Origin of the sequence: Curtobacterium sp. NPDC098951 (genome assembly GCF_044759965.1) — a bacterium.
Classification (GTDB): Bacteria; Actinomycetota; Actinomycetes; order Actinomycetales; family Microbacteriaceae; genus Curtobacterium.
On record NZ_JBIWAG010000004.1, the window covers coordinates 1 to 50,625 of the forward strand.

General features: G+C 71.3%; 45 protein-coding genes. 25 read left to right on the top strand and 20 right to left on the bottom strand.

Features of this window, described 5'->3' with window-relative positions; genetic code table 11:
- Positions 1 to 291: 291 nt before the first annotated feature.
- The 8 genes from ACIQUC_RS12425 (at position 292) to ACIQUC_RS12460 (ending at position 6,009) form a co-directional block, all read left to right on the top strand.
- On the top strand, positions 292 to 735 hold the full coding sequence (locus tag ACIQUC_RS12425; protein ID WP_402267283.1) for a barstar family protein: 444 nt from the start codon (positions 292 to 294) through the stop codon (positions 733 to 735).
- Between the two features lie 246 nt (positions 736 to 981).
- On the top strand, positions 982 to 1,521 hold the full coding sequence (locus ACIQUC_RS12430; RefSeq protein WP_402267285.1) for a hypothetical protein: 540 nt from the start codon (positions 982 to 984) through the stop codon (positions 1,519 to 1,521).
- Positions 1,522 to 1,640: 119 nt separating this feature from the next.
- A complete protein-coding gene (locus ACIQUC_RS12435) occupies positions 1,641 to 1,901 on the top strand; it encodes a hypothetical protein (protein WP_402267288.1) in 261 nt (86 codons plus the stop codon).
- Between the two features lie 29 nt (positions 1,902 to 1,930).
- Entirely contained in the window at positions 1,931 to 2,665 is a 735-nt protein-coding gene (locus tag ACIQUC_RS12440; RefSeq protein ID WP_402267290.1) for a DUF4129 domain-containing protein, read from the top strand.
- On the top strand, positions 2,662 to 3,141 hold the full coding sequence (locus ACIQUC_RS12445) for a hypothetical protein (protein WP_148286808.1): 480 nt from the start codon (positions 2,662 to 2,664) through the stop codon (positions 3,139 to 3,141). Before ACIQUC_RS12440 ends, ACIQUC_RS12445 begins: the two co-directional genes overlap by 4 nt.
- Positions 3,138 to 4,151: an AAA family ATPase gene (locus tag ACIQUC_RS12450; RefSeq protein ID WP_402267293.1), complete on the top strand. Its 1,014-nt coding sequence runs from the start codon at positions 3,138 to 3,140 to the stop codon at positions 4,149 to 4,151. Before ACIQUC_RS12445 ends, ACIQUC_RS12450 begins: the two co-directional genes overlap by 4 nt.
- Positions 4,148 to 5,476: a DUF58 domain-containing protein gene (locus tag ACIQUC_RS12455; protein WP_402267296.1), complete on the top strand. Its 1,329-nt coding sequence runs from the start codon at positions 4,148 to 4,150 to the stop codon at positions 5,474 to 5,476. The genes ACIQUC_RS12450 and ACIQUC_RS12455 overlap by 4 nt, the downstream gene beginning before the upstream one ends.
- Entirely contained in the window at positions 5,473 to 6,009 is a 537-nt protein-coding gene (locus tag ACIQUC_RS12460; protein WP_402267299.1) for a hypothetical protein, read from the top strand. The genes ACIQUC_RS12455 and ACIQUC_RS12460 overlap by 4 nt, the downstream gene beginning before the upstream one ends.
- Positions 6,010 to 6,055: 46 nt before the next feature.
- Here ACIQUC_RS12460 and ACIQUC_RS12465 read toward each other — a convergent pair whose 3' ends face one another.
- The 5 genes from ACIQUC_RS12465 to ACIQUC_RS12485 form a co-directional block, all read right to left on the bottom strand.
- On the bottom strand, positions 6,056 to 7,054 hold the full coding sequence (locus ACIQUC_RS12465; RefSeq protein ID WP_022905270.1) for an ABC transporter permease: 999 nt from the start codon (positions 7,052 to 7,054) through the stop codon (positions 6,056 to 6,058).
- On the bottom strand, positions 7,051 to 7,989 hold the full coding sequence (locus tag ACIQUC_RS12470) for an ABC transporter permease (protein WP_402267302.1): 939 nt from the start codon (positions 7,987 to 7,989) through the stop codon (positions 7,051 to 7,053). Before ACIQUC_RS12470 ends, ACIQUC_RS12465 begins: the two co-directional genes overlap by 4 nt.
- Positions 7,986 to 9,674 carry a dipeptide ABC transporter ATP-binding protein gene (locus ACIQUC_RS12475; RefSeq protein WP_402267305.1) on the bottom strand — a complete coding sequence of 563 codons (1,689 nt, stop codon included), beginning with the start codon at positions 9,672 to 9,674 and terminating at the stop codon, positions 7,986 to 7,988. The genes ACIQUC_RS12470 and ACIQUC_RS12475 overlap by 4 nt, the downstream gene beginning before the upstream one ends.
- Positions 9,671 to 11,338, bottom strand: a complete 1,668-nt coding sequence (locus ACIQUC_RS12480; protein WP_402267307.1) for an ABC transporter substrate-binding protein — start codon at positions 11,336 to 11,338, stop codon at positions 9,671 to 9,673. The genes ACIQUC_RS12475 and ACIQUC_RS12480 overlap by 4 nt, the downstream gene beginning before the upstream one ends.
- 196 nt (positions 11,339 to 11,534) lie before the next feature.
- On the bottom strand, positions 11,535 to 12,863 hold the full coding sequence (locus tag ACIQUC_RS12485; protein ID WP_402267310.1) for an MFS transporter: 1,329 nt from the start codon (positions 12,861 to 12,863) through the stop codon (positions 11,535 to 11,537).
- Positions 12,864 to 12,919: 56 nt separating this feature from the next.
- Here ACIQUC_RS12485 and ACIQUC_RS12490 point away from each other — a divergent pair, with 56 nt between their 5' ends.
- Positions 12,920 to 13,873, top strand: coding sequence for a DUF5937 family protein (locus ACIQUC_RS12490; protein WP_402267312.1), 954 nt, complete (start codon positions 12,920 to 12,922; stop codon positions 13,871 to 13,873).
- Between the two features lie 61 nt (positions 13,874 to 13,934).
- Here ACIQUC_RS12490 and ACIQUC_RS12495 read toward each other — a convergent pair whose 3' ends face one another.
- The 6 genes from ACIQUC_RS12495 to ACIQUC_RS12520 form a co-directional block, all read right to left on the bottom strand.
- Positions 13,935 to 14,849, bottom strand: coding sequence for a cation-transporting ATPase (locus ACIQUC_RS12495; protein ID WP_402267315.1), 915 nt, complete (start codon positions 14,847 to 14,849; stop codon positions 13,935 to 13,937).
- Positions 14,850 to 14,967: 118 nt separating this feature from the next.
- A complete protein-coding gene (locus tag ACIQUC_RS12500) occupies positions 14,968 to 16,242 on the bottom strand; it encodes a D-arabinono-1,4-lactone oxidase (RefSeq protein WP_402267318.1) in 1,275 nt (424 codons plus the stop codon).
- A gap of 16 nt (positions 16,243 to 16,258) precedes the next feature.
- The gene (araA, locus tag ACIQUC_RS12505) at positions 16,259 to 17,782 is read right to left on the bottom strand and encodes an L-arabinose isomerase (protein WP_402267320.1); all 1,524 of its coding nucleotides are present in this window, start codon (positions 17,780 to 17,782) and stop codon (positions 16,259 to 16,261) included.
- Positions 17,779 to 18,489: an L-ribulose-5-phosphate 4-epimerase gene (locus tag ACIQUC_RS12510; RefSeq protein ID WP_402267322.1), complete on the bottom strand. Its 711-nt coding sequence runs from the start codon at positions 18,487 to 18,489 to the stop codon at positions 17,779 to 17,781. Before ACIQUC_RS12510 ends, araA begins: the two co-directional genes overlap by 4 nt.
- The gene (locus tag ACIQUC_RS12515; RefSeq protein WP_402267325.1) at positions 18,486 to 20,264 is read right to left on the bottom strand and encodes a xylulokinase; all 1,779 of its coding nucleotides are present in this window, start codon (positions 20,262 to 20,264) and stop codon (positions 18,486 to 18,488) included. Before ACIQUC_RS12515 ends, ACIQUC_RS12510 begins: the two co-directional genes overlap by 4 nt.
- 436 nt (positions 20,265 to 20,700) lie before the next feature.
- Positions 20,701 to 21,786 carry a LacI family DNA-binding transcriptional regulator gene (locus tag ACIQUC_RS12520; RefSeq protein ID WP_402267328.1) on the bottom strand — a complete coding sequence of 362 codons (1,086 nt, stop codon included), beginning with the start codon at positions 21,784 to 21,786 and terminating at the stop codon, positions 20,701 to 20,703.
- Positions 21,787 to 21,964: 178 nt separating this feature from the next.
- Here ACIQUC_RS12520 and ACIQUC_RS12525 point away from each other — a divergent pair, with 178 nt between their 5' ends.
- The 4 genes from ACIQUC_RS12525 (at position 21,965) to ACIQUC_RS12540 (ending at position 27,144) form a co-directional block, all read left to right on the top strand.
- Positions 21,965 to 23,941, top strand: coding sequence for a glycoside hydrolase family 127 protein (locus ACIQUC_RS12525; RefSeq protein WP_402267331.1), 1,977 nt, complete (start codon positions 21,965 to 21,967; stop codon positions 23,939 to 23,941).
- 4 nt (positions 23,942 to 23,945) lie between these two features.
- On the top strand, positions 23,946 to 25,253 hold the full coding sequence (locus ACIQUC_RS12530; RefSeq protein WP_402267334.1) for an ABC transporter substrate-binding protein: 1,308 nt from the start codon (positions 23,946 to 23,948) through the stop codon (positions 25,251 to 25,253).
- An 82-nt stretch (positions 25,254 to 25,335) separates the two neighbouring features.
- A complete protein-coding gene (locus ACIQUC_RS12535) occupies positions 25,336 to 26,286 on the top strand; it encodes a carbohydrate ABC transporter permease (RefSeq protein ID WP_402267336.1) in 951 nt (316 codons plus the stop codon).
- A gap of 3 nt (positions 26,287 to 26,289) precedes the next feature.
- On the top strand, positions 26,290 to 27,144 hold the full coding sequence (locus ACIQUC_RS12540) for a carbohydrate ABC transporter permease (protein ID WP_402267338.1): 855 nt from the start codon (positions 26,290 to 26,292) through the stop codon (positions 27,142 to 27,144).
- 337 nt (positions 27,145 to 27,481) lie between these two features.
- On the opposite strand, the gene ACIQUC_RS12545 is transcribed toward ACIQUC_RS12540, so the two are convergent.
- On the bottom strand, positions 27,482 to 28,522 hold the full coding sequence (locus tag ACIQUC_RS12545; protein WP_022907419.1) for a substrate-binding domain-containing protein: 1,041 nt from the start codon (positions 28,520 to 28,522) through the stop codon (positions 27,482 to 27,484).
- 179 nt (positions 28,523 to 28,701) lie between these two features.
- On the opposite strand from ACIQUC_RS12545, the gene chvE reads away from it, so the two are divergent.
- The 3 genes from chvE (at position 28,702) to mmsB (ending at position 32,657) form a co-directional block, all read left to right on the top strand.
- Complete coding sequence (chvE, locus tag ACIQUC_RS12550; protein WP_022907420.1) at positions 28,702 to 29,832, top strand: multiple monosaccharide ABC transporter substrate-binding protein; 1,131 nt, start codon at positions 28,702 to 28,704, stop codon at positions 29,830 to 29,832.
- A 103-nt stretch (positions 29,833 to 29,935) separates the two neighbouring features.
- Entirely contained in the window at positions 29,936 to 31,489 is a 1,554-nt protein-coding gene (gene mmsA / locus ACIQUC_RS12555) for a multiple monosaccharide ABC transporter ATP-binding protein (RefSeq protein WP_022907421.1), read from the top strand.
- Positions 31,476 to 32,657: a multiple monosaccharide ABC transporter permease gene (gene mmsB, locus ACIQUC_RS12560; RefSeq protein WP_022907422.1), complete on the top strand. Its 1,182-nt coding sequence runs from the start codon at positions 31,476 to 31,478 to the stop codon at positions 32,655 to 32,657. The genes mmsA and mmsB overlap by 14 nt, the downstream gene beginning before the upstream one ends.
- Positions 32,658 to 32,795: 138 nt before the next feature.
- Here the strand turns inward: mmsB and ACIQUC_RS12565 are convergent, their stop codons facing one another.
- The gene (locus ACIQUC_RS12565; protein WP_402268005.1) at positions 32,796 to 34,079 is read right to left on the bottom strand and encodes an alpha-amylase family glycosyl hydrolase; all 1,284 of its coding nucleotides are present in this window, start codon (positions 34,077 to 34,079) and stop codon (positions 32,796 to 32,798) included.
- A 123-nt stretch (positions 34,080 to 34,202) separates the two neighbouring features.
- On the opposite strand from ACIQUC_RS12565, the gene ACIQUC_RS12570 reads away from it, so the two are divergent.
- The 3 genes from ACIQUC_RS12570 to ACIQUC_RS12580 all read left to right on the top strand — a co-directional run bounded on the left by ACIQUC_RS12570 (position 34,203) and on the right by ACIQUC_RS12580 (position 36,039).
- The gene (locus ACIQUC_RS12570; RefSeq protein ID WP_022907424.1) at positions 34,203 to 34,601 is read left to right on the top strand and encodes a DUF3253 domain-containing protein; all 399 of its coding nucleotides are present in this window, start codon (positions 34,203 to 34,205) and stop codon (positions 34,599 to 34,601) included.
- 35 nt (positions 34,602 to 34,636) lie between these two features.
- Positions 34,637 to 35,731 (top strand): SDR family oxidoreductase, encoded by a 1,095-nt coding sequence (locus ACIQUC_RS12575; RefSeq protein WP_402267344.1) that lies wholly within the window; start codon positions 34,637 to 34,639, stop codon positions 35,729 to 35,731.
- 131 nt (positions 35,732 to 35,862) lie between these two features.
- On the top strand, positions 35,863 to 36,039 hold the full coding sequence (locus tag ACIQUC_RS12580) for a CsbD family protein (RefSeq protein WP_022907426.1): 177 nt from the start codon (positions 35,863 to 35,865) through the stop codon (positions 36,037 to 36,039).
- 59 nt (positions 36,040 to 36,098) lie between these two features.
- Here ACIQUC_RS12580 and ACIQUC_RS12585 read toward each other — a convergent pair whose 3' ends face one another.
- On the bottom strand, positions 36,099 to 37,172 hold the full coding sequence (locus ACIQUC_RS12585) for a spore photoproduct lyase family protein (RefSeq protein WP_402267347.1): 1,074 nt from the start codon (positions 37,170 to 37,172) through the stop codon (positions 36,099 to 36,101).
- 140 nt (positions 37,173 to 37,312) lie between these two features.
- On the opposite strand from ACIQUC_RS12585, the gene ACIQUC_RS12590 reads away from it, so the two are divergent.
- The gene (locus ACIQUC_RS12590; RefSeq protein ID WP_402267349.1) at positions 37,313 to 37,630 is read left to right on the top strand and encodes a biopolymer transporter Tol; all 318 of its coding nucleotides are present in this window, start codon (positions 37,313 to 37,315) and stop codon (positions 37,628 to 37,630) included.
- A 1-nt stretch (position 37,631) separates the two neighbouring features.
- Here the strand turns inward: ACIQUC_RS12590 and ACIQUC_RS12595 are convergent, their stop codons facing one another.
- The 5 genes from ACIQUC_RS12595 to ACIQUC_RS12615 all read right to left on the bottom strand — a co-directional run bounded on the left by ACIQUC_RS12595 (position 37,632) and on the right by ACIQUC_RS12615 (position 43,130).
- A complete protein-coding gene (locus ACIQUC_RS12595) occupies positions 37,632 to 37,784 on the bottom strand; it encodes a hypothetical protein (protein ID WP_402267351.1) in 153 nt (50 codons plus the stop codon).
- Between the two features lie 43 nt (positions 37,785 to 37,827).
- Positions 37,828 to 39,702 (bottom strand): beta-galactosidase family protein, encoded by a 1,875-nt coding sequence (locus tag ACIQUC_RS12600; protein WP_402267354.1) that lies wholly within the window; start codon positions 39,700 to 39,702, stop codon positions 37,828 to 37,830.
- Positions 39,703 to 39,773: 71 nt separating this feature from the next.
- A complete protein-coding gene (locus tag ACIQUC_RS12605) occupies positions 39,774 to 41,108 on the bottom strand; it encodes an ABC transporter substrate-binding protein (protein WP_402267357.1) in 1,335 nt (444 codons plus the stop codon).
- Between the two features lie 100 nt (positions 41,109 to 41,208).
- The gene (locus tag ACIQUC_RS12610; protein ID WP_022905754.1) at positions 41,209 to 42,198 is read right to left on the bottom strand and encodes a carbohydrate ABC transporter permease; all 990 of its coding nucleotides are present in this window, start codon (positions 42,196 to 42,198) and stop codon (positions 41,209 to 41,211) included.
- Positions 42,195 to 43,130 carry a carbohydrate ABC transporter permease gene (locus ACIQUC_RS12615; RefSeq protein WP_402267360.1) on the bottom strand — a complete coding sequence of 312 codons (936 nt, stop codon included), beginning with the start codon at positions 43,128 to 43,130 and terminating at the stop codon, positions 42,195 to 42,197. The genes ACIQUC_RS12610 and ACIQUC_RS12615 overlap by 4 nt, the downstream gene beginning before the upstream one ends.
- 186 nt (positions 43,131 to 43,316) lie before the next feature.
- Between ACIQUC_RS12615 and ACIQUC_RS12620 the strand changes: the two genes are divergently transcribed.
- Both ACIQUC_RS12620 and ACIQUC_RS12625 read left to right on the top strand, forming a co-directional pair.
- Positions 43,317 to 44,303: a LacI family DNA-binding transcriptional regulator gene (locus ACIQUC_RS12620; protein ID WP_402268008.1), complete on the top strand. Its 987-nt coding sequence runs from the start codon at positions 43,317 to 43,319 to the stop codon at positions 44,301 to 44,303.
- 163 nt (positions 44,304 to 44,466) lie between these two features.
- The gene (locus ACIQUC_RS12625; protein WP_022905757.1) at positions 44,467 to 44,760 is read left to right on the top strand and encodes a hypothetical protein; all 294 of its coding nucleotides are present in this window, start codon (positions 44,467 to 44,469) and stop codon (positions 44,758 to 44,760) included.
- A gap of 658 nt (positions 44,761 to 45,418) precedes the next feature.
- On the opposite strand, the gene ACIQUC_RS12630 is transcribed toward ACIQUC_RS12625, so the two are convergent.
- A complete protein-coding gene (locus ACIQUC_RS12630; RefSeq protein WP_022905758.1) occupies positions 45,419 to 46,924 on the bottom strand; it encodes an alpha-N-arabinofuranosidase in 1,506 nt (501 codons plus the stop codon).
- Between the two features lie 226 nt (positions 46,925 to 47,150).
- On the opposite strand from ACIQUC_RS12630, the gene ACIQUC_RS12635 reads away from it, so the two are divergent.
- From ACIQUC_RS12635 to ACIQUC_RS12645, 3 genes are read left to right on the top strand one after another with little or no spacing between them, the layout of a single operon-like run.
- Positions 47,151 to 48,518, top strand: a complete 1,368-nt coding sequence (locus tag ACIQUC_RS12635) for an extracellular solute-binding protein (RefSeq protein ID WP_402267364.1) — start codon at positions 47,151 to 47,153, stop codon at positions 48,516 to 48,518.
- A 45-nt stretch (positions 48,519 to 48,563) separates the two neighbouring features.
- The gene (locus tag ACIQUC_RS12640) at positions 48,564 to 49,529 is read left to right on the top strand and encodes a carbohydrate ABC transporter permease (protein WP_022905760.1); all 966 of its coding nucleotides are present in this window, start codon (positions 48,564 to 48,566) and stop codon (positions 49,527 to 49,529) included.
- A 1-nt stretch (position 49,530) separates the two neighbouring features.
- Positions 49,531 to 50,445, top strand: coding sequence for a carbohydrate ABC transporter permease (locus ACIQUC_RS12645; RefSeq protein ID WP_402267367.1), 915 nt, complete (start codon positions 49,531 to 49,533; stop codon positions 50,443 to 50,445).
- Positions 50,446 to 50,625: the final 180 nt, after the last annotated feature.

A 50,625-nucleotide genomic window follows, 5' to 3' on the forward strand; every position in this document is an offset into this window, starting at 1 on the left:
AGCGTGCCTCCTCATCAGCACCATCGCACTGACGGAGTGTCGCAAGCAGCACAGCGCCTCGGTCGGAAACGGCCGGGGCGCTGTCGTGTCCGCAGACCGGCCTGTCTCGGGCAACGATCGACCAGTGGGACGGTCCCTGTTCGCTGGCGGTCCTCATCGGCATCCTCTGGCCGGCCGGCCCTCGGACGTCCATCAGGACCTTCGCCGAAGACCCTGAGGTGCAGCGACGTCGGCTTTCGACGCGATCCGGCGCGGACACGATCCGAGCTCTTCTCGTACTACGGTTCGAGCGTGCCCGCTTTCTCTACCGAAGACATCGTCGGCAACAGGCTGGACTTCGAGATCGCCCGCGACGGGTTCGTCAGCAGGGTGCGAGACGATGCTGCGTTGGGCGAAGCCGAGACGTGGCTTCGGCGCGAGGGCTACCGGGTCGTAGAGCTGGACGCGGGGACCTGGAGCGACGACAAGCAGATGCACGTGGCATTCGCGACGAGCCTCGAGTTTCCCCGCCATTTCGGGGAGAACCTGGACGCGCTCAACGACTGCATGGCCGACGTGGCGGAGGCGGACTACGGGTGGGACGGGTCCGAGATGGGCCTCGTCCTGATCCTCTCCGGCTTCGACAGTTTCGCTCAACGAGTCCCAGGGACCGCCGAGCACGTGCGGCAGATCCTGCGGAGGCAGGGACGGTACGCAGCGCTCTTCGGCAACCGGCTCCTCACGATCCTGTCCTGAACGGGATCGCCGGCCGGACGCCGCGGCGCGGTGGCGTGCAGTCGCGCGGATCGTCGAAGGCGTTCGTGTCTGGTGGAGCGACGACGACGGCTGGGGTGCGCTCCGTTCGAAAGCGCTCGAGTCCGACGTCTTCGAGCTCTGACCCGGGCGGCACAGATCGGCCGCGTCCAGCGACGGCCCCCTAGGGTTGTGGCCGTGCCGGGGGACCTGACAAGCAGCGGAGACACCACGTCCGACGAGGACGCGATGAACAGCGAGGACGTTGCCACGCGCCGGACGCTCCTGTCCGTCCTGCCGCTGACGACGGCGTGGGCGGGAGCGTTCGCCGTCGTCGCGGTCCCGGTCCTCTGGACGCTCGTGGGCATGATCGTCGAGCAGTCGCTCACCGGTGCGCCCTTCCTCGTCATGATGATCCCCGTGCTGGCCTTCGCGGTCGTCGGTGCGTTCTTCTTCGGCCTCGTTGCCGGAGCCCTCGCCGGCCTGCCCGACTGGTGCCTGCGCCGTCGACCACCGAGCGCCTTCGGGGCCGTCGCGGCGGTCGTGCTCCTGACGGCGATCGTGACCGGGACGTTCGCTGCGGCACCGCTGCTCGGTCCGGTGTTCGCGGCCCTGCTGCCGTTGCCGGGTTGGGTCGGCCTCGCAGCCGTCGCGGCAGCGACGGCCACCGGCACGATCGTCGTCGTCTCGAGAGCGCGCAGGCGGGAACGGCGGATCACCGCACCCGGCGCGACGGGCGCGGGGCGCGCCTCCAGGCCGTCGCCGCGGGACGACCGCCCGACCGGCTGACGCCGCGGGACGACCGCCCGACCGGCTGACGGACCCGCGTCCCGTTGCGCGATCGAGACCGGCGATCGGCCCGGACCGTGCGAGCCTGGTCACGGGAACGTCGGGGGACGGAGCAGGTCGTGGAGCGAGCAGTCGGGCGAGTGGTGGGGTGGAGCACGGTGGCGGTCATCGTGGCCGTGACGGTGCTCTGGTTGCTCCTGGTCCAGGTGACCAGCTGCTCCGACGCCGCTCCCGGCCACGCCACGGGCTCCTGCGAGACCGCGCCCGTGCTCGGCGTCGCCGGGTCGTGGATCGCCGGGTCCGTGGGAGCGGTCGTCGTCGCCCTCGCGGTCTGGCAGATCGTCCGGGCTGCACGGTCGGCGGAGCCGGTCGACGGCTGAGCGCACGCGACGCGGGGTAGCGTGGATCCATGGCGAACGACGACGGTCCGCACCGCGGCGGCTTCCCGTTCGTCCCCGTCGCCGCCTTCGCCCTCGGCGCACTGGTCGTCGTCGCGGCCACGATCGGCGCGCGGCCCGTCCTGACCGGCGCCCGCTGGTCCCCCACGGTCGCGCCCGCCCGCGCTCCTGTCGTCGAGCCGACCGCGTCACCGCCCGCAACCGACGAGCCGCAGCCGCTCGGAGCACGGGCCGCCGAGCACGTCGACGCGTCATGGGTCCTCGTCGTCCTGGGAGTGGTCGTCGCGGCGCTCCTGGTGCTCGTGGTCCTCCACCTCCTGCGGAAACGGCGCCGTCCCACGCGTCCGGACGCGATCGACGTGGCCGGCCTCGCCGTCGAGGTGCCGGTCGACCCCTCGACCGAGGTCGGGCGCCAGCACCTGCGTCGCGGGATCGGCCGTGCGCTCGAGGTGCTGGCGGGACCCCGGGACCCCTCCGACGCCGTCACCGCGGCCTGGGTCGGCCTGCAGGAGTCGGCGGAGGACGCCGGGTTCCGCCGCGGAGCTGCCGAGACGCCGACGGAGTTCACGACCCGCATCCTCCGGCAGCTCGACGTCGACGAGACCGCGCTCGGCACCCTCCGGCGCTGCTACCTCGCAGTGCGCTTCGGCGGAGCCCCGGCGACCGATGCCGACGTCGCCGCCGTCCGGACCGCGCTGCGAACGCTCGACGCGCAGTGGGCCGACGTCCCGACGGGCCGCACGTGACCCGCGGCCGCACCATCGGCGTCCTGGTGCTCGCCGTCGTCGCCGCGGCGCTCACGTGGTTCTTCGGCGTCGGCGTCGTGCAATCGCTCGCCGTCGGCGGCGTCGTCGCCGCGGTGGGTCTGACGTGGAGCGCCGTCCGTGAGGACGTCCCGTTGACCTGGCCCGTGCCTCCCGTCCGCTCCGAACCCGGCGCTCGACGCGAGCTGTCCGAGACGGCGTGGTCGCTGCGCGCCCACGGCGGTGTGCCCGAGCGGACACTCGCCCGCGTCCGTGCGGTGGCTCGCCACCGCCTGTGGACGCGCCACCGACTCGACCTCGACGACCCCGGCGACCGGACGGCGATCGAGGCGGTCCTGCCGTCGGCAGTGGTCGCCGTCCTGGTGCGCGAGCGGCGGTCCGAGATCGACCTCACCACCTTCGCGAGCGTCCTCACCGCGCTCGAGACCCTGGAACCCACGACCGAGAGGCACCCGTGACCGACACCACGACGCAGAGCTCCCAGCCGCTCCCGATCGCCGACGTCGCCGCCCGCAGCCGTGACGTCCTCGACACGGTCGGCGCGGTCGTCGTCGGGATGCGGGAGCCGCTCGAGCTGGCGTTCGCGAGCATCCTCGCCGGCGGCCACGTCCTGTTCGAGGACGTCCCCGGCCTCGGCAAGACGCTCGCGGCTCGGAGCCTCGCGGCCGCCTGCGGCCTCGACTTCCGTCGGCTGCAGTGCACCCCGGACCTCCTGCCCGCCGACATCACCGGGTCGTTCGTCTACGCCCCGGCGACCGCGGACTTCGTCTTCCGCCCGGGCCCCGTGTTCACCGGGATGTTCCTCGCCGACGAGATCAACCGGACCTCGCCGAAGACCCAGTCGGCGCTCCTCGAGGCGATGGCGGAGGGGCAGGTCACGGTCGAGGGCGAGGGCTTCCCGCTCCCCCGCCCGTTCCACGTCATCGCGACGTCGAACCCCATCGAGTACGAGGGGACGTACGCCCTCCCGGAGGCGCAGCTCGACCGGTTCATGGTGCGCCTCTCGGTCGGCTACCCGACGCGCGAGGGTGAACAGCAGGTGCTCCTCAACCGGATCGGCCGCCGGCAGGAGGTCGCGACGGTGTCCGCCGTGGTCGACGCGACCGACGTGCTGCGCATGCAGGCGACGGTCGAGGGGGTGCACGTCGACGAGGACATGGCGCTGTACTGCGTCGACCTCGCGGCCGCGACGCGCACCCACCGCGACGTGCAGGTCGGGTCGTCACCGCGTGGTGCACAGGCGCTCATGCTCGTCGGCCGCGCGCGAGCCGTCATGGACGGACGCGACTTCGTCACCCCCGAGGACGTCAAGACCGCCGCCGTCGCGGTGCTCGCGCACCGGATCTCACTGACACCGCAGGCGTGGGCGAACGGCGTGGACCCCGCGGCGATCGTGCGGGGCATCGTCGCGCAGGTGCCGGGCCCGCCGGTGGTCGGGGCGCGAGCGTCTGGCCTGGAGGCGCGGTGAGCGTTCCCGACGACCCGCCGGTCCGCCCGGTGGCCGGGTCCGGAACCGCGCCGCGGTGGGTGCGGAACCCGGCGCTCGTCTTCGGGCTCGCCGTCGGCGTGCTGCTCGCCGGGCTCGGCCTCGTCACCGGACGCCCCGAGCTCGCGGTGGTGGCGCTCCCGGCCCTCGTGACGGCCGCCTTCGGTGCCCGGCCCCGGCTCGACACGACGCCCGTCCGGACGACGACCACGCTCGAGCCGTCCGACTCCGGCCGGGGTGTGGCGTACCGGACGGAGGTCGCCGTGCCGTCCGCCGCCGAGGCGGTCGCCGTCGAGTTCCGGGTCGTCGGCGACCGGCGGCACGTCGTCGTGGTCGACCCTCGACGCGCCAGGCGGCTGGGCGGGAGCGTCCCGGTCACGCACTCCGGCCCGCAGGAGGTCCTGCGGACGCACCTGTCGCTCCTCGGTCGGGGCGGCACCGCGGTCTCGGTGCCCGAGGCCGGCCCGGTGCGGTCCGCGGTCGTCCCACCCCCGCACCTGCGCATGCAGCACCTCCCGATGCCGAGCCGGGTGACGGGCATCACGGGTGTGCACGGTTCTGCGCGCCCGGGTGACGGCGGCGAGTTCCGCGACGTCGCGCTCTTCGCTCCGGGTGACCGGCTCCGGCGGATCGACTGGCGGCGCACCGCTCGGCGAGCGGAGCGCCCGGGGGAGCTCTACGTGCGCCGGACCTTCGCCACCGCGGACGCCCTCGTCGTGCTCGTCCTCGACAGCCGGGACGACCTCGGCGCGGACGTCACCCAGTGGACGGGCGCGCGGCACGGCTCCCACCAGGCGACGTCGCTCGACCTCGCACGCGAAGCAGCCGTCTCCCTCGCGACCGCGTACATCAGCGCCGGCGACCGGGTCGGCTTCCGCGACCTCGCGGGCACCGCGCGGTCGGTCGAGCCCGGCGGCGGGACCCGGCACCTCGAGCGACTCCGGACGACCATCGCACAGGCGACGCCGCAGCCGGACGCGACGACCGCGGCACGGATGCCGCTCGTCTCGGCGGCGTCCCTCGTGGTCGTCCTCTCGACGTTCCTCGACGACCAGGCGTCGACGATGGCCGTGACCTGGGCGGCGACCGGGCACCGGGTCGTGGCCGTCGACGTGCTCCCGGCCGCCGACCTCCGGCGAGCGAGCCGTCTCGAGCGCACGGCGTCCCGGCTCATCGCCCTCGAACGGTCCGACCGGCTCACGGAGATGACGGCCACCGGCGTCGAGCTGATCCACTGGCGCACCGGTGACGGGGACACACCTGCCGTGCAACTCCGCCTGCTCAGCCGCACCCGGCGCACCGGATGACCGCCGGGTCGAGGGCGGAGCGCAGCGGCGCGCCGTCGATCGGTCCGGCGGTCCCGGCGTGGACGATCGGGGCGCTCGGCCTCGTCGCGGGTGTCGTCGGATCGGTCGTCGAGGTCGGGGCGAGCGGCTGGCTCGTCGTCGCGATCGGGCTCGCGGCTGCTGCAGCGGTCGTGCCCCGTGGTCCGTTCGCGGCGCTCCTCGTGGCGCAGCTCGCCCTCGCGGGGATCGGGGGGACGTACCTGCCGGTGCTCCTCCTGACGACGCACCTCGTCCTCGCCACGAGCCTGCTCTGGGCGTGGACGCCGCGCACCGCCCGGGTGCAGCTCCGCGCCCTCGTGCCGTCGGCTCTGCGGTTCGTCGCCGTGCAGGTCGGGAGCCAGGCGGTCGCCTTCGTGGTCGTCGCCCTGCTCGGTGGTGCCGGCCCGGTCGGCGGCGTGTGGCTTGCGGTGGCCGGGACGATCGCGCTCCTGGCGCTCGCGCTCGGACTGTTCGTGCCGATGCTGCTCCGCGCCGGCGACGACGCGGAGCGCTGACCCCGACGGCCCACCCGCCGCGTCGCGGTCGCGGTCCCGCCGAGCCCTACGCCCGGCGCCGCACCCGCGGATCGACGAACGCGTACACGACGTCGACGATCACGTTGGCGGTGACGATGAGCAGCGCCGAGAAGAGCGTGAAGCCCACGACGACCTGCAGGTCGAGGGTGTGCACCGCGTCGATGAGCAGCGCGCCGAGCCCCTGCATCGAGAAGACCTTCTCGGTGATCACGGCGCCGCCGAGGAGCGATCCGAGGTCGAGCCCGAACAGGGTGACCACGGGCAGGATCGCGGTCCGCAGCCCGTGCCGGACGACGACCTGGCGCTCCCGGAGCCCCTTCGCGCGGGCGGTCCGGACGAAGTCCTGCGACATCGACTCGAGCATCTCGCCCCGGGTCAGCCGGGCGTAGATCGCCGCACTGATGAACGCGAGCACGCACCACGGCAGCACGAGGTGCGTGAACCACCCGACGGGGTCGTCCCCGAACGCGACGTACCCGCTGGTGGGCAGGACACCGAGCACGAACCCGAACAGCAGGATCGCGAGCAGTCCGACGAGGTACGACGGTGCGGACACCCCGGCCACCGCGATCGTCATCACCGTGCGGTCGACGTACGTGCCGCGGCGCAGGGCCGAGAGCGCGCCGCCGGCGACACCGGCGACGAGCCACAGCACGGCTGCGCCGACGGCGATCGACGCGGTGACGGGCAGGCGCGTGAGGATGAGGTTCGTGACGCTGTCGTGCAGCTGGAACGAGTATCCGAAGCAGGGCGCCGCACAGTGGATGACGGACGCTCCGGAGCCGAACGTCCGGCCGGTGAAGATGCCGGCCAGGTACGCCCCGAACTGGGCGATCCAGGGCTTGTCGGTGCCGAGGAACGCCTGCACCTCTCGCAGCCGGTCGGGCGTGCAGGGCTTGTCGCAGATCGCGCGCGCCGGGTTCGTCGGCAGCAGCATGAACAGGGCGTAGGTGATCGCGGCGACGACGAGCAGGACGACTGCTGCGCCGAGCACGCGGATCGCGATGAAGCGGAAGGTGCTCACCGGTTGCTCCTCCGCGGGTCGAGGGCGTCACGCAGGGCGTCGCCGAGCACGTTGAAGGCCAGGGTGATGAGGAACAACGCCAGGCCCGGGAACACGAGGTACATCGGGTCGGTCTGCACCCACCCGATCGCGTCGCCGATGCTGCGCCCCCACGACGGCGTCGGCGGGGTGACGCCGACGGCGAGGAACGACAGCGCGGCCTCGGCGCCGATCATCGACGGGATCGAGATCGTCGCGTAGACCGTGATCGTCGCGGCGAGGTTCGGCAACAGCTGCGTCCGGATGACGTGCCAGCGTCCGGCGCCCATCGCGGTCGAGGCGACGACGTAGTTCCGGGTGACGAGCGAGAGCGTCTGCCCCCGCACGACACGGGCGACCGACGGCCACCCGAAGAACCCGATGACGAGGACGACGAGCACGGGCTTCGGGAACGACGTCGGCACGATCGCGGTCAGCGCGATCATGAACACCAGCGACGGGAAGCCGAAGATCACGTCGACCACGCGCGAGAGGACGCGGTCGTACCAGCCGCCGAAGAACCCGGTGGTGACGCCGACGAGGACGCCGATGACGATCGAGACGACGGTCGCGGCGATGCCGATGCCGAGCGAGGTCCGCGCGCCGTAGGTGACGATCGCGAACAGGTCGCGTCCGGTCAGGGGCTCGACCCCGAACCAGTGCTGGCCGCTGATCCCACCACCCGGGCCACGCGGGGCACCGAAGGAGTTGAGCGCGTCGATGTGGTACCCGTACGGGTCCTGGCCGGTGACGGCGGCGATGAGCGGCGCCGCGAGCGCGACGACGACGAACACCGCGATGACGACCGCGGACGCGACCGCCCAGCGGTCCTGACGCACGCGGCGGACGACGGCGCGGAAGCCGGTGCTCCGGTTCGCGGCCGCCGAGACCGGACGGTCGACGACGTTGGCGGTCACGAGGCCACCCCTTCCCATGCGCGCCAGGCGTCGCGGCGGGCCGCCTGTCGCACCGGGTCGGCGACGGGCGCTGCCGAGAGGAGCATGCGCGTGTAGTCCTGCTGCGGGTCGTCGAGCACGGCGTCGGTCGTCCCGCGCTCGACCACCCGGCCGTCGTGGAGCACGACCACCTCGTCGGCGAGCTGCCGGACGACGGCCAGGTCGTGGCTGATGAGGAGCATGCCGAAGCCGAAGTCCTGCTGCAGTGCCGCGAGCAGGTCGAGCACGGCCGCCTGGACGGTGACGTCGAGCGCGGACGTCGGTTCGTCGGCGATCACGAGGGCGGGCCGGAGCGCGAGGGCGCGGGCGACCGCCACGCGCTGCCGCTGCCCGCCGGAGAGCTGGTGCGGGAAGCGCTCGGCCCACGACGGGTCCAGCTGCACCGCCACGAGGAGCTCGCGGACCCGCTCGGCACGCTCGGGTGCCGAGGCGGTGCCGTGCACGAGGAGCGGCTCGGCGATGCTCCAGCCGATGGTCTGACGCGGGTTGAGCGACGACGCCGGGTCCTGGAAGACGATGCCGACGCGGCTGCGCAGCTCCCGCAGCCGACCGCCGCGGGCCGTGCGGAGGTCACTGCCGTCCACCTCGACGGATCCGGCGACGACCGGCACGAGGCCGGCCAGCGCCCGCCCGATGGTGGACTTGCCGGATCCCGACTCCCCCACCAGCCCGAGGGTCTCGCCCGCGTGGAGCGCGAAGTCGATGCCGGAGACGGTGGGTGCTCCGCGGCGTGCGTAGCGCACGGCGACGTCGCGCAGCTGCGCGACGAGGGGCCGGGAGGCGCGGCTCGTCCCCGTCTCGTCGGCCGGCGCGGTGGACGCGACCGTCGCACCGTCCGCAGCCTGCGGTGCCGAGGCGGGTCGCGCCTCCAGGACGGGGACGGCCGCGAGGAGTGCCCGCGTGTACTCGGCGTCCGGGTGCGCGAACACCTCGGCCACGGTCCCGTGCTCGACCGGGTCGCCGCGACGCATCACGAGCACCTCGTCGGCGACGTCCGCCACCACACCCATGTCGTGCGTGATGAGCAGGACGGCGAGGTCCCGCTCACGACCGAGCATGCGGAGCAGGTCGAGGATGCCGGCCTGCACCGTGACGTCGAGCGCGGTCGTCGGCTCGTCCGCGATGAGGGCGACCGGGTCGCCCGCGAGCGCCATGGCGATCATCGCCCGCTGGAGCTGTCCACCCGAGAGTTCGTGCGGGTAGGCCTTCCGTATCCGGGCCGGGTCGGACAGGCCGGCGGCGCGCAGCAGCTCGTCGGTGCGCGCCGACACGGCACGGCGGTCGAGGTCCGTCGGGTGCGCCGTGATCGCCTCGGCGATCTGGGTGCCGATCGAGAGCACCGGGGTGAACGAGTTCATCGGCTCCTGGAACACGACGCCGATCCCGGCGCCGCGGACCGCTCGGAGGTCGTCGTCCGACGCGCCCACGAGCTCGGCGCCCCGGAACCGGATGCTCCCGGTGACGTGGGCCTCCGGGGGCAGCAGGCCGAGCACGCTCATCGCGCTGACGGACTTGCCCGACCCGGACTCGCCGACGAGGGCGAGCACGCGGCCGGGCTTCAGGGTGAAGGAGACGTCACGGACGACGGGCTCCGCGTCGCCGAACGCGACGTGGAGCCCCTCGACCTCGAGCAGCGGAGCACTCACTTGGCGAGCGAGACCTTGAGGTAGTTCGGGTACGCCGGGAAGTCCGCGATCCGGAAGTTCTGCACGTTCGAGCCGGCGAGGAAGGACTGCTTCGCGTAGGTCAGGGGGACGATCGGCGCGTCGGCCATGATCTTCTTGTCCGCCTCGGCCCACAGCTTCTGGGCGTCCTGCTGGTCGATCGTGCCGGTCGCCTCCTTGATCAGGGCGTCGACCTCGGGGTTGCTGTACTTCGAGACGTTGTAGCCGCCCCCGCCGATCTGCGACGAGTCGTACAGCGGCTGGATGTTCGCGTTCGCGCTCGGGAAGTCAGGCTGCCAGCTGAACATCGCGAGGTCGAAGTCGTCGCCGTCCGTCGTCGCCGTGTAGAACGAGTCGATGTCGAGCGGCTTCAGCGTCACGGTGATGCCCGCGCGCTTCAGGCCCGCCTGGATCGCCTGCGCCTCGGCGAGGTTGGCGGAGTCGTTCTGGGTGACCAGGGTGAGCTTCAGGTCCGAGACGCCCGCCTCCTGCAGGAGCTTCTTCGCCTTCGCCACGTCACCGGTCGCGCCCGGCTCGTACAGGTCGTACTGCTGGCGCCCCGCGATGCCGGGCGTGATGAGCGTGGTCGCGTAGGAGCCGGCGAGCGCACCACCGGCGGCGATCCGGTACGACTTCTTGTCGACCGCGTACTGCAGGGCCTGCCGGACCTTGAGCTCCTTGAGCGAGCCCTTCTGCGTGTTGATCGCGAGGTAGTTGATCGGGCCGGCCTTCGACGTGGCGAGGCGGTCCTGGGCGGCCGGGTTCGAGCGGACCTGGTTCAGCTCGGCAGCGCCGAGGTAGGTCGCACCGAACGAGTCCTTCGCGTCGCCGTTGTCGGCGATGAGCGTCTGGGTGACCGTCGATGGGTCCTGGCTCTCCTTGAAGACGACCTTCGACGGACCGGCGGTGCGCACGGAGTCCGTCGACGCGCTCCACTCCTTGTTCCGGACGAGGGTGATCTGCGAGCCCTGCGTGTTCGACTGCACCTCGTACGGACCGGAGGCGACCGGCTTCGCGTCGTACGCACCGGTGTCCGTGCCGTCGCCCTCGGGGACCGGGGCGAACGCCGGCATCGACACGATCCACGGCCAGTCGCCGTAGGCCGCGTTGAGCTTGAACACGATCGTCGAGTCGTCCGGGGTCTCGATGCTGTCGAGGGTCTTGCCGTCGAACGGACCCTTGTAGCTGTCACCACCGACCAGGAGCGACTTGTGGTAGCTCAGGCCACCGGTGAGCGTCGGCGCGAACGAGCGCTCGATGCCCCACTTGATGTCCTTCGTCGTGATCTCGGTGCCGTCCTGGAACTTCAGCCCCTTCTTGAGGTGGTAGGTCCAGGTCTTGCCGCCGTCGCTCGAGTCGCCGGTGTTCGTCGCGAGGTCGGGGACGACCTTGGCCGTCTTGCCGGGCTCGACGTCCCAGGCGGTCAGGCGACGGAGCACGAGGCCGAGCGTCGTGATGTTGAGGTTCTGGCTGGTCGCCGGGTCGAGGTGCACCGCGGTGGCCGTGGTCAGGATGTTGAGCGTGCCGCCCTTGGACGTGCCGCCCGAGGCGTCGTCCGACGCGCCGCCGCCCGAGCACCCGGCGAGGACCAGGGCTGCTGCTGCGGCGACCGCAGCGGTGATCGTCAGGCGGTTGGGGCGTCTCATGACGGTGGTGCTCCTCGTGGGGAAGTGGTGGTGCGCGGCCGTGGGGTGGCCGCGACGCGTCGCCGTGGTCCGGGTGCAGGACCGGTCCTGATGTCGGCGCGGCGTCCATCCTGGCACCGGGATCGGACGGCGTCCGAATCCCGGGCGCGACCGGACGTCGCACGACGTAACGGTCCAATCGCGGTGCACCCCCGGTCTATTCCCGAAGCGTCTCAGGGTCGTCCGGCCGACCGGGCTCGGCGGGCGTCGGGACGGCCGGTGACGCCGCCCGTCGGGCGACGTGTGCGGTGCCGAGTGCCGCGCCGAGGAACACCACGGCGAGGACCGCCCAGCCCGGGGTCCCGAGGTCGATCGCCGTGACCGTGACCACCGTCGGCGCGACCATCGCACCGACGGCGAACCCCGTGCCGTAGACGCCCTGGTACGCGCCGACCCGGTCCGCCGGCGCGAGTTCGAAGCTCAGCGCCCAGCCGGCGGCGCTCGAGGTGATCTCGGCGAGGGAGTGCGTGACCGCGGCGACGACGAGGAGTCCCGCCGCGAGGGCGATCGGCACCCAGTCGTCGCCCCGCACCCAGCCGGCCGCCGCCCACAGCCCGCACGCGAGGGCCATCAGCCAGCCCGCGTACCGCATGACCCGGGCGGCACCGGCGACCGTGTCCGTCCCCCGGCTCATCCGGACCTGCAGCAGGACGACGGCGATCGTGTTCACGAGGAGCAAGGGCGAGACCAGGACGTCCGGTGCGACGGTGTGCTGCACGACCCAGAGCGGCACGGCGACCTCGAACAGGCCGAACTGGATGCCGAACACCCCGGTGAGGATCGTGATCGTCAGGAAGCGCACGTCCCGGTAGGGGCTCCGTCCGGCGGGGGTCCGGACGACCACCGTCCCGGTGTCGGTCCGTTCGGCGGGCGCGGCGTCGACCCGTGCCGCCGGCAGACCGAGCACGAGCACCGCGGAGGCGAGGAAGAGCAGACCCGCCGCGACCATCGTCACCCGGTACGCCGCACCCGTCCCGACGGCGAGCGGGATCGCCGCGACCGCCGTGCCGAGCCCGATGCCGACGTTCGTGACGGTCCGCATCGTCGCCCGGACCCGGACCCGCTCGTTCCCGGGGAACGCCCGCCCGACCGCGGCCGAGCGCACCGAGCCGCCGCCCTGCTGCGCAAACGTCACCACGGACGCCGTCAGCACGAGGGTCGGCAGGTCGTGCACGACGACGTACCCGACGAGGGCGAGGCCCTGGACGACGTGCAGCCAGACGAGCATCCGGCGGGAGCTGCGCCGATCCGCGAGGTGCCCGAACACGAGCGAGCTCGCGACGCCGACCGCCCCGGCGACCGTGAGCCCGAGTCCGACGACGACCGGGGCGATGCCGACGATCGTGGTGAGGTACAGCGTGGTGAGGGTGAAGAACGCGCCGCGCCCGAGGGTGTCGACGAAGGTGACGACGAGCAGGCGTCGGAGCACCCGGTCGTCCCGGACGAGTGTGGTGATCGGGACCCGGGATGCCGCGGTGGTGCTCATGGTCCAGTTCTCGCAGGCACGCGGGTGTCTGGACAACGGATGTAGCGTGGGGCTTCATGATCCGGTACCACCTCGAACCGAGTGACGTCTCGGCGATCCGGTTCGGCATCTCGCCCCTCTCCGAACTCGGCCTCGGGCTCCGCGCGTTCCGGGCACCGGATCGCTACCCGCTGCAGCAGCCGTGGCTCGACCGGATCGCCGCCGTCCGTCCGCTGCTCGACGACGAGGTCCTGCTCGGTCTCGTGGACGAGCGCCGGTGGGTGGCCGACTTCGTCAACCCCCGGCCGACGTCACCGCTGACGTCGTTCGACGAGGAGCTCCGGGCACTCGGGAGACTCCCCCGCGCGCGGATCGTCGCCGACCTCGAGCGGGTGCACGACACCGTGCCACCGGTCTTCACCGGTCGGCACGAGGCCGTCGTCGAGCGGCTGCAGCAGGCGCTCGCGACGGCGTGGGAGCTCTGCTTCGCGCCGCACTGGGCCCGGATGCGTGCCGTGCTGCAGGCGGACATCAGCCACCGGGCGCGCACCGCGGCACACGCGGGCATCGGCGCGGTGCTCGGCGGGCTGTCGGAAGCGGTGCGGTACGACGGCACGGACCTCGACGTGCAGCTGACGAGCCCGGTCGCGCGCGACCGACCGATCGGCGGCGAGGGCCTGACACTGGTCCCGTCGATGTTCGTGGTGCGCGCCTCGGTGCCGATCGACGACGACCTGCCGCCGACCGTGATGTACCCGGCGCGCGGACAGGGGGCGATGTGGTCGACCTCCGGCCACCCGGACGCAGGCTCCGTCCGGGACCTGCTGGGAGCGACCCGCGCCGCGCTGCTCGAAGCGCTCGGCGAGCCGGCGTCGTCGACGGACCTCGCGCTGCGGTTCGGGGTGTCGACCTCGGCGGTCAACCAGCACCTGCGCGTGATGGAGCGGGGCGGGTTGTTGAACCGGTCACGGTACGGCCGGGCCGTCCTGTACTACCGCAGCACCGTCGGGGACGCCCTGACCCGGTCGTGACGGACGGCAGCTGCGGCAGGCGACGGGTCCCGCCCGCCACGCACGGGCGGGTCGCCCGCGGTCACCGGTCGAACAGTCCCCCGAGGAAGTCGTTGCCGAGGTTCGACGCCTGCTCGCCGAGGCCGGAGACCTGCTCCCCGAGGCCGCCGAGGAGCTGCTCGCCCTCGCCCGCGATCCCCTCGACACCACCGCCGAGGTCCGCGAGCCCGAGGTCGCCGAACCCGGACGCGATGCCCTCGAAGTCGACCCCGAGGTTCGCGGCCTCGGCCAGCACCGGACCCGCGGCGGCGCTCAGCACCGCACCGCCGGCGACCGCCGCGCCCAGGCCGCCGAGCGCCATCGCACCGGCACCGACCGCCGCACCACCGGCGAACGCGCCGCCGCGGCCACGTCCGGCCGAGCCGGCACCGCCGAGCACCCGCCGGACGAGGCCGGGTCGCGCGACCTCGCCCCGGGTCATCGCACGCGCCATCCCGCCCGCCGAGTCGTCGCGGAGGTGTTCGTGCGGGGGCAGTTCGGAGTTCAGTCGGTCGCGGATCTGCTGACGCTGCCCGGGCGTGAGGCGGGCGAAGGCGTCGTGGTGGACCTGTTCGAGCTGCTCCGGCGGCGCGGTCCGGAGCAGGTAGTCGTACTTGGCGATCGCGACCTGGTCCGGGTCCACCTGCCCGCGCTGCGGCTGGGCCGGCTGCGCGGACGGCACGTGGCCCTGCGGCGACCGACCGTCCTGCGGCTGCGCCTGGCCGTACTGCGCCTGACCCTGGCTCTGGCCCGGACCGTACTGCTGCCCGTGCTGCTGCGACTGTCGGCTCCGGTCGTCGCCGGTCAGCCGGTCCGCCGCGTTCCGGACGATGTCACGCCAGTCGCTCCCGCCCTGCTGCTGCCCGGCGCCGGCCGCGGATCCCACCTGCCCGCGCTTCTGGAGCTGCTTGTCGATGACCTTGCCGGCCATGCCGATGATGCGGTTGAGGTTCGCCATGCCCCAACCTTTGTGATCGCACATGTGAGCGCTCAGGAACGCCGCGGTGGATCGGCCGGAGAAGTCATCCGAACCGGCTGTGAGCCCCGACCGTCGGCACCCGGTCGGGGCCACCCGGTCAGCTCAGGATGCGCGCGAGGAACGCGTTCCGGAACCGCCCCGTGGGGTCGAGGTCGCGGGCGAGCGCCGCGAAGTCGGACAGCCGCGGGTACGCCTCGTGCAACCGCTCGGCACTCGCCGCCGACACCTTGCCCCAGTGCGGCCGGGCGTCGAACGGCGCGAGGACGTCCTCGATCCGCTCCACCGCGGCCGCCACCGCGTCCGCGTCCCGACGGAACGTGAAGTGGATGCCCACCGACTGCCGCTCCGACGACGGTGCGAGCCAGGCGGTGTCCGCGGCGATCGTCCGGACCTCGGCGGCGATGAGGATCGGCGCGAAGACCGGCTCCAGGGCGCGGAGGGCCTGGAGCGCCTCGACCGCCGAACCGGCCGGCAGCAGGTACTCCGCCTGGATCTCCGCCCCGGTCGACGGCGTGAAGGAGGACCGGAAGTGCGGCAGCCGCTCGGACCACGGTCCGGGCACACCACCCTGCTCGGTGACGCCGGCGGGGTCGTTCTCCCCCGGGTGCACGGGCCCGTCGGCCGGGCGGGCGCCGAGCGCGACGAGGTCCACCACCGGCGCCGGTTCGTCCGTGCGGTGCTTGACCCAGACCTGCCGTGCGCCGCGGTCGTCGAAGGACGTGAAGAGCGACACCGAGTACGCGTCCGACACGACCGCGTCGAAGTGCGCGGCGACGGCCTCCCACGGCAGGTCGAGGTGCACGGTCGTGGCTACCTGGAAGGTCGGCTCGATCGCGAGCTCGACCGCCGTGACGATGCCGAGCGCGCCGAGCGCCACCCGGTGGGCGTCGAGGGAACCGTCCGGTGTCGACGCGTCGACGAACACCCGGTCCCCGGAGGCGCGGACGATCTCGAGGCCGACCACCGCCTGCGCGAGCGAGGGGTTGCGGACGCCGGACCCGTGCGTGCCGGTCGCGACCGCGCCGGCGGTGGAGATGTGCGGCAGGGAGGCGAGGTTCGCGAGTGCCCAGCCCCGCGCCTCCAGGCCCGCCGCCACCTGGCTGTGGATCATGCCGGCGGCGACGCGCACCACCCGACGGTCCGTGTCGATGTCGAGCACCGGCGGCAGGTCCGCCAACGAGACCTGGAGCGCGTCGGTGTCGGCGATCGTGTTGAACGAGTGCCGCGAGCCGAGCGCCGTCAGGCGCGGGGTCCTGGACACCAGCTCCTGGACCGCCGCGACGGATGTCGGACGTGCCAGCCCGGAGGCGCGGTACGTCACGTTGCCGGCCCAGTTCGTCCGCGTGCGCTGCGCTGCGATCACGTCGCTCATCGTACGGTCCGTCGCCCTAGAACCCGCGGTCGAGACGGTGCCACGTCTGCTGGAGACGCAGCTCGTCGCGGAAGCCGCGCGCGGTGGTGTGCTCGTCGATCACCAGGAACTCGGTGCCGACCATGGTCGCGAAGTCCTCGACGACCTGCAGCCCGACCGCCGTCGTCATGACGGTGTGGTGTGCGGCGCCGGCGGTGAGCCAGGCCTCGGCGGCGACGGGGAACGACGGTCGCGGCTCCCAGACGGCACGGCCGACGGGCAGCTTCGGCAGGGCCTCGGTCGGGGGCACGACGTCGACGACGTTCGCGGTGAGGCGGAAGCCGTCGCGGGTGTCGGACAGCGCGACCACGACGGCCTCGCCGGAGTCGGCGGTGAAGACCAGGCGCACCGGGTCGTCCTTGCCGCCGATGCCGAGCGGGTGGATCTCGAGCGTCGGCTTCGTGGTGGTGAGGGTCGGCGAGACCTCGAGCATGTGCGCGCCGAGGATCTTCTCGGCGCCCGGGGTGAGGTCGTAGGTGTAGTCCTCCATCAGGCTCGCACCACCCGGCAGACCGGCGCCGGCGACGTTCATCGCCCGGACCAGGACCGCCGTCTTCCAGTCGCCCTCGGCACCGAAGCCGTAGCCGTCGGCCATGAGGCGCTGGACCGCGAGGCCGGGCAGCTGCTTGAGCGTGCCGAGGTCCTCGAAGTTGGTGGTGAACGCGGCGGAGCCGTTCCGCTCCAGCAGGGTGCGGAGGCCGAGCTCGATCGCGGCACCGTCGCGGAGCGAAGCACGGCGCGACCCGCCGTCACGCAGCTCGTCGACGAGGTCGTACTGCGCGTCGTACTCAGCCACGAGCGCGTCGACCGCCGCCGTGTCCGCTTCGGCCTCGGCCACCGCCGCGGCCAGCTCGTTCACCGCCCAGGTGTTCACCTGCACGCCGAGCTCGATCTCGGCCTCGGTCTTGTCACCCTCGGTGACGGCGACGTAGCGCATGTTGTCGCCGAAGCGCGTCAGCTTGAGCTCGCGGACCGAAGCGGCGGCCGCGGCCGCACGGGTCCAGTCCGCGACGCGCCGCTGCACCCGCTCGTCGGACACGTGCCCGACCGCGGTGGCGTGCCGGACGCCGAGACGAGCGAGGGCGTAGCCGAACTCGCGGTCGCCGTGCGCGGCCTGGTTGAGGTTCATGAAGTCGAAGTCGATGTCCGCCCACGGCAGCGTCACGTTCGCCTGCGTGTGCAGGTGCAGCAGCGGCTTCGTCAGCGCCTGCAGGCCGCCGATCCACATCTTCGCGGGGCTGAAGGTGTGCATCCACGTCGTCACGCCGATGACCCGGTCGTCGGCGCTGGCCTCGATGAGGGCACGGCGGATGCCGTCGGCGTCCTTCAGCACCGGCTTCCACACGAGCTTCACGGGCACGTGCGGCGCGAGCTGCTCGTGCACGGCGCGGCTCTGCTCCTCGACCTGGCGCAGCGTCTCCTCGCCGTACAGGCCCTGGGACCCGGTGAGGAACCAGACCTCGTAGCTGTCGAGGGTGGCCTGGGGGTTCACCTGCGTCATCGCATGGCTCCTTCGGGGTTCTGTCCGTAGACGTTCTGGTAGCGATCGAAGAGTCGATCGATGTCCTCCTGGGCGATCGGCACGGTCTCGCCGCCCTGCCGCGCGATGTGGACGGTGCGTGCGACGTCCTCGCACATCACCGCGGCCTTCACCGCGTCCTCGGCGTCCTTGCCGATCGTGAACACGCCGTGGTTCTGCATGAGGACCGCCCGCGAACGGTGGCCGCTCAGGGTGTCGACGATGCCGTGGCCGATCGAGTCGTCACCGATGATCGCGAACGGGCCGACCGGGATCGGTCCGCCGAACTCGTCCGCCATCGCGGTGATCACGCACGGGATCTCCTCGGCGCGTGCCGCCCACGCCGTCGCGTAGGTCGAGTGCGTGTGCACGACCCCGCCGACCTCGGGCATGTTCCGGTACACGTAGGCGTGCGCCGCGGTGTCGGAGGACGGGCCGTGCGCGTTGTCCCAGCCGTCCGCCGGGACGCCGTCCAGCGTGCAGACGACCTGGTTCTCCGGGCGGAGCTCGTCGCTCGACACCCCGCTCGGCTTGATGACGAACAGGTCCGTCCCCGGCACCCGTTCGGAGACGTTGCCGCCGGTCCAGATCACGAGTCCGTAGCGGACGAGTTCGCCGTGCAGGCGCGCGACGCGCTCCCGCGCGGCGGCGACGGCCGCCCTGGTCTCGTCGGTGGTCGGGTCCGTCATCGTGTCGGCTCCTTCTCGGCCTGGAGGCGCGGGTCGCCTGCCGTCGTCGGCTCGGGTTCGGGGGTGGTCGCGTCGGTCCCGGGGCCGTCCTGGCCGGTCGCGGCTGCGGCCGCTGCGGCCTGGCCGGTCACGGCGGCGGCCGGCGCGTCCTGACCGGTCGCGGCGGCGGCCGCTCGCTGGACGGGCAGGGCTCGGCGGTAGCGCTCGAGGTACGTCCGGAACCCGTCCACGTCCGCCGGCTCGGGGTCCGCCACGTGCACGGCGTCACCGCCGAAGACCGTCTCGGCGAGGAAGTCCGCGAGGTGCCGGTCGGTGTGCTCGAGGTAGGCGGCGAGGACCGCGATCCCCCACGCACCGCCCTCGCCCGCGGTCTCCTCGAGCGCGACGGGCACGCGGAGCGCCGCTGCGAGCAGGCGCTGCGGCGCGCCAGGGGTGCGGAACAGCCCGCCGTGGGCGGTCATCCGGTCGACCTGGACGTCCTCGCCGTGCAGCACCTCCATGCCGATCGCGAGGGTGGCGAACGCGCCGTGCACCTCGGAGCGGACGAGGTTGCCGAGGGTGAAGCGGGCGCCGGGTGTGCGGAGCAGCAGGGGTCGGCCGTCCTCGACGTGCGTGACGGGCTCGCCGGCGAGGTAGTTGAACGACAGCAGGCCGCCGGCGTCGGGGTCCGCGTGCTCGGCCTCGGCCAGCAGCGTCGCGTACACGGTGTCGATGTCGATCGCCGCGCTGCCGGTGCGCTCGCTCGCGGCCTCGGCGAACCGGCCGAACACCCGCGCCCAGCTCGCGATCTCGCTCGCGCCGTTGTTGCAGTGCACCATCGCCACGGCGTCCCCGGACGGCGTGGTGACCACGTCGAGTTCCTCGTGCGGGGTCCTGAGCGGGTGCTCGAGCACCACCATGGCGAAGATGCTCGTGCCCACGCTGACGTTGCCGGTGCGGGGCGCGACGGCGTTCGTCGCGACCATGCCGGTCCCCGCGTCGCCCTCGGGCGGGCAGAGCGGGACGCCCGGCTGCAGGGTGCCGGTCGGGTCGAGCCAGGCGGCGCCCTCGGGGGTGAGGGTCCCGGCGTCGTCCCCCGCGACGAGCACCTCGGGCAGCAGGGCACGCAGGTCCCGGAGCCCGATCAGGTCCTCGGCCGTCCGCAGCATCGTGTCGTCCCAGTCGCGCGTGCCCGGGTCGCCAGGGCCGCTGTCGGCCGGCGTGCTGTCGATCGGGAACACGCCGGAGGCGTCGCCGACACCCAGCACGTCGCGACCCGTGAGGCGGCGGTGCACGTACCCGGCGAGGGTCGTGATGCCGGCGAGCTCGGCGACGTGCGGCTCGTCGTCGAGGACGGCCTGGGCAAGGTGCGCGATCGACCAGCGCTGCGGGACGTTGAACCCGAGGGCCGCACTGAGGCGCTCGGCAGCCGGCCCGGTCGACGTGTTGCGCCAGGTCCGGAACGGCACCAGCAGCTGCCCGTCGGCGTCGAAGGCCAGGTAGCCGTGCATCATCGCGCTGACACCGGCGGCGCGGAACGTCGTCGGCGTCACGCCGTACTGCCGCTCGACGTCGGCCACGAGGTCGGCGTAGGCGGCGCGGAGTCCGTTCTCGACGGCGTCGAGGGAGTACGTCCAGCGGCCGTCGACGTACGCGTTCTCCCACTCGTGCGCGCCGGAGGCGATCGGCACGAGCGACTCGTCGACGAGCACGGCCTTGATGCGGGTGGAGCCGAGTTCGATCCCCAGGGTCGTCCGGCCGTCCACGACCTGTCGTCGGCGCTCGTCGGCGTCCATGTTCTCTCCTGCTCTCATCGTTGAGTGAGCGCTCACACGTTAGTACGTGAGCGCTCACGCCTGCAACCGCCGCGCGGCACCGACCCCTCGGGCGAGCGGGCGAAATACGTCACACTCGCTGACCTCGACCGGCGTGTCACGCCCACTCGGCTTCCGACCGACGGCGTGTTCCGCCCACTGGAGCCCGTCGGGCACGTCGAAGCACGGCACCCCGAGGCAGCGCGTCGCACGGCCGCATCCGATCCCGGAGCCGCGCTGCGCCGCCGCGAGCGGGCAGGACGCGCCGCACGTGCGACGCCGAGCGGGCAGACAACGCCGGGTAGACCCGTCGAGGAGGACGTACTTCGCCCGCTCGAAGCGACACCGGGACCGACGCCCGGCGCGCCAGGCCAGGGACGGGCGCCCGGGGCGGACCGGCCGGGCAGCGCCGCGTCCGCTACGCCCCGACGGTGCTCTCGCGGACGACGAGGGACGGCGTCACCGTCGCCGAGACCGGCGCGCCACCCTCGATGAGGTCGAGGAGCGCGCGACCGGCCACCCGCCCGAGCTCCTCGAGCCGCAGGTCCACCGTGGTCAGCGGCGGCCGGCTCGCGAGCGCCATCACGTCCCAGTCGTCGAACCCGGTGACGGCGACGTCGTCCGGCACGGCCAGCCCGAGCTCGCGCAGCCGATCGCAGACGCCGCGCGCGATCTGGTCACTGCCGCAGACGATCGCGTCGACGCCGGGCCCATCCGGGGCAGACCCCACCCCGACCCCGGTCCCGATCCCAGCCCCGGTCCCGGTCCCGGCCCCGGCCCCGGTCGATCCGAGCCCCGCTCCCCGGGCCAACAGGTCCACCGCCTGCCGCCCCCACCGCTCCGACCACTCGCCGTACATTGGCTCCGCGACGAGGTGCGCACCGAGCACCTCGGCGGCACCGGACACCCGACGCACCGCCGAGCGGTGGCGCTCCGGCCCCGTGACGATCGCCACCCGGCGCCGTCCGGTCGACAGCACGTGCTCGGCGACCCGTGCCGAGCCGGCGGCATCGTCGAGGGTGACCGACACGTCGTCCGGGTCGGTCGAGGGCGTGAACGCGTACACGACCGGGATCGGCACGTCGATCGGCGGCCGGGCGTCGGCGGAGCGTCCGGTCACGATGATGCCGTCGACCCCACGGGCGGCGAGCGACCGGAGGTAGTGGGCTTCACGCACGTGGTCGTCGCGGGTGTCGCACAGCAGCACGGCCATCTGGCCGGCGGACAGGGCGTCCTCGGCGCCGAGCAGGACCGGGATCGAGAACCGGCCGAACGAGTCCGTCGTGATCATGCCCACTGTGTAGGTCCGGCCCGAGGAGAGGGCGCGGGCCCGGGCATCGCCGACGAACCCGAGCTTCTCGGCGGCGTCCTTCACCCGTTCGCGCGTCGCGTCCCGCAGCTGTCCGGTGCCGTTCAGGGCCTTCGACGCCGTACCGATCGACACGCCGGCGAGCGCGGCGACGTCCGTGATCCGGACGGTCCGCCCAGCACGCTCGAGAGTCACGGCAAACCCCTTTCCGAAAATGGGTACGGACGCAGGAAACTGATCATGACTATACGCAAGATGCGGGACAAAGCCCTTGCGCGCCTCCAGGTCGTGTCGTAACGTCCTCCGCAGAAACCGTTTTCCGCATGCACCACGCGATCGGACACGGACCGCAGTCACATCGCAAGGAGGCGACATGACCACCACGCTCGCGACCGACAGCCGCGCGCACACCGCGACCCCGGTCCTCCCGACCGCCGCCGCGCACCTGACGCTCCGTCCGCTGCCGACGGGCGACGCCCGCATCACCGGCGGCTTCTGGGCCCTGCGGCAGGAACGGAACGGCCGCGACGCGATCCGTGGCGGGTACGCCCTGCTCGAGGCGGCCGGCAACTTCCGGAACCTCCGCATCGCCGCCGGCCTCGAGGAGGGCGACGCGACGGGCCCGATCTTCATGGACTCGGACGTCACGAAGTGGCTCGAGGCCGTGGCGTGGGAGTACGGCCGTGCTCCCGCCGACGACCTGCTGGCACTCCAGCGCGAGGTCACCGCGCTGTACGCACAGGCGCAGGCCGACGACGGCTACCTCGACTCCGTCCAGCAGATCCGTGGGAAGGGCGAGCGCTACACGGACCTCAAGTGGAGCCACGAGATGTACTGCGCGGGGCACCTGTACCAGGCGGCCGTGGCACAGCACCGGGCGACGGGCGACACCGGGCTGCTCGACGTCGCGATCAAGAGCGCCGATCACCTCGTCCGCACGTTCGGCCCGGGCGACGACCACGAGCAGGACATCGACGGGCACCCGGTCGTCGAGATGGGCCTCGTCGAGCTCTACCGCGAGACCGGGAACCGCGACTACCTGGACCTCGCGCACTGGTTCGTCGACGCCCGCGGGACCGGGATCATCGAGCGCGCCGGCGGCGAGCCGACGTACTTCTCCGACCGGGTGCCGAGCCGACAGGCCACGACCGTCGAGGGCCACGCCGTCCGCGCGGTCTACCTCGCCGCGGGGGCCGTGGACGTCGCGATCGAGACCGGCGACACCGAGCTGCTGACCGCGAGCGAGACGCAGTTCGCGGACATGATGGCCACGAAGGCGTTCATCACCGGCGGCCTCGGGGCGCGCTGGGACTGGGAGGCGTTCGGCGACCCGTACGAGCTCCCGACCGACCGCGGCTACGCCGAGACCTGCGCGGCGATCGGCGGGATCCAGTGGGCTTGGCGCCTGCTCCTCGCGACCGGCAGGCCCGTCTACGCCGACGCGATCGAGCGCCTGCTGTACAACGCGTTCCTCGCGGGTGTGAGTCTCGCCGGCACCGAGTACTTCTACGTCAACCCGCTGCAGCAGCGGGACCACGCGCACCAGGACGAGAACCGCTCCCCCGCGCACGGGCGTCGCGGCTGGTTCGACTGCGCCTGCTGCCCGCCGAACATCATGCGGACGTTCGCGAGCCTCGACGGCTACCTCGCGACCCAGACCGACGGCAGCCTGCAGCTGCACCAGTACGCCACGGCCTCGCTCGGCCGCGTCGACGTCGAGACCGGGTACCCGCACGACGGCCGCGTCCGCGTGACGGTCACCGAGGACGGCCCGCTCGCCCTCGGCCTGCGCATCCCCGCCTGGTCGGACACCACGACCGTGCAGGGTCCCGACGGCACCGACAGCCCCGCCGCGGGGACGCTGCACGTCATCGACCGCGAGTGGACGGCCGGCGACACCGTCGAGCTCGTCTTCGACACGACCCCGCACCGGTACGTCGCCGACGCCAGGATCGACGCCGCACGCGGGCAGGTCGCCATCGAGCGCGGCCCGCTCGTGTACGCGGTCGAGCAGGCGGACCAGCAGGGGTTCACGGTCGACGACCTGACGGTCGACGCGGACGCGCCGACCACCGAGGAACGCCACGAGGACCTCCTCGACGGCGTCGTCACGCTGCGCGTCGCCGGGCACGCCCCGGCCGAGCACGTGCAGGCAGCGTGGCCGTACCGCCGACTGGACGGGCCGGGAGGCACGGATCACGCCGTGGACGCGACCAGCGTCGACGACGCGGCCGGGTCCACGGCGGCCGCCACGCGCCTCCAGGACGTCACCGCGACCGCGGTCCCGTACTACGCCTGGGCGAACCGCGGAGCCGCGCCGATGCGCGTGTGGCTCCCGCTGGCGCGGTGACCCGATGGACCGCAGAGCGTTCCTCGTCGGCGGTCTCGCCGGTGGGGCGGCCCTCGCCCTCGCGGGGTGCTCCGGCACCCTGCCGAAGGTCGACGCGCAGGTCGCGAGCTTCGGTCGGAACGCGACCGGCACCGTGCACGTCTGGTGCCGGTCCGCGACGCAGGCCGGCCTGACGGCGGCGGTCGCCGGGTTCAACAAGGCGAACCCGAAGCTCCAGGTCGAGCTGACGCCGGTGCCGGACGGGCAGTACGTCACGAAGCTCGCGACCGCGATCCGGGGTGGTGAGCCGCCGGACGTCGTGGACATCGACGACATCAACTCGCAGCTGTTCATCTTCCGCGAGGCCTTCGCCGACCTCACCGACGTCGTGAAGGGGCTCGACTACTTCGACGCCATCTCGCCCGGCCACCTGCGGCTGCTCGAGTACCGCGACCGGTACTACGGGCTGCCGTACCTGGCGGACAACTCGCAGCTGTTCGTCAACACCGAGCTGTTCGACCGGGCCGGCCTCGACGTCCAGGACTCGACGAAGGACCTCGACTCGCTGCTCGACGCCGCGACGGCGATCCGGAAGACCGGCGACGACGTGTACGGGTGGTCGATCGCCGGCAACTCGGCGGGGATCATCGGGTTCGTCACGCAGCCGCACGTCTGGGCCACGGGCGTCGACATGATGTCCGGCGAGGTCGGCGAGCAGACGGCGAACATCACCGGCAACGAGGCACTCGAGCGCATGCTCGAGTTCTACCGACAGCTGTGGAAGGACGGCGCGCTGTCGAAGGCGACCTTCGCGGACGCCGGGACCACGTGGGGTGCCGACTTCCGCGCCGGCAAGGTCGGCATCTTCCCGACCTCGTACGGTGCGACCGTGCCCGCGGCCACCAAGGCGTTGCGGGCGAAGATGCAGACGGTGCTCATCCCGTCGTGGGACGGCAAGCGGTCGTTCTTCGACGGTGGCGACAACATGTGCATCCCGAACGGGGCCGCGAACCCGTCGGGAGGCTGGGCGTTCATGCAGTACGCGAACGGGCTGCAGCAGCAGCAGGCGCTGCCGGACGGCGGGTACTTCCCGACGCGGTCCGACGCCGCGACGCCCGCGTACCGGAAGAAGTACCCGCTCGCGTTCGGCCCGCTCGACGCGATCGACAAGGGGTACGCGCCGCGGACGCTCGCCTACAACCTGCTCGTCAACCAGCCCTCGTCGCCGTACTTCGCCATGTTCCGCGAGGCGGTGTTCGGGTCCGGGGTCAGCGCCGCGATGCGGGCAGCACAGTCCGACTACACGCGGATCCTCGACCAGGTCCAGGCCTGAGCGTCGGTCGCTCGCGCGTCCGCTCGTCCGCTCGTCCGCTCGCCCGCTCGTTCGCTCGCTCGTTGCACAGAGAGGTGCAGACATGACCACCATCTCCAACCGACGGACCGGCGCTGGCCGCCCGACCGTCGGCCGTGGCACCAGCCGCCCGGGTCCGTCCCGGAACTCACTCACGCACCCGCCGCGCACCGGCGCCGTGCTCGTCACCCCGGCGATCCTGTTCGTCGCGGTGTTCGTCCTCGCGCCGCTCGTCTTCGCGCTCTACATCTCGTTCACGAACTGGCCCCTGATCGGGCCGTACCGGTTCATCGGGCTGCAGAACTACCTGACGCTGTTCCAGGACCCGACGTTCGTGCACGCCATCGGGTACACGCTGCTCTACACGGCGATCGTCACCGTGCCGATCCTGGCGCTCGGGTACTTCCTGGCCGTGCTGATCCGGGCCCGCCGACGCGGGAGCACCTTCCTGCGCACGGTGTTCTTCCTGCCGTACGTCGTCGGGCTGACCACGCTGTCGTTCATGCTCGTGCTCGAGGCGCAGCCGAACTCCGGCGCCGTGAACATGGTCCTGCGCTGGCTCGGCATCACCGACGGCAGCACCGCGTGGCTCGTGAACGGGCCCCTGGCGACGCTGCTCATCTGCGTGCTCGTCGTCTGGGCGGTGTCCGGTCTGACGATGGTGCTCGTGATGTCCGCCATGCAGGGCATCCCCGACGAGGTCTACGAGTCCGCGCAGCTCGAGGGCGCCTCGTGGTGGCAGACCGAGCGACTCATCACGATGCCGATGATCCGGTCGACCCTCGCCCTCAGCGCGATCATCTCGGTGATCGGGTCGCTCCTCGCGTTCAACCAGTTCTACATCCTGACCCAGGGCGGGCCGGGGACGGAGACCACGACGATCGTCAACGCGATCTACAACCGCGGCTTCGTGAACCTGCAGCTCGGCGCGGCGACCGCCGAGTCGATCGCCCTCGTCGTCGTCATCGCCGCCGTCACCGTGTTCCAGTTCTGGGCACTGCGAGAGAAGGACTGAGCCATGAGCACCACCGCTTCCCGTGCCGGCCTCGCGGCCCCGGACCTGTCCACCCGGACGCTGACCACCTCCGGGGACGGCCGACGTCGTCGCCACCAGGGCAGCGTGCGCCACCCCCGCGACACCGCGGTGAAGCGCACGCTGTACGTCATCGCCGGGGTCGGCGGCACCCTCGTCTTCGGGGTCCCGCTCATCTGGTCGATCCTGCGCGCGTTCCAGTCCGAGGCCGTCATCACGCAGGCGGCGGACCCCGCGACGTTCTTCCAGCTCGGGTGGCAGAACTTCGCCGCGGTCTTCAGCCCCTCGTCGCACCTGCTCACCGGCGTCGTGAACTCGCTCGTCGTCTCGATCGCCACGGCCGTGCTCACCGCCGTGATCGCGACGATGGCCGGGTACGGGTTCGCGCGGTTCCGGTTCCGCGGGTCCGGCATCGTCTTCGGGCTCGTGCTGCTGACGATGATGGTGCCGTTCCAGGCCATCCTCACGCCGCTGTACCTCGAGATGAACGCGATGAAGCTGACGAACTCGCTCGTCGGGCTCGTGCTCTTCTACACGACGGTGAACCTGCCGTTCGGGGTGTTCGTGATGCGGAACGCGTTCGAGTCGATCCCCACCGAGCTCGAGGACTCGGCGTTCGTCGACGGCGCCTCCGACCTCGCACGGTGCTCCGCTGCCCAGTCCGTGCGAGGTTGCCCGCTCCGTGCGGCGCAGGGGCCGACCTCGCACGGTGCCGCGCGGCCCAGTCCGTGCGAGGTTGCCCGCTCCGTGCTGCGCTACGAGCAGGCACGGAGCGGGCAACCTCGCACCGGCCGACGGAGCTCGCACCGTGCGGCTACCGGCCGACGCCATCCCGACTGATCCGCCGCGCACCGGTCGACGCACCCGGCACCGGCCGACGAACTCCGCACCGTGCCGTTCCCGCGGAGGAAGTCCGGCGCCTGACACCGGGAGGACGAAAGCGCACGGTGCGCTGTTGTCCGCTCCGTGCTGCGCAGGGCCGGCCTCGCACGGTGCCGCACTGCTCAGTCCGTGCGAGGTTGCCCGCTCCGTGCAGCGCTACAAGCACGCACGGAGCGGGCAACCTCGCACCGACCGACGGACCTCGCACCGTGCGCCGCGCCCGCCGCAGCCCGCGCTCCGCAGCCCGCGCTCCCCAACCCAACCCCGCGCCCCAGCGCCCCAGCGCCCGCGCGCCCTACGCGCTCCGGCGCACCACGAGCTCGGGCGCGAGGAGCCGGTCATCGTGGGACCGCCCCTCGACGAGCGCCCGGACGGAGTCGAGCACCCGCTCCCCCATGGCCATGAAGTCCTGCCGCACCGTGGTGAGCGGCGGGGTGAAGTGCGCCGCCTCCGGGATGTCGTCGAAGCCGACCACGGCGATGTCGTCCGGGACGCGGAGCCCCTCCTCCGCGAAGGCGTGGAGCACGCCGAGCGCCATCTGGTCGTTCCCGGCGAAGACGGCGTCCACGGTGTGCACATCGATCGACTGCGCCGCACGGAAGCCGCTCGCGGGCGTCCAGTCGCCAGCGAGGACGACGGGTTCGAGCCCCCGGTCGGTCATGACCCGTTCGTAGGTGGCGCGGCGGACCTCGGCCTCCTGCGACACGGACGGACCGGCGAGGTGCACGATGCGCCGGTGCCCGCGTGCGAAGAGGTGGTCGAGGGCGAGTACCGCCCCGGAGGCCTGGTCGATGGCGACCGCGGCGACGTTCGGCGCCGCTCCGGTCCTGACCGCGTCGGGCTGCACGGCGTTCGCCACCACGACGGGGACCGTCACGGGGACGACGAGTGAGGCGAGCGCATCGAGCACGCGGTTGTCGGCGGCGACCAGCACGACCGCGGCGACGTCCTGCGCGAGGAGCGAGGCGAGCGCCCCGGAGAGGTCGGCGGGCACGGGGTCCTCGGGCAGTGTGGACAGCAGCACGTGGTACCCGGCGGTGCGCGCGGCACGTTCGAAGCCGATCGCCGTGCTCGACGGACCGTACAGCGCGTCGCCGGTGCTGACGATCCCGAGCGCCCGGCTCCGCCCGCCGGCGAGTGCCCTGGCCGCTGCTCGCGGACGGTAGCCGAGCTCGGTCACGGCGGCCGCGACCTGCTCCCGGAACTGGTCACGCACGGTCGGGTCGCCGTTGATGACGCGGGAGACGGTCTGGTGCGACACCCCGGCGCGCTCGGCGACGTCGAAGATCGTCGGCGCCTTGTGGCGCTTGCCCCCGGGGGCCGTCGTGTTCGTCACGTCGCAACCGTACCCCCGGCACTCGCAACCGACGAAAGGTCGCGAAACGATCACGACGAGTTGACACCCCGTGAAACAACCCACATGATGTGAGCGCTCACTTTGAGCAGCACCCACGGGCCACAGCAGCCCACACCCAGCGCGTCGAGGACGACGTGAGAGGAACAAGAGGTACTTCGATGATGAAGCGCAAGATCGCAGCGGGGATCGTGGCCGTCGGGCTGGCAGTCAGCCTGGCCGCATGCTCCGCAGGGGGACGTGGAGCGACCGGCAGCGGTGACGGTGGCGGCGACAACAAGGGCGCCCTCGTCGGCGTCGCGATGCCGACCAAGGTCTCGGAACGCTGGATCAAGGACGGCAACGCCGTCAAGAGCGACCTCGAGAAGGCCGGCTACAAGGTCGACCTCGAGTACGGCGACAACAAGGTCCAGCAGCAGGCGCAGCAGGTCAGCAACATGATCACGAAGGGCGCGAAGGTCCTGATCATCGCGTCCATCGACGGCGGAGCGCTCTCCGACCAGCTCGACGCCGCCGCGAAGGCCGGCATCAAGGTGATCTCCTACGACCGCCTCCTCACGGGCAACAAGAACGTCGACTACTACGTGTCGTTCGACAACTACAAGGTGGGCGTCGACCAGGCCACCAGCCTCCTCACGGGCCTCGGCGTCCTCGACGCGGACGGCAAGAAGACCAGCGAGAAGGGCCCCTTCAACATCGAGGTCTTCGCCGGCTCGCTCGACGACAACAACGCCGGGTTCTTCTTCAACGGCGCGATGGACACCCTGAAGCCGTACCTCGAGGACGGCACGCTGAAGATCCAGTCCGGCCAGGACCAGCTCTCGCAGGCCGCGACGCAGCAGTGGGACCCGGCGACCGCCAAGGCCCGCATGCAGAACCTCATCGCGAAGTCGTACTCCGGCGGCACGACGCTGAACGGCGTCCTCTCGCCCTACGACGGCATCTCGATCGGCATCATCTCGGCCCTGCAGGGCGCCGGGTACGGCTCGGGTGACCGACCGCTCCCGACGATCACGGGCCAGGACGCCGAGCAGGCCAGCGTGAAGTCGATCATCGCCGGTCAGCAGTACTCGACCATCTACAAGGACACGCGCAAGCTCGCCAAGCAGTCGGTCACCATGGCCGAGGACCTGCTCACCGGCAAGAAGCCCGAGGTCAACGACACGAAGAGCTACGACAACAAGGTCAAGGTCGTCCCGACCTACCTCTTCCAGCCGACGATCGTCACCAAGGACAACTACAAGGAAGTCCTCGTCGACTCCGGCTACTACACCGAGGCCGACCTGAAGTAGTCCCCTTCACCTTCGGGACTGGAGGCGCGGTGCGAGCCCGCACCGCGCCTCCAGTCCGTCATCACCAGCGCGCACACGCGCGCACGACGGAAAGGCGGTCCGCATGGCGGACACCATCCTCGAGATGCGGGACATCACCAAGACGTTCCCCGGGGTCAAGGCGCTGCAGGGGGTCTCGATCGAGGTCGAGCGTGGCCAGGTCCACGCGATCTGCGGTGAGAACGGCGCCGGCAAGTCGACCCTGATGAAGGTGCTGTCGGGCGTCTACCCGCACGGCTCCTTCGACGGCGAGATCCTGCTCGACGGCGAACCGGTCGCGTTCTCGAACATCAACGACTCCGAAGCGGCGGGCGTGGTGATCATCCACCAGGAGCTCGCGCTCAGCCCGTTCCTGTCGATCGCCGAGAACATCTTCCTCGGCAACGAGCAGTCCAAGGGCGGCTTCATCGACTGGAACAAGACGAACCTGGCGGCCGCCGAGCTCCTGCAGCGCGTCGGCCTCAAGGACAACCCGGTCACGAAGATCGTCGACATCGGCGTCGGCAAGCAGCAGCTCGTCGAGATCGCGAAGGCGCTGTCGAAGAAGGTGAAGCTCCTCATCCTCGACGAGCCCACCGCGGCGCTGAACGACGACGACTCGGCGCACCTGCTCGACCTCATCCGGTCGCTGCAGGCCGAGGGCATGACGGCGATCATCATCAGCCACAAGCTCAACGAGATCAAGGCGATCGCGGACAAGGTCACGATCATCCGCGACGGCAAGACCATCGAGACGCTCGACATGCGCGCCGACGAGGTCTCCGAGGACCGCATCATCCGCGGGATGGTCGGCCGCGACCTGTCGAACCGGTACCCCGAGCGGGAGAACCCGGTCATCGGCGAGGAGCTCCTCCGCATCGAGGACTGGACCGTGCACCACCCGCTCGACGGCTCCCGCGAGATCATCCACCAGGCGAACCTCGACGTGAAGGCCGGCGAGGTCGTCGGCATCGCCGGGCTGATGGGCGCCGGACGCACCGAGCTCGCGATGAGCGTCTTCGGGCAGTCGTACGGGTCGGGGATCAGCGGCACCGTCTACAAGCGCGGCAAGCCGATCAAGACCCACACCGTGACGCAGGCCATCGACAACGGCATCGCGTACGTCACCGAGGACCGCAAGCGCTACGGCCTCAACCTCATCGACGACATCAAGCGGAACATCTCCGGGTCGGCGCTCGGGAAGCTCGCGAACTGGGGCTTCGTCAACGCGTCCGAGGAGACCACCGTCGCCGGAGGATTCCTCCGCAGCCTCAACATCAAGGCACCGAACGTCGACGTCGTCACCGGCAAGCTCTCCGGCGGCAACCAGCAGAAGGTCGTCCTGTCGAAGTGGATGTACGCCGACCCGGACGTGCTGATCCTCGACGAACCCACGCGCGGCATCGACGTCGGCGCGAAGTACGAGATCTACACGATCATCAACCAGCTCGCGGACCAGGGGAAGGGGATCATCGTGATCTCGTCGGAGCTCCCCGAACTCCTCGGCATCTGCGACCGCATCTACACGCTCTCCGAGGGCACGATCACCGCCGACGTGCCCCGCTCCGAGGCCACGCCCGAGGTCCTCATGCAGTACATGACCCAGGAACGGGAGACCCCTGTCAATGAACGCGCTTAAGTCCGCCGCCGGCTACCTCACCGGGCAGCTCCGACAGATCGGCCTGTTCATCGCGCTGATCGTCATCGTCATCTTCTTCCAGGTGACGACGAACGGCATCACGCTGGCCCCGATCAACGTCTCGAACATCGTCGTCCAGAACAGCTACATCCTGATCCTCGCGATCGGCATGGTGATGGTCATCATCGCCGGGCACATCGACCTGTCCGTCGGGTCGGTCGTCGCCTTCACCGGTGCCATGTCGGGCGTCATGATCACGCAGTGGGGCCTCCCCTGGCCGATCGCCGTCGTGCTCTGCCTCGTCGTCGGTGCGCTCGTCGGGGCCTGGCAGGGGTTCTGGATCGCCTACTTCGGGATCCCGGCCTTCATCGTGACCCTGGCGGGCATGCTCGCCTTCCGCGGTGCGGCGCAGATCGTCCTGCGGAACCAGCAGATCTCGCCCTTCCCCGAGGGCTTCCGGTCGCTCGGCTCCGGCTTCCTGCCGTCCTTCGGCACGACCGGGTACGAGCCGCTCACGATGATCCTCGGGTTCGCCGCGGCCGCGGTGATGGTGATCGCGGCGTTCCGCGGCCGCATCACCCGTCGCAAGTACCAGCTCGAGAGCGAGCCGTTCGTCTGGTTCATCGTGAAGACGGCGTTCGGTGCCGGGCTCGTGATCTACGTGGCACTCCTGCTCGCCAGCTACAACGGCACCCCGATCGTGCTCGTCGTGCTCGGCGCCCTCGTGGTGATCTACTCGGTCGTCATGCGGAGCGCGGTGTTCGGCCGCCACATCTACGCGATCGGTGGCAACGCCCTCGCCGCGCAGCTGTCCGGCGTGAAGACGAAGCGCGTGACGTTCCTGCTCTTCGTGAACATGGGCGTCATCTCGGCCCTCGCGGGCGTGGTCTTCACGGGCCAGCTGAACCTCGCGGCGCCGGGTGCCGGCAACGGGTTCGAGCTCGACGCCATCGCGGCCGTGTTCATCGGCGGCGCTGCCGTCACCGGTGGCATCGGCACGGTGCCGGGAGCCATCGTCGGTGGTCTCATCATCGGCATCCTGAACAACGGCATGTCGATCCTCGGCGTCGGTACCGAGTACCAGTCGCTCATCAAGGGCCTGGTGCTGCTCGCCGCCGTCGCGTTCGACGTGTTCAACAAGCGCCGGGCGGCGTCCGCCCGCAAGTAGGGACGCGCGTTCGCGTCGCGCGCGTTCGCGTCGCGCGCGTTCGCGTCGCGCGCGCCCCGTCGCGCGCGTTCGCGTCGCGCGCGTTCGCTTCGTGAGCAGAAATGGTCGGGTCCTCTCCGGGGACCCGACCATTTCTGCTCACGATCCGGAGAGCACGGCCCAGCCGGCAGCCGGGAGGCGCAGGGTCCCGTCCCCGACGTCGGCTCCGCCCGCCTCCACGCGCGTCGCACCCGCTGTGGGCAGGTCGACGGGATCGGGCGACAGGTTCAGGGCGGTCACCACCGCCCGCTCCGAGGTCGCGGTGCGCAGCACGACCGCCGTGTTCGTGAGGTGGACGACGTCGGTGTGCGCCCGGTGCAGCCAGGGCTCGCGGCGACGGAGGGCGATGAGCGCCTCGTACGCGTGCGTGAGCTCCACGGGCTCGAGCGGACCGGCCGGGAACTCCGGGCGGACGGCGTCGTCCCCGCCGACGCGCTCCTCCTTCACCCCCGTCCAGCCGTACTCGTCACCGGCCCAGACGCTCGGGGTCCCGGCGACCGTGAAGAGGACGGCGACGGCGTGCCCGGCGAACCGCTCCCCCACGGCGCTCGCGATGCGCGTCACGTCGTGGTTGCCGACGAACGTGCTCGGCGCCTGCGCGGCCAGCAGTGCGTCGTGCCGTTCGACGGCGTGCGCGAGCTCGAAGCAGTTCCGGTCGGCGATGCCGTGCCAGATGCCCTGCCAGAGCTCGTACTGCGTGGTGGAGTCGACCGTCGAGGCACGGACGAACGCAGCGGTGTCGCCGTGGATGACCTCGCCCGTGAACCAGGCGTCCGGGAAGCGCTCCCGGACGCGCGGCAGCACCCGGGCCCAGAACGCCGTCGGCACCGCGTAGGCCGCGTCGAGTCGCCAGCCGTCCACGCCCCGTGCGAGCCAGTGCGTCATCACCTCGACGACGAGGTCCTCGGTGGCGCGGCTGCCGTGGTCGAGCGCGACCAGGATGTCGTGCCCCTCGAACAGTCCCACCGGCACGTCGACTCCGGGCGACCAGCCGGCCCAGTCGATCGCGAACAGATCCGCCGTCCGTGCGTCCGGGCCCTGCTCCTCGAGCGCGCGGAAGGCCGGGTGTTCCCGCCCCACGTGGTTGAACACCCCGTCGAGGAGTACCCGCACGCCGCGCTCGTGCGCCGCCGCCACCAGGCGGTCGAAGTCCTCGTCGTCGCCGAGCCGCGGGTCGATCCGGAAGTGGTCGACCGTGTCGTACCCGTGCGTCGAGCTCCTGAAGACCGGACCGAGCAGCAGCCCGTTCAGCCCGAGGTCCACGACGTGGTCGAGCCAGGCCTCGATGCGCTCGAGGCGGTGCTCGACGGGCCGGTCCGCGACGGCGGTGTCCGGACGGACCTCGGCGCCCACGAACCCGAGCGGGTAGACGTGCCACCACATCACGTGTTCGACCCAGGCGGGTTCGTGCGGGCGGGCGGCATCGGGAACGGGGTTCACCGACCCGATGCTGCCAGCCGTGCCTGGGCTGGGTGCGCAACCGGACAGCGGGGAGAGGATGGGCGCATGGGACGCGCGATCAGGACCGAGGCGGACGCGACGGCGAACGCGGCCGAGCACGCCGAACGCACCTGCGCGTCGTGCGGGCGTCGGATGCCCGCGTCCGCGGCTCCGGACGCGAAGTACTGCTCGGCCGCGTGCCGGAAGCACGGCGTCGACGCGACCGACCGGGCGCTCGAACAGCGGATCGACGAGCTGCTCGCAGCGCGCTCCCGGTCATCCAGCATCTGCCCGTCGGACGCCGCTCGGGCACTCGACCCGGACGGTTGGCGCGACCTGATGGAACCGGCGAGACGTGCCGCCCGCCGCATGGTCGCGCGCGGCGAGGTCGAGATCACGCAGCACGGCAGCGTGGTCGATCCGTCCACGGCGAAGGGCCCGATCCGGATCCGACGCCCCCGGTAGGGAACACCTGTCGGGCGTGAGCGTTGCACCCGGGGATGACACTCGACACCGCACCGACCGACGTCCGTCCCGAGGCCCTCGTCGTGGGCGCCAGCGGCATCACCGGCTCCGCACTGGTGGACCACCTGCTCGGCCTCGGCTGGGCCGTCACCGCGCTCTCCCGGCGCCCGCTCCCCCGCGACGGAGTCCGGACCGTGGCCGCCGACCTGCGCGACCCGGACTCGCTTCGCACCGCCCTCGCCGGCGAGCGCCCGACGCACGTGTTCTTCACCGCCTGGCAGCGCCAGGAGACCGAGGCCGAGAACATCCGCGTGAACGGCGGCATGGTCCGAGACCTGCTCGCCGCGCTCGACCACGCGCCGCTCGCGCACGTCGCCCTCGTCACCGGGTTGAAGCACTACCTCGGTCCGTTCGAGGCGTACGCGGCGGGCGAGATGCCGGACACGCCCTTCCACGAGGAGGAGCCGCGGCTCGACACCCCGAACTTCTACTACGCGCAGGAGGACGAGCTCTTCGCGGCCGCCGAGCGACAGGGCTTCACGTGGTCGGTGCACCGCTCGCACACGGTCATCGGGCACGCGGTCGGCAACGCCATGAACATGGGCCTGACCATCGCCGTGCAGGCGACCCTGGCGAAGGAGCTCGACCTCGACTTCGTCTTCCCCGGCAGCGCTGAGCAGTGGAACGGCCTGACCGACATGACGGACGCCGGCCTCCTCGCGGAGCACATGGTGTGGGCGTCGACGACCCCGGCGGGAGCCGACCAGGCGTTCAACATCGTGAACGGCGACGTGTTCCGCTGGCGCTGGATGTGGCCCCGGCTCGCGGCGCACCTCGGCGTCGACCCCGCCCGCGTGGTCGGCTTCGAGGGTGAGCCCCGCCCGCTGGAAGCGCAGATGGCCCCGTACGAGTCCGCGTGGGCCGGGATCGCCGAGCGCCACGGGCTCGCCGAGCCGGACATCACCCGCCTCGCCTCGTGGTGGCACACCGACGCCGACCTCGGTCGCGCGATGGAGGTCGTGACGGACATGGGCAAGAGCCGCGACGCCGGCTTCACCGCGTTCCGTCGGACCGAGCGCGCCTTCGCCGAGCTGTTCGACCGCTACCGGGCCGACCGCCTCGTCTCCTGATCCGTACCCCGACGGAAGCAACCGGGGTACACCAACCTGCGCCCCGGCCGCGAACCCCGCGGTGGCGCCTGGTTGTCTTCGTGGCACAGGCGCCGGGGACCCTCGGCGGTTCCCGGAGGAAGGAAGACACCATGTCGCTCGGAGACAAGGCCAAGGACGCCACCCAGAAGATCGTCGGCAAGGTCGAGGAGGCCGTCGGCAAGCACACCGACGACGCCGAGCTCAAGCACCAGGGCCAGAAGGACCAGGCCATGGGCGAGGCACGCCTCGAGACCGAGAAGGCCAAGGACAAGCTCGACGGTCACTGAACCCGTCGAACCACGTAACGCCCGCGCCGTCCGGCGCGGGCGTTCGTCGTTCCGTGCGATCAGAAGGCGTAGCGGATCCGGCAGCTCGGGAGGTGCTCCGCGACGAGCTCGCGGAAGCGCTCGACCAGCGTCCCCTTCATCCCGGAGCGGTACCGGACGTTCACCGCACCGTTCTGGGACACCTTCTGCTCCTGCAGGTCCGGACGCCAGAGGAGTTCTTCGGCCTTCGGGTGCCAGCCGAGGTTCACCTCGTGCAGCGCCTCGTTGTGGGTGAGGAAGATGACCTCGGCCGCGAGCTGCGCCTTCGCCGCCGGTGACAGGACGTCGTCGACCTGTCGGAGCAGCTCGGTCCAGTCGGCCTCCCACGTCGGCGTGACAACGACGGGTGAGAAGTTGAGGTGGACCTCGTACCCGGCGTCGACGAAGTCGTTCACCGCGGCGATCCGTTCGGCGACCGGGCTCGTCCGGATGTCGGTGACATTGGCGGTCTCGTGCGGCATCAGCGAGAACCGGATGCGGGTGCGTCCCACCGGGTCCCAGTCGAGCAGGTCGCGGTTCACGTACTTCGTGGCGAAGGACGCCTTCGCCGTGGGCGACATCCGGAACAGGTCGCAGAGGTCGCGCACGTTGTCGCTCAGCATCGCGTCCACCGAGCAGTCGCTGTTCTCCCCGATGTCGTACACCCACGCGTCCGGGTCGCACTGGTTCGGTTCGGTCTTCGGCCCCTGCTTCGCGATGTTCCGGGCGACGTGCTTCGTGATCTGGTCGATGTTCGCGAAGACCGTGACGGGGTTGCTGTAGCCCTTGCGCCGCGGGACGTAGCAGTACGCGCACGCCATGGCGCAGCCGTTCGCCGTCGAGGGGGCGATGAAGTCGGCGGAACGCCCGTTCGGCCGGGTCACGAGGGACTTCTTCACGCCGAGCACGAGCGCCTCGGTCTTGATGCGCACCCACCGCTGGACGTTGCGCTCGTCGCCGTGCACCTCGGGGATGTTCCAGTGCGAGGCGACGGGCACGATCTCGGCGTCGGGCCAGCGTCCGACGAGCTCCTGCCCGCGCTGCAGCTCGAGGGCGGCGGGCTCGGCGTAGATCCGGCGGACGTCGAGCAGGGGGCGCGGGTGGGGTGCGGGCATCCCCGCCGTTCTACCGTGCGCCCCTGACACCGCCCACCGGATCCGCGCGCTGACCGTTCCGGTTCGCGATCCCCGGGGATCTCGAACCGGAACGGTCACCACCCCGGACGAACGCGGCGTCCGCTGCGAGACTCGAGGACATGACCGCGACCCCCGACGACCACTTCTTCGTCGTCGACGGCCCGCGGTGGCGACGGACCGATCCCGCGCTCCCGGAGGACGTCGCCGCAGCGCTCCGGTCCCATCTCGGCCGGGGTCGCAACGCGGTCGGGCAGGCCAGGCGATCGGGCGACGAGGACGCCCTCGCGGCCGCGCGGCACCGCAACGGCCTCGCGAAGCACGGGCTCGGCGAGCGCGGGCCCGAGTGGTGGAGTCGCCCCGAGGCCGACCGGATCGCCGACGCACGAACGGCCCTGGCCGAACTCGACGCGCTCGACGGACTCCGTCGCGCGCCGTAGGTCAGGGGCGGTACTCGTCGGGCTGCTTCGGGGTGGAGGTCGGGGGTGCGCCCGCCCCGACGACCCCGCCGGACCCGAACGAGGTCAGCACCCCCGCCAGCACGTGGAGTGCCGTCGCGACGACCCGCCCCACCGAACGCAGTACCTGCACCATCGCGACCCCCTCGGTCCCTGTCCGTCCGCTCAGCGTAGCCCGATCAGGCCTCGGTGTGGCCGAGGTCCGGCTCGACGCGGAGGCACACCGTGCGGGACGCGGCGGCGTGCAGCTCGAGGACGACGACGTCGTTCCGCCCGGCGCGGAGCACCGGTCCGGGGACGGCCAGGGTGCGCTGCGGCCCGCGGGACCAGTACCGGCCGAGGCAGAACCCGTTGACCCAGGCGACGCCCTTCCGGAAGCCGTCGAGCGACAGGTACCGGTCGTCGGGCTCTGCGAGGTCGAAGGACCCCGTGGCGAACGTCGGTCCGGCCAGCACGTCGCCGTCGGTCGCGAGTGCGTCGCTGAGCATCGTCCGGGCCGACTCGGGCAGGGGGTCGAGGGCGAGCGGCGACGCGGTCCACCGGGCGAGCGGCACACCGTCGACGGCGACCCCGCCGATCAGGCCCTTCGGCTCGCCGATGCGCGGGCCGTAGTCGACGCGGCCCTGGTCCTCGACGAGGAGCTCGAGCGTGCCGGTGACCGGCGGCAGCGCGATCGCGCGGTCGTGGTGCTCCCGCTCGAGCACGCCGACGACGGTACCGTCGACGGAGACCACGGCGCGGTCGCGGACCTCCTCGCCGACGGTGAGCACGCCGCCGGCCGGCAGGTCGACCTCGGTCCGGTGCACGACGAAGCCCGAGGCGGCGCCGAGCGCGTCGAACGTCGGCGGGACGTCGTGCGAGGACCAGTCGGTGAGCGCCGGGAGCAGGGCGCGCAGGGACGTGACGCGGTCGAGGCGGACGGCGACGTCCGCGGCGGGGGTGGGCCGCGCCTCCTGGACCGCCGCGTCGGACCCGCCGGACGCGACGGAACCGCCGGACGCGACGGATCCGCCGGACGGGTCGGACGCGAGCCGTCCGGATCCACCCGGACGCATCGAGTCGGGCAGCGGCGGCACGGGCGCGTAGCGCTCGATGACCGAGCGGAAGGCGTGGAACTTCTCCGTCGGACGCCCGGCCTCGTCGAGCGGGGCGTCGTAGTCGTACGACGTCGCGATGGGGCGGTACACGCCCTTGTCGTTCGCACCGTTCGTGAAGCCGAAGTTCGTGCCGCCGTGGAACATGTAGATGTTCACCGAGCCGCCGGCGGCGAGCAGGTCGTCGAGGTCCGCGGCGCTGTCGGCGGCCGAGGTCGTGTGGTGGTGCTCGCCCCAGCTGTCGAACCAGCCGTCCCAGAACTCCGAGCACATGAGGGGGCCGGTGGGCTGGGCCTCGCGGAGGCGTGCCAGCCGGGCGACGGACCGCGAGCCGAACGAACCGGTCTTGTGCAGCGAGGGCAGCGACCCGTCCTCGAGCATGGTGCCCATCGGCTGGTCGACGCTCGTGAACGGCACGGTGAGGCCGATCGCGCGGTGCATCTGCTCGAGCTTCGACAGGTAGACCGGGTCGGAGCCGTACGCGCCGTACTCGTTCTCGACCTGCACGAGGACGATGGGCCCGCCGGCGTCGATCTGCCGTGGGACGAGCACGGGGGCGAGCTGCTGCAGGTAGGTCTCGACGGCTGCGAGGAAGCCGGGCTCGTCGCGGCGGACCCCGACGGTGCCGTCGGCGAAGAGCCAGTACGGCAGACCGCCGTTCGTCCACTCGGCGCAGATGTAGGGGCCGGGGCGGACGATGGCGTGCATGCCCTCGGCGGCGACGAGGTCGAGGAAGCGGCCGAGGTCGAGCCCGCCGGTGAGGTCGAAGACGCCGGGCGACGGAGCGTGCGCGTTCCAGGCGACGTAGGTCTCGATGGTGTTGAGCCCCATCAGCTTCGCCTTGCGGATCCGGTCGGCCCACAGGTCGGGGTGGACGCGGAAGTAGTGGATCGCGCCGGACAGGATCCGGTGCGGCTCGCCGTCGAGCAGGAAGTCGGTGTCGCCGATGGCGAAGCGCATGGGGGAACTCTCTCAGGAGACGGGGCCGTGCGGAAGGATCCGCACGGCCCCGGGTCGAACTGGTGTGGTGACTACTTGGACGAGACCGTGAAGCCCTGGTCCTCGCCGTACTTCGCGAGGGCCTTCTGCCACGCGGCGAGCCCGCTCTCGAGCGAGGTGCCGTTCTCGTACGACTGGCCGACGGTGTCGGCGTAGACGCTGTTCGCGTACACCTGGTACGGCAGGTAGGTGAAGTCGTTGGTCGACGACTTCGACGCGTCGACGAGCACCTTGTTGATCTGCTGGCCGCCGAAGTACTCGGGCTTCTCGTCGAGGAAGGCCGAGGACTCGAGGTCCGCCGTGGTGGACGGGAAGCCGCCGGACTTCATGAAGACGCCGGTCGACTCCTTCGAGGAGTTCAGCCACTTCAGGAAGCCCGCCGCGAGCGCCGGGTTCTTCGACTGCTTCATGACCGCCTCGGCGCTGCCGCCGTTGTTCGCGGTCTGGGCGGTGCCGCCGTCGTAGGTCGGCATCGGCGCGACGCGCCAGTCACCGCTCGCGTCCGCGACGCTCGCCTCGAGGTTGCCCGGCATCCAGGCACCGGTGATCAGCGTGGCGATCTGGCCGTTGCCGAGCTGCTTGTACCAGTCGTCGCTCCAGCCGACGGTCTTCGACAGCAGCCCCCGCTCGACGAGCTGGTCCCAGGTCTTGGTCCACTTCTTCGTGCCGGCGTCCTCGAGGTTGATCGTGACCTTGTCGCCCTTCGTGGTGAAGGGCGTGCCGCCGGCCTGGGCGATCATGCTCGTGGTGAAGCCCGCGTCGCCGGAGTCGGCCGCGATGTACGCGTCCGGGTCGGCGGTGTGCAGCTTCTTCGCCGCGGCGACGTACTCGTCCCACGTCTTCGGCACGGAGATGCCGTACTTGTCGAAGACGGCCTTGTTGTAGAACAGCGCCATGGGGCCCGAGTCCTGGGGCAGACCGTAGATCTTGCCGTCCATGTCGACGGAGCTCCACGTGCTGGCCGCGAACTTGTCCTTGAGGTCGCCGAACCCGTACGACGACAGGTCGAGGAGCGAGTCGGACAGGGCGAACTGCGGGAGCGCGTAGTACTCGACCTGGGCGACGTCCGGGGCACCGGAGCCGGCCTTGATCGTGTTCTGCAGCTTCGTGTACTGGTCGGCACCGGTGCCGGCGTTGACGAGCTTGACCTTCACCTTGGGGTAGGCCTTCTCGAACGCGGCCACCTGGTCCTTGGCGGACGGGGTCCAGGACCAGTAGGTCAGCGTGCCGCCGTCCTTGAGGGCCTTCGAGATGTCGTCGGACGAACCGCCGGACGAGGAGCCGCCGGAGGCGCAGGCGGCGAGGGCGACGGCTGCGGTGACGCCGATGGCGACGGCGCTGAGGCCGCGCCGGAGACGCTTGTTCATGGAGGTGCCTTTCACTTCTTCGTGGAGAGGGGGTGGAGCTGCTGTGTGCCGGGCCGGCAGGCGCGTGGCGGGGTCGCCCCGCGCCTCCCGGCCTGACGGGTCAGGCCTTGACGGACCCGGCCGCGAGGCCGGACTGCCAGAAGCGCTGGAGGAAGAGGAACGCGACCACGATCGGGATGATCGTGAGGAGCGATCCGGTGACGACGAGGTTGTAGATCGGCTCGGCACCGGACCCGGTGGCCTGCGCGTTCCACTGGTTCAGGCCGACGGTCAGGGGGTACCACTTCGGGTCGCTCAGCATGATGAGCGGCAGGAAGTAGTTGTTCCACGTGGCGACGACCGCGAAGAGCAGGACGGTGACGACACCGGGAGCGAGCAGACGGAGCGCGATCGTGAAGAAGATGCGGAACTCGCCGGCGCCGTCCATGCGGGCGGCCTCGAGCAGTTCGGCGGGGATGGCGTCCACCGCGTAGGTCCAGATGAGGTACATGCCGAACGGGCTGATGAGCGAGGGCAGGATGATCGCCCACGGGGTGTTCGTCAGGCCGAACTGCGAGAAGAGCAGGAACGTCGGGACGGCGAGGGCGGTGCCGGGGACGGCGATCGCGCCGAGGACCACAGCGAACACCGCGCGGCGGCCGGGGAACTGGAACTTCGCCATGCCGTAGCCGGCGATCGTGGCGAGGAGCGTCGCACCGCCGGCGCCGACGACCACGTAGAGCAGCGTGTTGCCGAGCCACTGGACGAAGATGCCGTCGTTGTACGTGAGCGTGTCGACGATGTTCTGCCAGAGGTTGAACTTCCCGCCGAACCACAGACCGAAGGTGGACAGGAGCGAGGCCTGCGTCTTCGTGCTGTTCACGAGCAGGTAGAACAGCGGCGCGAACGAGTAGACGACGAACACGATCATCACGGCGGTGAGGAGGCCGGAGCGCTTCGGCCTGCGGCCGTCGACGTGCTGCTCGGCCTTCCGCTCGGCACGCCGGGAGGCGCGGGTCGACCGGGTGCGCGGGTCACGGAGCGTCGTGGTCGCTTCGGTCACGGTGGCCGGGCCGGTCGCGCCGGTCGCCGGGTGCTGCAGGGTGCTCATCGGTTCTCCTCGCGGGTGCCGCGGACCTGGACGACGTAGGCGATCACCGCGGTGATCACGCCCATGACGATCGCGACGGTGGCGGAGTAGTTGAACTGCTGGCCGCTGAAGGACAGCGAGTAGGCGTACATGTTCGGGGTGAAGGCGCTGCCGATGACGTTCGGGGCGAGCGTCTTCAGCAGGTTCGGCTCGTTGAAGAGCTGGAAGCTGCCGATGATCGAGAAGATCGTGGCGATCACCATCGGGCCGCGGAGCGCCGGGAGCTTGATCGAGAACACGGTGCGCATGGGGCCCGCGCCGTCGAGCTCGGCGGCTTCGTACAGCTCACCGGGCACGGTGCGGAGCGCGGCGTAGAAGATCAGCATGTTGTAGCCGAGGAACTCCCACGTGACCACGTTGCCGATCGACGTGAGGACCCAGTCCGGGCTGAACGGCTGCAGCAGGTCGATGCCCAACGCGTGGTTCGCCGTGCCGGTGAGGCCGAACTGGTTGCCGTAGATGAAGCCCCAGATGAGCGCCGCGACGACACCGGGAACCGCGTAGGGCAGGAACACCGCGATGCGGAAGAACGACGTCCCCCAGAGCCGGGCGCTGTCGAGCGCGAGGGCGGCGACGAGGGCCAGGCCGAGCATGATCGGGACCTGCACGACGAGGAACACCGCGACGCGGCCGAGGCCCGACCAGAACTTGGCGTCCTGGAAGAGCTGCACGTAGTTGGCGAACCAGACGAACTGGTTGCCGCCGATGAGCTGGTCGCGGAACAGACTGAGCCACAGCGCGTACCCGATCGGCACGATGAGCATCGCGACGAGCACGAGGACGAAGGGGCCGACGAAGAGCCATCCCGTGTAGCGGCCGCGCGGCCTGGCGCGGCGCCGCGGTGGCACGGCCGGCGCGGTGGCTCCGGCTGCGCGCGCTTCCAGCGTGCTCATGTGACTCCCTTGTCGTACGGTGTTCCGGTCCGTCGATGTTGACGTCAACATCGAACGCCGCGACGATAGCATGGCAACGTCAACATGCGCTACCGTCTGGGGACTGCAGGGCAGATCGCCCGGAACCGGAGGGGCATCGTGACGACCGAACTGGCGGCTGCGGCCGCCGCACGTCGCTCCCCGTCGATGGCCGCCGTGGCCGAAGCCGCCGGGGTCTCCATGCAGACCGTCTCCCGGGTCGCCCGCGGGTTCGACAACGTCTCCCCCGACACCCGCGACCGTGTCCGGCGTGCGATGGACGACCTCGGTTACCGGCCGAACCGCGCCGCCCGGGCACTGCGCTCCGGGCGCTTCCGCACGATCGGCGTGATCATGTTCACACTCGCGTCGTTCGGCAACATGCGCACCCTCGAGGCGATCGCCGACGCAGCGGGTGCCGCCGACTTCACCATCACGCTGCTGCCGATGGCCTCACGCACCGAGGAAGGCGTCCGCTCGGCCTTCTCGCGACTGCACGAGCAGGCCGTCGACGGCGTGGTGATCATCATCGAGTCGCACATCATCGACACGGCCGAGGTCGTCCTGCCCGACGGCGTCCCGATGGTCGTGGTCGACTCCACCGGCACCACACAGCACCCCGCGATCGACACCGACCAGGCCGACGGCGCCCGCCGGGCCACGCAGCACCTGCTCGACCTCGGCCACGAGACCGTCTGGCACGTCGCCGGGCCCGAGTCGTCCTACTCGGCCGCCCGACGGCTCGCCGCCTGGCAGGCCACGCTCGAAGCCGCCGGGCGGCCCGTCCCGCCGGTGTTCCGCGGCGGCTGGGGTTCCGAGTCCGGGTACCGCGCCGGGCAGGAGATCGCCCGGCGCCCCGAGATCACCGCGGTGTTCGCCGCGAACGACCAGACCGCGCTCGGGGTCCTCCGTGCGGCGCACGAGGCCGGGCGCCCCGTGCCCGGGACCCTCAGCGTGGTGGGCTTCGACGACTCGCCCGAGTCCGACTCGTTCTGGCCGCCGCTCACCACCGTGCACCAGTCCTTCGACGAGGTCGGTCGTCGTGCGGTCACGAACCTGCTGTCCCAGATCGACGGGCAGCCCGTCCGGAACGAGGCCGATCTCGTCCCGGTGCGCCTGGTCGTCCGCTCGAGCACGGCGCCGCCGCCCGCCTGACGCCGGGCAGGGTGTGGCTGCACGTCACACGGTCAGCGAGCGGGGCGTACCGTGCACACGAAGCCGGCTTGCTGTCCCGGCCCCGGGTGTGCGCCACTTCCGTGTGTCCGGAGGACGAGCCACCGCTGCGGTCCTCATCTCCCCACCTCGGCGCGTTCGGATCATGAAGAACATCGTGTACGGCCTGAGCGCCGTCCTGACCTCGGACGAGGCAGCGGACGCCGTCCTGGACTACGCCGCAGCGCTCGCGCACGCCGGACTCGCGGACACCGTGGCGGTCCCGACCGTCGACGCCTTCGGGAGCACCACGACGACGTCCTTCCTGCTCGCCCCGGCGCTCGGACTGCTGGTCGAGGACGCGCCGGACGATCCACTCGGCCCCGACACGGCCGCCTTCGTCGAGGAGATCACCTGGCGGGCCCGGGCCGTGCGCTGCACCCCGCCGCCGCCCGCCTGAGGCGTCGCGCTGCTGCGCCGCCGCGCCGGCCGCGCCGTCGCGGGCACCTCACGCGCCCACCGACACATCACGCGCCCGCCACCCCGTGAACTGTCGCCCACGCCGTGAACACGCGACCGCGCGGCGGACGGGAGGCGCGGCACCAGCCCGCCCCGCGCCTCCCGACCTCCGCAACGCGCCTCACGCGCCCACCGACACCTCACGCGCCCGCCACCGCGTGAACTGTCGCCCACCCCGTGAACACGCAACCGCCCGCCGGACAGGAGGCGCGGCACCAGCCCGCCCCGCGCCTCCCGATCTCCCGGCCTCCCGGCCTCCCGACCGCCGCAACGCGCCTCACGCGCCCAGCGACAGCTCACGCGCCCGCCACCCCGTGAATTGTCGCCCACCCCGTGAACACGCGACCGCGCGGCGGACGGGAGGCGCGGCACCAGCCCGCCCCGCGCCTCCCGGCCGCAGCCAAGCGGCCTCCCGACCACCGCAACGCGCCTCACGCGCTCACCGACAGCTCACGCGCCCGCCACCGCGTGAACTGTCGCCCACCCCGTGAACTGGCATCGCACCCGGCCCCGCGCACGGCAGAGGGCGCCGGTACCGCGAAGCGGCCCGACGCCCTCTGTGCTCACTCGACGCCCGCCGCAGCGTGCGCCGAGGCGCTTCAGCCGATCGACACGGCGGTCCAGGAGACCGGCGGCAGTTCGATCGTGATGGTGTCACCCTCACGGCGGACGGTGTCGTTCGTGCGCAGTCCGACGCGCTCGGTGTTCGCCAGGTCGTTCACCGCGTGCAGGTCGTCGTCCCAGACGCCCTCGGCGCGGACGTCACCCTCGACGGACAGGCCGGCGAGGTCGATCGTCACCGAGGTCGACTCGGACGGGTGCCGGTTGACCAGGAAGACCGCGGCCTTGCCGTCCTCGCCGACGGTGGCGGCCGAGTCGACGACCGGGACCTCGCCGTACTTGCCGCCGTCGACCGTGTCGCCAGAGGACTTGACCTGCAGCGACGTGCCGTTGGCCAGGCGCGAGGTCAGCGAGAACGGGAAGAACGTCGTCTGGCGCCAGGCCGGGCCGCCGGGCTCGGTCATGATCGGGCCGATGACGTTGACCAGCTGCGCGAGCGACGCCGAGGCAACGCGGTCCGCGTGGCGGAGCAGCGAGATGAGCAGGCCGCCGACGACGACGGCGTCCGCGACGGTGTAGACGTCCTCGAGCAGGCGAGGGGCAACCGGCCAGTCCTGCAGCTCGAAGGTCTTCTGCTGCTCGTTCCACTTCGAGATGGACCAGACGTTCCACTCGTCGAACGAGATGTCGATGCGCTTGTCGGACTTCTTCTGCGCCTGGACGTGGTCGGCGGCGGTCGTGACCGTCTTGATGAAGTGGTCCATGTTCACACCGGAGGCGAGGAACGAGGCGAGGTCGTCGCCCTCCTCATAGTAGGCGTGCGCAGAGATGTAGTCGACGTCGTCGTAGGTGTGCTCGAGGACGGTGCGCTCCCACTCGCCGAACGTCGGCATCGATGCTCCGGAGGAACCGCAGGCGACGAGCTCGAGGTCCGGCTGGATCTGCCGCATGGCCTTGGCGGTCATCGCGGCGAGCTTGCCGTAGTCCTCGGCGTTCTTGTGGCCGAGCTGCCACGGGCCGTCCATCTCGTTGCCGAGGCACCACATCGAGATGGCGAAGGGCTCCTGACGGCCGTTCGACTTCCGGTACTCGCTGAGCGCGGTGCCGGCGTCGATGTTCGCGTACTCGAGGAGCTCGATGGCCTCCTGCGTGCCGCGGGTGCCGAGGTTGACGGCGAGCATGAGCTCCGAGCCGACCTGGTCGAGCCAGTGCTGGAACTCGTGCAGGCCGACCTCGTTCGTCTCGGTCGAGTGCCAGGCGAGGTCGAGACGACGGGGACGCTGCTCGACCGGGCCGACGCCGTCCTCCCACTTGTAGCCGGAGACGAAGTTGCCACCGGGGTAGCGGATCGCGGACACACCGAGTTCCTTGACGAGCTCGACGACGTCCTTGCGGAAGCCGTGCTCGTCAGCGGTCTCGTGCGCCGGCTCGTGGATGCCGTCGTAGACGTGGCGTCCGAGGTGCTCGACGAACCCGCCGAACAGGCGACGTCGCACCGGCCCCACGGTGAACGCGGCGTCGAGGACGAGGTGTGTGCGGGGCATGGATCTCCTTCGATCGTGGGGCTGCCTGCGCTCGGCGAAAGTGAGCGCTCACGTTTCCGAAACGCTAGCGGCTTTCCGCGCGACACGAAAGGGGGCGCCCGCGAACATCACGGATCGGCCGTCACCCGCACCGAAAGGGTGGCGGCACGCCGGGACGCGCGCTAACGTGAGCGCTCACGGAGCACCGACCCTGCTCCGACTCGGCCCGTCCCGATGGAGTGATGCCATGCCGAACCGTATCCCCGTACCCACCTCGCACCCACGAGGCGGTGCCTTCACGCGGAGGAGCCTCCTCGCCGCAGGTGCAGCCGCCGCCACGGTGCTGCCGCTCGCGGCCTGCTCCAGCCCCCTCGCCGCCGGCATCGCCGGAGCCCCGCTCAACCCGGAGACCCTGGTCTTCTGGAACCTCTTCGGCGGCGGTGACGGTGTCCGCATGCAGGACATGGAGGCCGGCTACGCCAAGCAGCACGGCGGCTCGTCGTCCCTGCAGGCGACCACCTTCGCGTGGGGCAACCCGTACTACTCGAAGGTCACACTGGCCACCGTCGGGAACAAGCCGCCGGACGTCGCCATCGCCCACCTCACCCGTGCGAAGCCGCTCTGGGACGGTGACCTGCTCGACCCGATCACGAGCGACGACCTGGCGAGCGTCGGCCTGAGCGCCAGCGACTTCAACCAGAAGGCCTGGACGGCGCAGAAGACCGACGGGAAGAACATCTGCATCCCGCTCGACACCCACCCGTTCGTCCTCTTCTACAACGTTGACATCTGCCAGAAGGCGGGCCTGATCGACGGCGACGGCAAGCTCAAGGACCTCACCGGGATCGACGCCTTCGAGAGCGCGCTGGCCGCGGTCGCGAAGGTCACCGGCGGCACGGCCCTCAACGTCGCCAACGTCAGCGAGGTCGCGACCCCGTGGCGCTTCTTCTGGACCATGTACAACCAGATCGAGGGGGCGACGCCGTTCATCAGCGACGGCGGCTCGAAGCTGACCGTGAACGAGGACGCCTACACGAAGGTCACCGACATGACCCAGAAGTGGGTCAAGAACGGCTGGCTGAACAAGGGCCTCGACTACGCCACGGCGCAGACGCTGATGTTCACCGGCAAGGCCGGCTTCTTCATGCAGGGCGAGTGGGAGATCAGCACGGCGCAGTCGATCAAGGGGCTGAAGTTCGGCATGGCGCCGATCCCGCAGCTCTTCGACAAGCCGGCGACGCAGGCCGACTCGCACACGTTCATCCTGCCCCGCAAGGACCGGACGCCGGAGCAGCGGAAGGCCCACATGCTCTTCATCAAGCAGATGCTCGAGCAGAGCCTCACCTGGGCCCAGGGCGGACACGTCCCGGCGTACCTGCCGACGTACGACAGCACCGCGTACAAGAAGCTCACGCCGCAGTCGAACTACGCCTCGGCCGCCGAGAGCGCGGTGTTCGACGACCCGGCCTGGTACGGCGGCTCCGGATCGACGTTCGAGAACACCGTCGGCGCCCAGCTCGCCCTCGTCCAGCAGGGCAGCAGCTCCCCCGCGCAGGCCATGTCGGCGATCAACGACCAGCTCGCGACCTACCTCAACACCCCGAGCCCGCTGTGACCGGGCACGTCCCCACCGTGAACACCGCGCGAAAGGCACGATGACGTGACTGCAGCACCAGTCCTCACCCGTCCCACGGAGGCGACCACCGCTCCTCGACGAACCGGCACCTACCGGACCAGCCTCACGCGCGGCCAGGGCCGCAGCGGGTGGCTCTTCCTCGCACCGTTCGGCCTGTTCTACCTGGCCTTCCTGCTCGGCCCCACGATCTGGATGATCGTCTCGAGCTTCTTCAACACCTCGACCGTCCGCACCGGGCTCGGCAGCTTCGCCGGGTTCGCCAACTACGCCGAGATGCTCGGCCGCGCCGACTTCTGGTCGTCGCTCTGGCACACGCTGCAGTTCACGCTGTACACGACGCCGCCGCTCGTCATCCTGGCGTTCCTGTTCGCCGTGCTGACGAACCGGATGAACCGCGGCCAGTGGTTCTTCCGCCTGGCGTTCTTCCTGCCGTTCATCCTGCCGTCGGCGACGATCTCGCTCATCTGGGTGTTCATCTTCACCCCGGCGACGGGTCTGTTCGCGTCCGTCCAGCAGGCGATCGGCATCACGCCGGGCGCCGGTGTGCTGGCGAGCCCGAACACCGCGATGATCGGCGTCGCGATCGCCACCGTCTGGTGGACGCTCGGGTTCAACTTCGTCCTCTACCTCGCCGGGCTCCAGGAGATCCCGCGCGAACTGTACGAAGCCGCCGCGGTCGACGGGGCGTCGAGCTGGCAGCAGATCAAGTCGATCACGCTGCCGCTGCTCGGTCGCACCACGACGCTGGTGATCCTGCTGCAGATCATCGCCAGCCTGAAGATCTTCGACCAGGTGTACCTGATGACGAACGGCGGACCGGGCATCTCCACCCAGGTCTCGCTGCAGCTCATCACGGGCGTCGGCTTCACCGACAACCGACTCGGTGCCGCCTCGGCCGCATCGGTGCTCCTGTTCATCGTGATCGTCGCGATCGCAGTCATCCGGCAGCTCGTCGAGCGCGCTGCCGCCAAGCGAGAGATCGGGGCCTGACATGACCGCCACCGAGAGCATCACCACCGACCGCCCCCGCTTCCGCTCCGGCGTCTCCGCTGCGGCACCCGCGAACGCCGCGAAGATCGGCGTCTCGGGCAAGGGGTTCAACATCACGGCCGCGATCATCCTCACGGTGTTCGCGATCATCTGGCTCATCCCGAGCCTGTTCGCCCTGAAGACGTCGCTGTCCGACAACGGCGTCGCGGCCCTCGGCGCGAACGCCATCCTGTCCAACTGGAACCCGACGCTGCACTCCTACGCGGCGCTGTTCCAGGCCGGCGACATCTGGAACTGGTACCTCGCGAGCGGCATCACGAGCGTGGTCACCGCGCTCCTGACGGTGCTGTTCGCGTCGATGGCCGCGTTCGCGCTGTCGCGACTCGTGTTCCGCGGGCGCAACGTCGCGTTCCTGCTCATCATCCTCGGGATCATGATCCCCACGCAGGTGCTGATCATCCCGATCTTCCAGGAGCTCAACTCCGTCGGCCTGCTGAACACCTACTGGTCGGTCATCTTCCCGCAGGTGCCCGCCGTGATCGCGGTGTTCATCTTCAAGCAGTTCTTCGACGGGATCCCGCGGGAGCTCGAGGAGGCCGCCCGGATCGACGGCGCCGGCATCTGGAAGGTCTACTGGTCGGTCATCCTGCCGCTGTCGCGTCCGGTGATCGCGGCGGTGACGATCCTGACGTTCGTCGGGGTCTGGAACAACCTGCTGCTGCCGCTGTTCGTGCTGTCGAACCCGGACCTCATGACGATCCCGGTCGGGCTCGCCACGGTCCAGGGCAGCTTCGGCCAGCGCTACGCGGACATCCAGGCCGGAGCGATCCTCGCGGCGCTGCCGCTGATCATCCTCTACCTGATCTTCCAGCGGCAGATCGTCGAGGGCGTGACGGGGTCCGGCCTGAAGGGCTGACGCAACCACAGGACGGACGGGCGCGCCCCGCTCAGCGGCAACGCGAAGCGTTGTGCGGGGCGCGCCGACCGAGCCTGCCAGGGAGGCGCGGTGCCAGCTGGCACCGCGCCTCCTGTCCGTCTACGGGTCGCCCCGAGCGTCGGGGCTCAAAAACAACGGCGCCAGCCCCGACCCGAGGAG

What these genes read in the sequence shown, in the direction of transcription:
- ACIQUC_RS12485 (WP_402267310.1), bottom strand. Translation starts at nt 12,863, where the DNA reads ATGAGCACCACCGCGGCATCCCGGGTCCCGATCACCACACTCGTCCGG.
- ACIQUC_RS12595 (WP_402267351.1), bottom strand. Translation starts at nt 37,784, where the DNA reads ATGGTGCAGGTACTGCGTTCGGTGGGGCGGGTCGTCGCGACGGCACTC.
- ACIQUC_RS12510 (WP_402267322.1), bottom strand. Translation starts at nt 18,489, where the DNA reads ATGACGGACCCGACCACCGACGAGACCAGGGCGGCCGTCGCCGCCGCG.
- ACIQUC_RS12525 (WP_402267331.1), top strand. Translation starts at nt 21,965, where the DNA reads ATGACCACCACGCTCGCGACCGACAGCCGCGCGCACACCGCGACCCCG.
- ACIQUC_RS12570 (WP_022907424.1), top strand. Translation starts at nt 34,203, where the DNA reads ATGGGACGCGCGATCAGGACCGAGGCGGACGCGACGGCGAACGCGGCC.
- ACIQUC_RS12500 (WP_402267318.1), bottom strand. Translation starts at nt 16,242, where the DNA reads ATGAGCGACGTGATCGCAGCGCAGCGCACGCGGACGAACTGGGCCGGC.
- araA (WP_402267320.1), bottom strand. Translation starts at nt 17,782, where the DNA reads ATGACGCAGGTGAACCCCCAGGCCACCCTCGACAGCTACGAGGTCTGG.
- ACIQUC_RS12580 (WP_022907426.1), top strand. Translation starts at nt 35,863, where the DNA reads ATGTCGCTCGGAGACAAGGCCAAGGACGCCACCCAGAAGATCGTCGGC.
- chvE (WP_022907420.1), top strand. Translation starts at nt 28,702, where the DNA reads ATGATGAAGCGCAAGATCGCAGCGGGGATCGTGGCCGTCGGGCTGGCA.
- ACIQUC_RS12635 (WP_402267364.1), top strand. Translation starts at nt 47,151, where the DNA reads ATGCCGAACCGTATCCCCGTACCCACCTCGCACCCACGAGGCGGTGCC.
- ACIQUC_RS12615 (WP_402267360.1), bottom strand. Translation starts at nt 43,130, where the DNA reads ATGAGCACGCTGGAAGCGCGCGCAGCCGGAGCCACCGCGCCGGCCGTG.
- ACIQUC_RS12590 (WP_402267349.1), top strand. Translation starts at nt 37,313, where the DNA reads ATGACCGCGACCCCCGACGACCACTTCTTCGTCGTCGACGGCCCGCGG.
- ACIQUC_RS12515 (WP_402267325.1), bottom strand. Translation starts at nt 20,264, where the DNA reads ATGGACGCCGACGAGCGCCGACGACAGGTCGTGGACGGCCGGACGACC.
- mmsB (WP_022907422.1), top strand. Translation starts at nt 31,476, where the DNA reads ATGAACGCGCTTAAGTCCGCCGCCGGCTACCTCACCGGGCAGCTCCGA.
- ACIQUC_RS12575 (WP_402267344.1), top strand. Translation starts at nt 34,637, where the DNA reads ATGACACTCGACACCGCACCGACCGACGTCCGTCCCGAGGCCCTCGTC.
- ACIQUC_RS12600 (WP_402267354.1), bottom strand. Translation starts at nt 39,702, where the DNA reads ATGCGCTTCGCCATCGGCGACACCGACTTCCTGCTCGACGGCGAGCCG.
- ACIQUC_RS12480 (WP_402267307.1), bottom strand. Translation starts at nt 11,338, where the DNA reads ATGAGACGCCCCAACCGCCTGACGATCACCGCTGCGGTCGCCGCAGCA.
- ACIQUC_RS12535 (WP_402267336.1), top strand. Translation starts at nt 25,336, where the DNA reads ATGACCACCATCTCCAACCGACGGACCGGCGCTGGCCGCCCGACCGTC.
- ACIQUC_RS12565 (WP_402268005.1), bottom strand. Translation starts at nt 34,079, where the DNA reads ATGTGGTGGCACGTCTACCCGCTCGGGTTCGTGGGCGCCGAGGTCCGT.
- ACIQUC_RS12440 (WP_402267290.1), top strand. Translation starts at nt 1,931, where the DNA reads ATGGCGAACGACGACGGTCCGCACCGCGGCGGCTTCCCGTTCGTCCCC.
- mmsA (WP_022907421.1), top strand. Translation starts at nt 29,936, where the DNA reads ATGGCGGACACCATCCTCGAGATGCGGGACATCACCAAGACGTTCCCC.
- ACIQUC_RS12495 (WP_402267315.1), bottom strand. Translation starts at nt 14,849, where the DNA reads ATGGCGAACCTCAACCGCATCATCGGCATGGCCGGCAAGGTCATCGAC.
- ACIQUC_RS12610 (WP_022905754.1), bottom strand. Translation starts at nt 42,198, where the DNA reads ATGAGCACCCTGCAGCACCCGGCGACCGGCGCGACCGGCCCGGCCACC.
- ACIQUC_RS12620 (WP_402268008.1), top strand. Translation starts at nt 43,317, where the DNA reads ATGGCCGCCGTGGCCGAAGCCGCCGGGGTCTCCATGCAGACCGTCTCC.
- ACIQUC_RS12530 (WP_402267334.1), top strand. Translation starts at nt 23,946, where the DNA reads ATGGACCGCAGAGCGTTCCTCGTCGGCGGTCTCGCCGGTGGGGCGGCC.
- ACIQUC_RS12645 (WP_402267367.1), top strand. Translation starts at nt 49,531, where the DNA reads ATGACCGCCACCGAGAGCATCACCACCGACCGCCCCCGCTTCCGCTCC.
- ACIQUC_RS12540 (WP_402267338.1), top strand. Translation starts at nt 26,290, where the DNA reads ATGAGCACCACCGCTTCCCGTGCCGGCCTCGCGGCCCCGGACCTGTCC.
- ACIQUC_RS12490 (WP_402267312.1), top strand. Translation starts at nt 12,920, where the DNA reads ATGATCCGGTACCACCTCGAACCGAGTGACGTCTCGGCGATCCGGTTC.
- ACIQUC_RS12630 (WP_022905758.1), bottom strand. Translation starts at nt 46,924, where the DNA reads ATGCCCCGCACACACCTCGTCCTCGACGCCGCGTTCACCGTGGGGCCG.
- ACIQUC_RS12585 (WP_402267347.1), bottom strand. Translation starts at nt 37,172, where the DNA reads ATGCCCGCACCCCACCCGCGCCCCCTGCTCGACGTCCGCCGGATCTAC.
- ACIQUC_RS12605 (WP_402267357.1), bottom strand. Translation starts at nt 41,108, where the DNA reads ATGAACAAGCGTCTCCGGCGCGGCCTCAGCGCCGTCGCCATCGGCGTC.
- ACIQUC_RS12430 (WP_402267285.1), top strand. Translation starts at nt 982, where the DNA reads ATGAACAGCGAGGACGTTGCCACGCGCCGGACGCTCCTGTCCGTCCTG.
- ACIQUC_RS12460 (WP_402267299.1), top strand. Translation starts at nt 5,473, where the DNA reads ATGACCGCCGGGTCGAGGGCGGAGCGCAGCGGCGCGCCGTCGATCGGT.
- ACIQUC_RS12625 (WP_022905757.1), top strand. Translation starts at nt 44,467, where the DNA reads ATGAAGAACATCGTGTACGGCCTGAGCGCCGTCCTGACCTCGGACGAG.